This window comes from Hymenobacter fodinae (assembly GCF_004745825.1).
Lineage (GTDB): Bacteria > Bacteroidota > Bacteroidia > Cytophagales > Hymenobacteraceae > Hymenobacter > Hymenobacter fodinae.
In genome coordinates this window covers 1-57,267 of record NZ_SRLA01000007.1, presented here as the reverse complement: position 1 = coordinate 57,267, position 57,267 = coordinate 1, and the positions used below count along the sequence as shown (strand labels likewise).

The 57,267-nt window shown below is 60.2% G+C and carries 49 protein-coding genes and 1 pseudogene (1 of these 50 only partly in view); 28 read left to right on the top strand and 22 right to left on the bottom strand.

The window, feature by feature from the left end:
• A protein-coding gene (locus tag EU556_RS24145) for a class I SAM-dependent methyltransferase (RefSeq protein WP_135436822.1) crosses the window boundary here: on the top strand, positions 1-276 show its 3' end. 342 nt of this gene lie to the left of the window's left edge; only the last 276 of its 618 coding nucleotides appear in the window; the start codon falls outside the window, past its left edge; the stop codon is at positions 274-276.
• Between the two features lie 40 nt (positions 277-316).
• Here EU556_RS24145 and EU556_RS24140 read toward each other — a convergent pair whose 3' ends face one another.
• On the bottom strand, positions 317-739 hold the full coding sequence (locus EU556_RS24140) for a hypothetical protein (protein ID WP_135436821.1): 423 nt from the start codon (positions 737-739) through the stop codon (positions 317-319).
• A gap of 281 nt (positions 740-1,020) precedes the next feature.
• On the opposite strand from EU556_RS24140, the gene EU556_RS24135 reads away from it, so the two are divergent.
• From EU556_RS24135 to EU556_RS24125, 3 genes are all read left to right on the top strand, one after another.
• The gene (locus EU556_RS24135) at positions 1,021-1,425 is read left to right on the top strand and encodes a hypothetical protein (protein ID WP_135436820.1); all 405 of its coding nucleotides are present in this window, start codon (positions 1,021-1,023) and stop codon (positions 1,423-1,425) included.
• Between the two features lie 172 nt (positions 1,426-1,597).
• Positions 1,598-1,972, top strand: coding sequence for a hypothetical protein (locus EU556_RS24130; RefSeq protein WP_135436819.1), 375 nt, complete (start codon positions 1,598-1,600; stop codon positions 1,970-1,972).
• 322 nt (positions 1,973-2,294) lie between these two features.
• Entirely contained in the window at positions 2,295-2,864 is a 570-nt protein-coding gene (locus EU556_RS24125) for a cupin domain-containing protein (protein ID WP_135436818.1), read from the top strand.
• A gap of 329 nt (positions 2,865-3,193) precedes the next feature.
• Here the strand turns inward: EU556_RS24125 and EU556_RS26885 are convergent, their stop codons facing one another.
• The 5 genes from EU556_RS26885 to EU556_RS24100 form a co-directional block, all read right to left on the bottom strand.
• Entirely contained in the window at positions 3,194-3,514 is a 321-nt protein-coding gene (locus EU556_RS26885; RefSeq protein WP_135436817.1) for an integrase core domain-containing protein, read from the bottom strand.
• Positions 3,515-4,411 (bottom strand): helix-turn-helix domain-containing protein, encoded by an 897-nt coding sequence (locus EU556_RS24115; RefSeq protein WP_135436816.1) that lies wholly within the window; start codon positions 4,409-4,411, stop codon positions 3,515-3,517.
• 97 nt (positions 4,412-4,508) lie between these two features.
• On the bottom strand, positions 4,509-5,330 hold the full coding sequence (locus EU556_RS24110; protein WP_135436815.1) for an SDR family NAD(P)-dependent oxidoreductase: 822 nt from the start codon (positions 5,328-5,330) through the stop codon (positions 4,509-4,511).
• Positions 5,331-5,514: 184 nt separating this feature from the next.
• Complete coding sequence (locus tag EU556_RS24105; protein ID WP_245327888.1) at positions 5,515-6,375, bottom strand: SDR family oxidoreductase; 861 nt, start codon at positions 6,373-6,375, stop codon at positions 5,515-5,517.
• 73 nt (positions 6,376-6,448) lie between these two features.
• Complete coding sequence (locus EU556_RS24100) at positions 6,449-7,378, bottom strand: helix-turn-helix domain-containing protein (protein ID WP_135436814.1); 930 nt, start codon at positions 7,376-7,378, stop codon at positions 6,449-6,451.
• A 116-nt stretch (positions 7,379-7,494) separates the two neighbouring features.
• Here EU556_RS24100 and EU556_RS24095 point away from each other — a divergent pair, with 116 nt between their 5' ends.
• From EU556_RS24095 to EU556_RS24055, 9 genes are all read left to right on the top strand, one after another.
• Entirely contained in the window at positions 7,495-8,373 is an 879-nt protein-coding gene (locus EU556_RS24095; RefSeq protein ID WP_135436813.1) for an AraC family transcriptional regulator, read from the top strand.
• 89 nt (positions 8,374-8,462) lie between these two features.
• Positions 8,463-9,344, top strand: a complete 882-nt coding sequence (locus tag EU556_RS24090; RefSeq protein WP_135436812.1) for an oxidoreductase — start codon at positions 8,463-8,465, stop codon at positions 9,342-9,344.
• 235 nt (positions 9,345-9,579) lie between these two features.
• On the top strand, positions 9,580-10,386 hold the full coding sequence (locus EU556_RS24085) for a helix-turn-helix domain-containing protein (RefSeq protein WP_135436811.1): 807 nt from the start codon (positions 9,580-9,582) through the stop codon (positions 10,384-10,386).
• Between the two features lie 367 nt (positions 10,387-10,753).
• The gene (locus EU556_RS24080) at positions 10,754-11,302 is read left to right on the top strand and encodes an ester cyclase (protein ID WP_135436810.1); all 549 of its coding nucleotides are present in this window, start codon (positions 10,754-10,756) and stop codon (positions 11,300-11,302) included.
• Complete coding sequence (locus EU556_RS24075; protein WP_135436809.1) at positions 11,299-12,441, top strand: L-dopachrome tautomerase-related protein; 1,143 nt, start codon at positions 11,299-11,301, stop codon at positions 12,439-12,441. Before EU556_RS24080 ends, EU556_RS24075 begins: the two co-directional genes overlap by 4 nt.
• Before the next feature lie 166 nt (positions 12,442-12,607).
• A complete protein-coding gene (locus EU556_RS24070; protein ID WP_135436808.1) occupies positions 12,608-13,549 on the top strand; it encodes an NADP-dependent oxidoreductase in 942 nt (313 codons plus the stop codon).
• A 19-nt stretch (positions 13,550-13,568) separates the two neighbouring features.
• Positions 13,569-14,027, top strand: a complete 459-nt coding sequence (locus EU556_RS24065) for a cupin domain-containing protein (RefSeq protein ID WP_135436807.1) — start codon at positions 13,569-13,571, stop codon at positions 14,025-14,027.
• A gap of 14 nt (positions 14,028-14,041) precedes the next feature.
• Positions 14,042-15,157, top strand: coding sequence for an SMP-30/gluconolactonase/LRE family protein (locus EU556_RS24060; protein ID WP_135436806.1), 1,116 nt, complete (start codon positions 14,042-14,044; stop codon positions 15,155-15,157).
• A gap of 68 nt (positions 15,158-15,225) precedes the next feature.
• A complete protein-coding gene (locus EU556_RS24055) occupies positions 15,226-15,804 on the top strand; it encodes a PPC domain-containing DNA-binding protein (protein ID WP_167855706.1) in 579 nt (192 codons plus the stop codon).
• 421 nt (positions 15,805-16,225) lie between these two features.
• Here the strand turns inward: EU556_RS24055 and EU556_RS24050 are convergent, their stop codons facing one another.
• Positions 16,226-16,624, bottom strand: coding sequence for a winged helix-turn-helix transcriptional regulator (locus EU556_RS24050; RefSeq protein WP_210116367.1), 399 nt, complete (start codon positions 16,622-16,624; stop codon positions 16,226-16,228).
• 90 nt (positions 16,625-16,714) lie between these two features.
• Between EU556_RS24050 and EU556_RS24045 the strand changes: the two genes are divergently transcribed.
• The 5 genes from EU556_RS24045 (at position 16,715) to EU556_RS24025 (ending at position 19,304) form a co-directional block, all read left to right on the top strand.
• On the top strand, positions 16,715-17,575 hold the full coding sequence (locus tag EU556_RS24045; protein WP_135436804.1) for an MBL fold metallo-hydrolase: 861 nt from the start codon (positions 16,715-16,717) through the stop codon (positions 17,573-17,575).
• Positions 17,576-17,672: 97 nt separating this feature from the next.
• Positions 17,673-17,888, top strand: a complete 216-nt coding sequence (locus tag EU556_RS24040; RefSeq protein ID WP_135436803.1) for a Rossmann-fold NAD(P)-binding domain-containing protein — start codon at positions 17,673-17,675, stop codon at positions 17,886-17,888.
• A 193-nt stretch (positions 17,889-18,081) separates the two neighbouring features.
• Positions 18,082-18,369, top strand: coding sequence for an ArsR/SmtB family transcription factor (locus tag EU556_RS24035; RefSeq protein ID WP_135436802.1), 288 nt, complete (start codon positions 18,082-18,084; stop codon positions 18,367-18,369).
• Positions 18,370-18,624: 255 nt separating this feature from the next.
• Positions 18,625-19,098 (top strand): efflux RND transporter periplasmic adaptor subunit, encoded by a 474-nt coding sequence (locus EU556_RS24030; protein ID WP_135436801.1) that lies wholly within the window; start codon positions 18,625-18,627, stop codon positions 19,096-19,098.
• Complete coding sequence (locus tag EU556_RS24025) at positions 19,095-19,304, top strand: hypothetical protein (RefSeq protein WP_135436800.1); 210 nt, start codon at positions 19,095-19,097, stop codon at positions 19,302-19,304. Before EU556_RS24030 ends, EU556_RS24025 begins: the two co-directional genes overlap by 4 nt.
• Before the next feature lie 380 nt (positions 19,305-19,684).
• On the opposite strand, the pseudogene EU556_RS26875 reads toward EU556_RS24025, so the two are convergent.
• Both EU556_RS26875 and EU556_RS24015 read right to left on the bottom strand, forming a co-directional pair.
• Positions 19,685-19,869 (bottom strand): annotated as a pseudogene (locus EU556_RS26875) (DDE-type integrase/transposase/recombinase); the annotation flags it as partial.
• Positions 19,870-19,917: 48 nt separating this feature from the next.
• Positions 19,918-20,223, bottom strand: a complete 306-nt coding sequence (locus EU556_RS24015) for a transposase (RefSeq protein ID WP_135436799.1) — start codon at positions 20,221-20,223, stop codon at positions 19,918-19,920.
• Positions 20,224-20,774: 551 nt separating this feature from the next.
• Here EU556_RS24015 and EU556_RS24010 point away from each other — a divergent pair.
• Positions 20,775-23,654, top strand: coding sequence for a glycoside hydrolase family 2 protein (locus EU556_RS24010; RefSeq protein ID WP_135436798.1), 2,880 nt, complete (start codon positions 20,775-20,777; stop codon positions 23,652-23,654).
• Between the two features lie 204 nt (positions 23,655-23,858).
• On the opposite strand, the gene EU556_RS24005 is transcribed toward EU556_RS24010, so the two are convergent.
• From EU556_RS24005 to rhaT, 7 genes are all read right to left on the bottom strand, one after another.
• Positions 23,859-25,079 (bottom strand): glycoside hydrolase family 88/105 protein, encoded by a 1,221-nt coding sequence (locus EU556_RS24005; protein ID WP_245327882.1) that lies wholly within the window; start codon positions 25,077-25,079, stop codon positions 23,859-23,861.
• Between the two features lie 319 nt (positions 25,080-25,398).
• Positions 25,399-27,060: a glycoside hydrolase family 28 protein gene (locus EU556_RS24000; RefSeq protein ID WP_135436797.1), complete on the bottom strand. Its 1,662-nt coding sequence runs from the start codon at positions 27,058-27,060 to the stop codon at positions 25,399-25,401.
• 368 nt (positions 27,061-27,428) lie between these two features.
• The gene (locus EU556_RS23995) at positions 27,429-29,573 is read right to left on the bottom strand and encodes a hypothetical protein (protein WP_135436796.1); all 2,145 of its coding nucleotides are present in this window, start codon (positions 29,571-29,573) and stop codon (positions 27,429-27,431) included.
• A gap of 89 nt (positions 29,574-29,662) precedes the next feature.
• Positions 29,663-33,142 (bottom strand): DUF4450 domain-containing protein, encoded by a 3,480-nt coding sequence (locus EU556_RS23990; protein ID WP_135436795.1) that lies wholly within the window; start codon positions 33,140-33,142, stop codon positions 29,663-29,665.
• Positions 33,143-33,226: 84 nt separating this feature from the next.
• Entirely contained in the window at positions 33,227-34,759 is a 1,533-nt protein-coding gene (locus tag EU556_RS23985) for a RagB/SusD family nutrient uptake outer membrane protein (protein ID WP_135436794.1), read from the bottom strand.
• 20 nt (positions 34,760-34,779) lie between these two features.
• Positions 34,780-37,998 (bottom strand): SusC/RagA family TonB-linked outer membrane protein, encoded by a 3,219-nt coding sequence (locus EU556_RS23980; protein ID WP_135436793.1) that lies wholly within the window; start codon positions 37,996-37,998, stop codon positions 34,780-34,782.
• Between the two features lie 347 nt (positions 37,999-38,345).
• Complete coding sequence (gene rhaT / locus EU556_RS23975) at positions 38,346-39,383, bottom strand: L-rhamnose/proton symporter RhaT (RefSeq protein WP_135436792.1); 1,038 nt, start codon at positions 39,381-39,383, stop codon at positions 38,346-38,348.
• 239 nt (positions 39,384-39,622) lie between these two features.
• On the opposite strand from rhaT, the gene EU556_RS23970 reads away from it, so the two are divergent.
• The 7 genes from EU556_RS23970 to EU556_RS23940 all read left to right on the top strand — a co-directional run bounded on the left by EU556_RS23970 (position 39,623) and on the right by EU556_RS23940 (position 48,934).
• Positions 39,623-41,728 carry a bifunctional aldolase/short-chain dehydrogenase gene (locus EU556_RS23970; protein WP_135436791.1) on the top strand — a complete coding sequence of 702 codons (2,106 nt, stop codon included), beginning with the start codon at positions 39,623-39,625 and terminating at the stop codon, positions 41,726-41,728.
• Between the two features lie 333 nt (positions 41,729-42,061).
• Positions 42,062-43,105 (top strand): GntR family transcriptional regulator, encoded by a 1,044-nt coding sequence (locus EU556_RS23965; RefSeq protein WP_245327879.1) that lies wholly within the window; start codon positions 42,062-42,064, stop codon positions 43,103-43,105.
• Between the two features lie 315 nt (positions 43,106-43,420).
• Entirely contained in the window at positions 43,421-44,701 is a 1,281-nt protein-coding gene (locus tag EU556_RS23960) for a TIM barrel protein (RefSeq protein ID WP_135436790.1), read from the top strand.
• Between the two features lie 2 nt (positions 44,702-44,703).
• Complete coding sequence (locus tag EU556_RS23955) at positions 44,704-46,032, top strand: FGGY-family carbohydrate kinase (protein ID WP_135436789.1); 1,329 nt, start codon at positions 44,704-44,706, stop codon at positions 46,030-46,032.
• A gap of 139 nt (positions 46,033-46,171) precedes the next feature.
• Positions 46,172-46,912 carry a (Fe-S)-binding protein gene (locus EU556_RS23950; RefSeq protein WP_135436788.1) on the top strand — a complete coding sequence of 247 codons (741 nt, stop codon included), beginning with the start codon at positions 46,172-46,174 and terminating at the stop codon, positions 46,910-46,912.
• On the top strand, positions 46,909-48,279 hold the full coding sequence (locus EU556_RS23945) for a lactate utilization protein B (protein ID WP_135436787.1): 1,371 nt from the start codon (positions 46,909-46,911) through the stop codon (positions 48,277-48,279). The genes EU556_RS23950 and EU556_RS23945 overlap by 4 nt, the downstream gene beginning before the upstream one ends.
• A 64-nt stretch (positions 48,280-48,343) precedes the next feature.
• Positions 48,344-48,934, top strand: coding sequence for a LutC/YkgG family protein (locus EU556_RS23940; RefSeq protein ID WP_245327876.1), 591 nt, complete (start codon positions 48,344-48,346; stop codon positions 48,932-48,934).
• 35 nt (positions 48,935-48,969) lie between these two features.
• On the opposite strand, the gene EU556_RS23935 is transcribed toward EU556_RS23940, so the two are convergent.
• The 6 genes from EU556_RS23935 to EU556_RS23910 all read right to left on the bottom strand — a co-directional run bounded on the left by EU556_RS23935 (position 48,970) and on the right by EU556_RS23910 (position 55,338).
• A complete protein-coding gene (locus EU556_RS23935; protein ID WP_135436786.1) occupies positions 48,970-49,758 on the bottom strand; it encodes an L-fucose dehydrogenase in 789 nt (262 codons plus the stop codon).
• The gene (locus tag EU556_RS23930; RefSeq protein ID WP_135436785.1) at positions 49,742-50,602 is read right to left on the bottom strand and encodes an amidohydrolase family protein; all 861 of its coding nucleotides are present in this window, start codon (positions 50,600-50,602) and stop codon (positions 49,742-49,744) included. The genes EU556_RS23935 and EU556_RS23930 overlap by 17 nt, the downstream gene beginning before the upstream one ends.
• Positions 50,589-51,446 (bottom strand): fumarylacetoacetate hydrolase family protein, encoded by an 858-nt coding sequence (locus tag EU556_RS23925; protein ID WP_135436784.1) that lies wholly within the window; start codon positions 51,444-51,446, stop codon positions 50,589-50,591. The genes EU556_RS23930 and EU556_RS23925 overlap by 14 nt, the downstream gene beginning before the upstream one ends.
• Before the next feature lie 94 nt (positions 51,447-51,540).
• On the bottom strand, positions 51,541-52,305 hold the full coding sequence (locus tag EU556_RS23920) for an SDR family NAD(P)-dependent oxidoreductase (protein WP_135436783.1): 765 nt from the start codon (positions 52,303-52,305) through the stop codon (positions 51,541-51,543).
• A gap of 29 nt (positions 52,306-52,334) precedes the next feature.
• Positions 52,335-53,600: an L-fucose:H+ symporter permease gene (gene fucP / locus EU556_RS23915; RefSeq protein ID WP_135436782.1), complete on the bottom strand. Its 1,266-nt coding sequence runs from the start codon at positions 53,598-53,600 to the stop codon at positions 52,335-52,337.
• A 310-nt stretch (positions 53,601-53,910) separates the two neighbouring features.
• Positions 53,911-55,338, bottom strand: coding sequence for a glycoside hydrolase family 28 protein (locus EU556_RS23910; RefSeq protein WP_135436781.1), 1,428 nt, complete (start codon positions 55,336-55,338; stop codon positions 53,911-53,913).
• A 351-nt stretch (positions 55,339-55,689) separates the two neighbouring features.
• Between EU556_RS23910 and EU556_RS23905 the strand changes: the two genes are divergently transcribed.
• Entirely contained in the window at positions 55,690-56,637 is a 948-nt protein-coding gene (locus EU556_RS23905; RefSeq protein WP_135436780.1) for a helix-turn-helix domain-containing protein, read from the top strand.
• A gap of 93 nt (positions 56,638-56,730) precedes the next feature.
• The coding region (locus tag EU556_RS23900; protein WP_135436779.1) for an SDR family NAD(P)-dependent oxidoreductase at positions 56,731-57,267 on the top strand (537 nt) is incomplete at its 3' end.

The window sequence follows — 57,267 nt, the reverse complement described above, 5'->3', positions numbered from 1 at the left end:
GCTGCCTACCACGAGCTGCTTGGGTATATGGTGCAGCCCGGGCAGGGCTGGGTGCTGCTGAGCGTGCCACGACCGGGTGGCCCCACGCACCTGGGGGATCTGCCGCTGCAGCCCTACACGCTGGAGGCGCTCGTGGCGTTTCTGGGTTCCGACTACGCGTTGCAGTACCAACGCTGGTACGAGCATCTGCTACCCGATGGCACCCGCTTACCCAGTCTCTACGCCCTGTTCAAGCGGCAGCAACAATCCGCTACCCCTTTTCGCGCCGCGCTCTGAATTTCCCCAGCCGGTCAACAGGCCTAGGGTTAGCGAGCCCTTAACCAAAGGCTCGCTGTTGGCAGTCGCGCAACCAGTGCTGGGCCTGCGCCAGATCTGAAAAGATCTGCAGCTCCAGTTCCCCCAGGTGGGCGTGGGTAAAGGTGCGGATGAGCAAGTCTGTGCCCGTGTCCTGCTGCACGACGTGGGCCACGAAGCGCAGGCCCAGCTGCTGGGCCCGCGGCAACCAAGCCTGCTCCAGCCACTCCAGCGAGTCAAACCAGGGGCCTTGCAGGGCGACGTTATCGTTGAGCAAATACGCACAGGCCAAGCCCTGAGCCTGTACTAAATAGTTCTGGGCCCCGCGCATCGCTTCCTGGGGATCGACGTAGCCGCGCCAGGTAGCCCGCAGCCATTTATTCTCTTGCTCGTACGTCAGTGTGCAGCGGCTGCCATCCCGATCGGGCAACGAAGAGATCAGCATAAACAGGGGGTAAACCGGTTAGCCGGGCAAGAAACAGAAAAACTACACAGAGTGCAACCTGCCCCCAATATTGCTATGACCTATGCGCCGAGTTGAAGCAGCCTGCCAGGGGTTGTGCTGAGAGAGCTGGCTGAGCTGACTCCCCTACGCTGGGTGTGGTCTCCCTGCCTAAAGGTACGACGGCAGGGTAACCGGGAAGCCCGACAGTACGTTACCCCACCCATCATCAAGGTTCTACCTTTGGCCGGCAGCTATTAGCCACCTCCGGTACCCGTGCCCCTATGCAAACGCTCTTTAGCTCTGCTTACCTGTACATTTACCTGCACCGCACCACCCACCCCACGCTGGAACTGCACTGGCTGGACTTTGTGCCCAGTGCCGATTTTCGCGCCTGCATCGACGAGCTGATGCGGCTGGCCCGGGCGCATCAGGCCAAGGCCCTCATCGCGGATAACCGCCTGTTGCGCGCCCTGCGCCAAGCGGATCTGCAGTGGAGCGGCGACGTCGTGTTTCGGGGCCTGAGCGAGCTGGGAGGCCAGCGGTTTGCCGCCGTGGAGTCCCTGGATGCGATGAACCGCATGGGCGTGCAGGCGCTCGTGGCCACCGTCATCCCGGACACGGCCCTGACCAGTCAGTTTTTCACCACTATTGAAGAAGCCCGGGCGTGGGCCACCGCACCGCTCTAAGGGCTGCAAGCCCGGATGTGGCAGCGGCGAGGCACTTCGCGCTGCCCAGGCTTCCCTTTCTTACTTTCCGCAATACCCAGACGGCTCCTGCTTTGGGTGAGCTAGGTTACTTCTCATGAGTGAACAAATTATTCTAGCAACGTCCTACGGGGTCGCGCTGGCCGATCCGTCGGTGCCGTGCGTTATCACCCAATGGCACGGGTTTGCTAACCAGGCCGAATTTATTGCCTTGCAAGGGGCGGCGCTTCACTACTACGAGCAGCATTCTACCCCGGCCACGCCCTGGGGCTGGGTGGGCGACGTCCGCCAGATGGGGGCCATCCCCGAGGGCGCTCAGCGCTGGCTGCAGGAGGAGTTTAACCCGCGAGCCTTGACCGCAGGTCTGCGGGTGGTCAGCGTTGTGGTCGCGGAAACCATTTTTGGCCGGATTGCCACCCAGCGCTACGCCGAGCGGACGGCTAGCAGTGCTGCCACCTTGGGGGTGACGTACTACCCGTCGCTAGCGGCGGCCAAAGTCGGTGCCCGCCGCGATCTGCTGGCCCGCTGACCGCCTGGGTGCGTTCCTCGTGAGCAGGTAGCGAGGGCAGCGGAGCGGTGCTTGGCTTGAAAAGAAGCCGCCGATGAACCCGGGCTCGGTGGGCCTACCTACTGAGGCAGCCATACCCGAAAGATAGAACCCACGTTCAGCGTGCTTTCCACCGCTATGTGGCCGCCTCTGTTGTTGATCAGCCGCTTGACGGTGTACCGCCTCACAATCGAGTAGCAGGCGTAGCCCTCGTTTAACTGCACTACTTTTTGATTTAGATCGCTGATAATGTGTTGATAATAAGATATATAAGGCGTATATTCTTGAACTAAACTCTTGCCTAATGCAACGTCGCACGTTTCTGCACCTGTCCCTAGCGGCTCCAGCGGCTATTGCACCCTTGCCGCGGTGGCTAGATTCGTTCGGTATTGCCTGGCCCGATGACGGATTAGGCAAAGCCCTACTGGTGCGCCGGCAGCAGGACCGCCACAACCAACCCTTCCACTTCCTGGATGCCTTATTTACCGTCAAGGTATCAGGCCAGGATACGGGCGGCCGCTGCGTGATTTTCGATACTCTGCGGCCCGCCAAAGTCGGCCCGGCGCTGCATTACCACCAGCACTGCGACGAATGGTTCTACGTGGAGGAAGGAGAGTTCAAATTCCAGGCGGGCCAGCAGACCCTGCGGCTACAAGCTGGTGATAGCTTGCTGGTGCCCCGCGGGATGGTCCACGCGTTCGTTAAAACCAGTGAGGGCGTGGCCCGGCTGCTGGTCATGCACCAGCCTGCCGGCACGATGGAGGAGTACTTCCGTACGGCCAGCCAGTTGCCCGACCAAAGCGTAGAAGGCCGCCGGGCTCTGGCCACAAAGCACGATATCCACCTAGTTGGCCCGCCGCTGCAGCCGGAGTGATCCGGGCCGACTTTATGATCCGCAGCCGCTTATTCTGAATGGGAGTGACCACTTGGAACGACGCCTTCCTAGAGCCATTTACTTCCTTTGGCTGTACTCTAAGTTCAGTTAAATGAGGGAATGGCTTAGTTCCAGGGTATCGATTCGCGTCAAATGCGCTCAACAACTGAATAATTCCTGCCAGCCGGCTGGTGACGTTGGGGCTGCTCTAGGAGAATGGATTACTCTCCTCTACATTTAGCCAGCTATCCTTGAAGGCAGTACACTATCTTGTTGTGTACGCTTACTCATCTGATAAGACAGTGGTAGACAGAGATTATGCCGCTTGTTTAAATTGAGTGGGGCCTAAAATTCAGGGTCTGGTGAGGCCGTTGCGTATTATAGTCGTGCCGCCACTTGTCGACGAGTTGGCACACCTGGGCCAGCGAGCGAAAGAGGTAGGCGTAGAGCAGTTCGCGGCGAAATGCCCCGTTGGAGCGTTCGATATACGCATTCGGTGTCGGCTTGCCGAGTTGAATCCAGTGCAGAGTAATGTCCCGTTGTTCACACCATTCGCTCAATTTGGTGCTGATAAATTCAGGGTCGTTTTCGGTGCGCAGCTGCGCGGGGCGGCTACAGCACTCGACTAAGCGCGTAAGCGCCTGAACCACTCAGTTCAGAAACTGCGCCCGGTACTCGTGCGGCGTCAGGCCGACTTCCTTCTTGAAGAGCCGGGAGAAATAGGGCGGGTTTTCAAACCCAAGCTGGTAGGCGGTTTGGGCAATAGTGTTGTCAGTGCTGATGAGCAGGTTTTTGGCCTCGCCCAGCAGGAACAGGTGAATGTGGTCGAGAGCCGTTTTGCCGGTTTCCTGCCGCAACAAATCGGTGAGGTAGCGCGGCGAGGTGTGCAGCTTCTCGGCCAGGTATTTCACGGTGGGCAGGCCTTCCGTTTGCAGCAGGCCGTCCTCAAAATAGGCCGTCAGCAGGTCCGTAAAGCGCGAGGCCGTGGTGCCCGACAGGGGGCTGCGGTTGAGGAACTGGCGCTTGTAGAAGCGTTGCGAATATTTCAGTAGGGAGGCCAGGTGCGTCAGGATAATGTCGCGGCTGTACTCATCCGGATTGTTGCGGTATTCAAAGTCCATCTGGTGGTACAAGTCCCACATAATCTGCTCCTCGCGCGGGGACAGGTGCAGCGCCTCGTTGGCTTCGTAGTCGAAGAAGCCGTACTTTTTTATCTCGGCGTGCAGCGGGTGGCCGAGCAGATAGTCTTCGTGCATCAAAAGCACGAAGGCTTTTTCGGTCAGCTCGATGTCGTTGATTGCCATCACCTGCCGGGGCTTCACGAAGGAGAGGGAGCCGGCGTCGTGATCGTAGTTGGTTTTGCCGTAGAGAAAGTTGCCCACCTTGATTTTCTTCAGACTAATCATGTAGAAGTCCGTGGTAATCGGGCTGCTGCCGAAGGAGCAGTACGTCAGTTCCTGGCAGGTCAACAAACTCAGCAGCGGGTGCTCGGCCGGCTCGTAACCGCTGATGCGATGGAATTCGCTGATGCTAGTAAAATGCTTCATGAGGGGGCAAGTAAGCTATGACCGGATGAATATACCCCAAACGGCCCCCGCTCTACCCAGGAGCGGGGGCCGTTTTCACGGGAGTGGAGCACGGGTATTAGCCGTGGGCCTCCACGGCCACGTCCTGCCACGCGGCCCAGTTGGCCAGCCGCTCGCCGTAGACCTGCTGCGCCCAGGGGTAGGCGTCGCGGCCCAGGAACAGGCGCAGCGGCGGATTCTCGGAATCAACCAGTTGGAGGATGGCCGGCACGGTCGCCAGCGGGTCGCCGTAGTTATCGGGGACAAAGCTGGGAATGGCCCACAGCGCCTCTTTCACCTTGTCATAGGCCGCAATGGGCTGGCTTTGCACGGCCGAGCTGCCGCCGAAGTCCGTTTTGAAGCCATTAGGCTCCACCAGGGTGACGTGAATACCGAGGTCCTTTACCTCCAGCGCCAGCGCCTCGCTCAGGCCCTCCACCGCAAACTTGGTGGCGCTGTACAGGCCCAGCGTCTGGGCCGTATTGATGCCCAGAATGCTCGACAGCTGGATAATATGCCCGTGGCCCTGCGCCCGCAAGATAGGCAGGGCCGCCTGCGTCACCCAGAGCGTGCCCAGCAAGTTGGCGTCAATGATGTCGCGGGCTTCCTGCTCGCTGATTTCTTCCACGGCCCCGAATACTCCATAGCCCGCGTTGTTAATGACCACATCGAGCGTGCCAAAGTGGTCTTTGGCCTGTTGCACAGCGGCCAGGCTCTGGGCGCGGTTGGTGATGTCGAGGGCCAGCGGCAGGAAGGCCGCGCCGTAGGCGTCGGCTAGGTCTTGCAGCCCGGCTACGTTGCGGGACGTAGCTACTACGTTGTCGCCTCGTTTCAAAAAAGCTTCGGCCCAAATTTTCCCGAATCCGCGGGAAGCGCCGGTAATGAAGATTGTCTTTGCCATCTCTGTTTTAGGGGTGAAGTGATGACACAAAATTCCGGCAAGGCCCCGGCGGGAGGCTGATACAAAAGGAGGAAGTTGTGATACAGAATGACGTCGGGGCAGAACGAGCAATAGCGCGATGAGCTTGGTGGTTCGCGTCCGGGTGGATGCTCGCCAGCGGACGCGAATCACCAAGTTCGCGCCGCTACTCAGCCGCGAAATAGGGGAAGTAGCCGCGCATGATGGCCAGATACTCCTGGTCGGAAGCCGTTTGCCGGGCTTGCAGGTAGTGCGCGGCATCGGCCCCGACCACGTAGCGCAGTTGCGAAGCGCCGTCGGTGGCGGCCTGGTAAATGACCTGGGCCACGTCCTCGGCGGTGCTGCGGGGCAGGTGCCCGGTGGCCTGCGCATAGTGCGCGCGGAACGTGCTGGTGACGGGCGCGTACTCGGGCAGATTGCTCTGAATGACCTCGGCCGAGGTGCTGCCGAAGTTGGTGGCGACGCCGCCGGGCTCAATGATTTTGACGCCCACGCCCAGCGCCGCCAGCTCGTAGGACAGCGACTCCGAAAAGCCCTCCACCGCAAACTTGGAGGCGTTGTAGAGGCTGCCCACGGGCACCGCTACGCGCCCGCCAAAGGATGAAACATTGATGATGGTGCCGCTACCCTGCGCCCGGAAATGCGGCAGCACGGCCTGCGTCACGGCCATCAAGCCGAAAACGTTTACGTCGAACTGCCGCCGGATTTGCGCTGCGGAAGCCGATTCGAAGATGCCGAAGGTGCCGAAGCCGGCGTTGTTGACCAGCACGTCGAGTTGGCCGAACCGCGCCAGCCCGGCGGCCACGGCCGCGGTAATAGTCGCCGGCCGCTCCACGTCGAGCTGGGTGACCAGCACGTTGGGTAGCTGGCTAAGCTCGGTTTCGTGCTCCGGGGTACGCATGGTGGCGACGACGTTCCAGCCCTGCGCGGCAAAATAACGGGCGGTGGCCCGGCCAAAACCGGACGACGCACCGGTGATAAATACGGTGTTGCTCATGACAATGAGGGGATTGTTATTTGACCCCACAAAGCTCCGGCGGCCGGCTCATGCCCCGTTTGCGCCGGACAACCCATTATTTGTCTGCATCAAACAATTCGCTTCAGGCGCGGAAAGCCAGGGGCGACAGGGACGTGTGGCGCTTGAAAAAGTGGGAAAAATGCGCCACTTCCGCGAAGCCCAGGCTGTCGGCAATTTCCGACACCGTCCAGTTGGTTTCCCTCAGCAGGGTTTTGGCTTCCTGTAGCAGGCGGCCCGCAATGAGGTCGGTGGTGGTGCGGCCGGTGGTTTCCTTCAGCGCCCGATTTAGGTGGTTGACGTGCACGGCCAGCCGGTCGGCAAACTCCCCAGCCGTGCGCAACTGCAGCCGCTGCTGGGGCGTGCTGACGGGAAACTGCCGCTCCAGCAACTCAATAAACAGGGAGCTGACGCGCGCCGAAGCGTTGAGCATGGGGTGCTCGGCAGGGACCGGCTGCAAGCGCTGCCCAAAATGAATCAGCTCCAGCACGTAGGTGCGCAGCAGGTCGTACTTATAGGTGTACTCGGAGCTGATGATTTGCTGCATCTTCTGGAAAATGGCCCGCAGCTCGGCGTACTCCGTGGCCGATACCTGAAACACCGGGTAGCCGCCCGCGCGGAAGATCGGCAGCTCGTCGAGCACCGCGCCGCTTTTAGCCGGCAGCATAAAATCGGCCGTAAACACACAGGACATACCCACTTGGTTCAGGTTGTCGGGCACCCAATGGTAGGGCACTTTGGGCGTGGCAAACAGCAGGGCCTGCTCTTCGATGGCAATGACCTTGTCGGCGTATTCGGCCCGGCTGCGGCCCGTAATCAGGCTGATTTTGTAGTAGGCCCGGCGGTCAAAGGGCATGGTGGGTTTCTCACGCACGTGGCGCAGCAGGTCCTCAAGGTTGAAGACGTTGAAATGCCCGATTTCCCGCTGAATACCGCTAGGCAGCAGGTCACTCGGGTCGGTCCCGGCCAGCGCCGCCAACTTTTGGTAAAACTCGTCCAGGGATGCCGTTTTCATGGGGCTGGGGTTGCGTTATTCAAAGGTAGAGGTAAGTTGCCGGCCGGATGGATCAGTCAGCAGGGAAAACAAAATTCATCCTTGCTCCTTGTTGCCTACAATAACGCCCCAACACTATGCACATCCAACAGTCGCACGCCCCATTTGCCATTGCCGTAGAAGAGATGACGCAATGGGTGGCCCGGCCGCACCAGCACAATTTCTTCGAGTTGGTGTTTATCGAGGCCGGCACGGGCCAGCAGTGCATCAACTACCAGCATATAGCGTACAAGGCCGGCAACGTGTTCCTGCTGCCGCCGCTCGACTGCCATTCGTTTCAGATCAGCACCCCGACCCGGTTCGTGTTTGTGCGCTTTACCCACCAGGTATTTGCCCGCAACAGCCCGGCCGAGGCCGACTTTCAGGCCTGGTTTCAGCAGCTCTCCTACATTCTGATTAACTACAACCAGGTGCCCGGCGACTTGATTGCGGACCCGCAGGACAAGCACCATCTGGTTCAATGCCTGCACCTGATCCGGGCTGAACACACCAAGGGCGACACCTTTTCGGCCTCCCTCATCCAAAGCACGCTGGTGACGGTGCTGAACCTGCTGGCGCGCCACGTGGAGGCGGCGCTGCTGGCCGCACCCGGCAGCGCGCCCCGCCGCTTCGTGGAAGTGCTCAACTACATTCAGCACCATCTTTTTCAGCCGGAGCATTTGAGCATTGCCGCGCTAGCAGCCCGCACGGGCATGGCGTCGTCGTATTTCGGGGAGTATTTCCGGCAGCATGCCGGCGAGTCGCTGCAAGCCTACATCACGAAGTCGCGGCTCAAGGTAGCCGAATCCCGCCTGCTGCACTCCGACCACTCGGTGAAGGAAATTGCGTTTGAGTTGGGCTTTACCGACACCAGCCACTTTGCCCGCACCTTCAAAAAGCACTACGGCTACACCGCGCAGCAATTCAAGCAGCGCGGTCAGTTCTGTCAGTTGAAATCAGCCGGCGCGCCGGCGTGAGCCTGTCAGCAAAGCAACTTTGAGCCTTACAGCAAAATCACCCCGATAGCGCCACCGGACCTTTGCCTTGAACTTAACCCTTCAAGGTAATGAGTAACGTATGGTTTATTACCGGCAGCTCGCGGGGCCTGGGCCGGAGCCTGACCACGGCCGTGCTGGCCCACGGCGACCAAGTAGCGGCTACTGCCCGCAACCCCGAACAACTCAACGACCTGGTGGCCGAGTACGGCAGCCGCATCCTGCCCCTGACGCTTGACGTAACCGATACCGCCCAGGTCGAGCAGGCCGTGGCGGCGGCCCTGACCCACTTCGGCCACCTCGACGTGGTAGTGAACAATGCCGGCTTCGGCATCATCGGGGCTGCCGAAGCCTACAGCGAGGAGCAGGTGCGCAGCCAGCTCGAAACCAACCTGCACGCGCCCATTGCCGTGACGCGGGCCGTGCTGCCGCACCTGCGCGAGCGGCGCCGCGGCCACATTCTGCAAATCAGCTCGGGGGGCGGGCGCGTCGGCAATCCGGGCGTGAGTATTTACCAAGCGGCCAAGTTTGGGCTGGGCGGCTTTAGCGAGGCGCTGGCCAAAGAAGTAGCGCCGCTGGGCATCCGGGTCACGTGCGTGGAGCCCGGCGGCTTCCGCACCGATTGGGCCGGTGCTTCCATGAGCTACGCCCCCGAGGTGGCCGGCTACGAAACCACCGTGGGCGCCCTGAAGCACATGTTCCAGAGCGGCGCCTACGTGCCCATGGGCGACCCCGACAAAGCCGCCCAGGTGCTCCTGGCGCTGGTGGCCCACCCCAAGCCGCCCCTGCACCTGCTGCTGGGCAGCGACTCGCTTGGCCTGGTGCAACAGGCGGAGGCCGACCGCAGCGCCGAGCTGGAGGAGTGGATACCCGTCAGCCGCTCGACGGACCACGACGCGGCCGAGAATTTTCTGGATACGGATCTGGGCAAGCAGTTCCTGAAAGGTAAATAGTCGGCCGCTTACGCAGAAAGCCCAGCAACCGAACAGCCCTGCGGAGCAGCCCAAAGCATTTCTAGCGCTTCCTGGTTTATCGTCCCTGGCAGTAAACCCAGACGCTTTGCCGGGCTCCGCAGGACCGTTGTCGCCATGAAACTGTTTAGCAAGTCACCGGCACGTCATGTATCGACTTCGCTTGACATGACGTGCCGGTGACTTGCTAAACTCCTTCTTCCAAGACTGCTTTTTCATGCTCAAGCCAACCGACGCGCCCGAGTTGCCCCGCATTCTGTACTCCTGCTACGCCAGCCGGAGCCGAGAGGGCGAGCAGTTTGTGTCCGAACATATTTTCGGCTGCCAGCTGGCAGGCACGATGCTGCTCGACGATGGCCAGCAGCAGCACTGCTTCGGCGAAGGCTCAGTGTGGCTGTTACGGCGCAATCAGCTGATGAAGTTTCAGAAGCAGCCGCCGGCCCGGGGTGAGTTTGAGACGTTGTCGGTATTTTTCGACCAGCCCACGCTACGGGCCGTAAGCCAGGAGTATGGCTACCAGGCCGAAGGCCACACGCCCGGCCCCGGTGTTCTGCCGTTGACCCCGAGCCCGCTCTACACCAGTTACTTCGAGTCGCTGCGGCCCTACCAGCAGCTGGCGCAGCCCAGCCAGGCCCCGCTGCTGGCCCTGAAGGTACGCGAGGCGCTGCTCCTGCTTCTCCAAGCGAACCCCGCGCTACGCGACGTGCTGTTCGATTTTTCGGAGCCCGGCAAAATCGACCTCGAAGCTTTTATGCAAGCTAATTTCCGCTTCAACGTGACCCTCAGTCGCTTCGCCTACCTCACGGGCCGCAGCCTGGCCAACTTCAAGCGCGATTTCGAGAAGCTGTTTCTGACCTCGCCCAGCCGCTGGCTGCAGCAGCGCCGCTTGCAGGAAGCCTACTACCTGCTCAAGGAAAAAGGCCGCACCCCCTCAGACGTGTACACCGAAGTCGGGTTTGAGGACCTGTCGCATTTTTCTTTTGCCTTCAAAAAAGCGTACGGCGTCGCGCCGTCGCGGGTGTAGCGACGGGCTATGGGGGCAGGAGGGCAGCGGCGCTACCCGTTCGTGTCCGTGTGCCTTCGCTGAAAAGCCTCCAGCCGAATGAGAATAGCCAACCACTTCCGACCGGCCTATTGGAGCCGGACGGGCAACAGCGTGCTTTTTAAGTCCGTGTTTGGGTCTCAGAAAGTCATATCCAATTAGTCGAGGCACTTTTTGCCGCAAGCGCAAGAGTTAGGATACGGTCAGTGGCGTAGGCTTTGGTAGCAGAACCAGCTGCAATACCCTAAACGGAGTGCCCCCTTCCCGTGCCGCATTATCCCCGATTCGTACCGCAGGCTGGGTAGTGGGAGCAGGCACCTTTGTGCCGTCCAACCAACCTTTTTCTGCCATGCAACTGCTTCCATTTTTTGCCGGACTGGCGCTGCTGGGCGCCGGCGGGCCGGCCGCCCCCGCCCAATCGCCCCTGCCGCTGGCTCCCATCACGGCCCCCAAACGCGTGACCCGGGCCAGCACCCTCACCGAGGCGCAGGCCGCGCAGCTGCTGCGCACGGCCCGCCTGTTCTACACTTTCTGGAACACCGGCGACGTGCGCTATGCCCGCGCCGCCGTCAGCCCCGAGTTCAAGGACAACACCCTGCCGCCGGGCCGGCCCCAGGGGCTACCGGGCCTGCAAGCCGCTTCCAAAGGCTTTCTGACGGCTGTTCCCGACCTGAAGTGCACGCTGGAAGACGTGGTGCTGGCCAACGACAAGGTGGTGGCCCGGCTGCTGTTCACGGGCCACCATACGGGGCCGTTTGGGACGCACCCGGCCTCGGGCAAGGCCATCCGCTTCATTGCCATCGACATTCTGCACATCCGCAACGGCAAGATTTACGAGGACTGGCACCTGGAAGACAACCTGACTTTCCAGCAGCAAATCGGGGTGGTAAAGCCATGAAAGCCCCGCACCAAACCCTGCTAAACAGCCTGCTGCTCGGACTGCTGCTCAGCGCCTGCACCGCGAACACGTCGACTTCCGTGGAAACAAACGTGGCGCAGGAGCCGGCCCGCTGCCCGGCCGTGGGTCCGCTCGAAGCCGTGTACCAGGGCCCGACGCCCTGGGTGGGCATTGTGGTCAGCGACGCCGGGCGGGCCTTTGTGCTCTACCCACGCCCGGATGGCGAGGCGGGCCCGCGCATCGCCGAACTGCGTAACGGCCAGCCGGTGCCCTACCCTGACGCGGCCTGGAACGACTGGCAGCCCGGCCGCGCTACGGCCGGCAAGTTTGTGCGGGCCAATTCGCTCCGCATCGGGCCCGACGGGCTGCTGTGGGTGGTGGACACCGGCACAGCCCGGATGGGCGGCCCCGTCCTGCCCGGCGGCCCCAAGCTGGTGGCCATTGACTTGCAAACCAACCAGGTGGTGCGCACCCTGCCCCTGACCGGCGTGCTGAAGCCCACCAGCTTCGTGGACGACCTGCGCCTAACCGGCAACACCATTTTCCTCACCGATGCCGGGGTGCCGGCGCTTATCGTGTTGGACAAGCAAACGGGCCGGGGCCGCCGCGTGCTGGAAAATGATTCCAGCACCACCGCCCGCCGCCCCCTCTACGCGGAAGGCACCGCGCTTACCACCCCCGACGGCCAGCCCGTGCGGGTGCATGCCGATCAGCTCGAAGTGTCGCCCGACGGCCGGCTGCTCTACTTCCAGACCGCCTCCGGCCCGCTCAATCGCATCGAGACGCGCTACCTGCTCGACCCGCAGCTGCCCGCCGCCGAGCTAAGCCGGCACGTGCAGCGGTTCTTCGACACGCCCAGCACGGGGGGCACGGCCATCGATGCCGCGGGCAACCTCTACGTGGCGGACGCCAACCACCAGCGCATCCTTAAAATCACGCCCCAAGCCCAGGCCACTACACTGCTCGAAGACCAGCGCCTGCTCTGGCCCGATGCCCTGTGGATTGACAACCACGGCAACCTCTGGATTCCGGCCGCGCAACTCAACCGCTTCGCCCGCCTGCACGGCGGCGTGGACGCCTTTCAGCCGCCGGTATTCATCTACAAGCTGCCCATCGGCGCCAAGCCATTTCGCAGTTAAAAAGCTGGTTGAAAAGCCAAAGCACTGGACGGAAGCAGCCAGAATGGCCCGTCATCAACACCAGTCGTAGCTCCGCTTTCCGTGCCGCATTATCCCCGATTCATACCGCGCGCCGGGCAGCGCCGCCCCGCACCTTTGTACGGTTCAAATACCTAACCCCTTTCCTATGAACGCCTTCCTGCTCACGGGCACCAACGGCCCCGACAGCCTCAAAACAACCACCTTGTCCACTCCCACCATCGACCCGGCTGAGGTGCTGGTGCAGGTAAAAGCCATTAGCCTGAACCCTGTCGACGTGAAAACCACCTACGGCAAGGGCGTGTACGGCCGCCTCAAAGACGAGCAGCCGCTGATTCCGGGCTGGGATATTTCGGGCGTAGTGACCGAAGTCGGCGCCGACGTGAAACAGTTCAAGCCCGGCGATGAAGTATTTGGTATGGTCAACTTCCCCGGCCACGGCCGCGCCTATGCTGAGTATGTGGCCGCGCCGGCTGCCCACCTGGCCCACAAGCCCGCCACCATTTCGCATGAAGAAGCCGCAGCCGCCACGTTGGCGGCCCTCACCGCCTGGCAGGCCCTGGTGACCAAGGCTAACGTGCAGCCGGGCCAGCGCGTGCTCATCCACGCCGCCGCGGGCGGAGTGGGCCACTTCGCGGTGCAGCTGGCAAAGGAGCTGGGCGCCTACGTCATCGGCACCTCCTCGGCCGCCAAACGTGACTTTGTCCTGTCGCTCGGGGCCGATGAGCACGTGGATTACACCCAGGTGCGGTTTGAAGACGCGGTTCAACCCGTTGATATGGTGCTCGATGCCATTGGTGGCGACAACATGATCCGCTCCCTGGACGTGGTGAAGCCGGGCGGCACGCTCATCAGCATCCCTAGCGGCCTGAGCCCGGACATCACCGAGCGGGCCGCCGCCAAGGGCATCCACGGCTACTTCTTCCTGGTCGGCTCCGATGGCCCCGACATGCAGCAGCTCGCCGAGCGCCTGGCCGATGGTCGCCTGCGGGCGCACGTGTCGCGGGCGCTGCCCTTTGCGGAACTGACCGAGGCGCTACGCTTGGTGGAAAGCGGCAAAACCCAGGGGAAGGTCGTCGTGGTCCTGTAAAACTAACTGGTTAGCAGTTATGAAATCACAGCTTTGGATTACCGCGCTTACGGGCGTCGCCGTGGGCCTGCTCAGCGGCTACACGCTTTGCGGGGCTGCTGCGCGGGCAACGCCGCCGGTGCAGCATTTTGCCTTCGCCAGCCTGCCCATCCGCGCCGTGAATGCCCTTACTACCCGCAGCATGGTATCGGGGCAGGCGGGCACCATTGGCCGCCTGGTGTACCGGAAAGGGGCCGTCATTCCGCGGCACCAGCACCCGAACGAGCAGTACTCACTTATCCTGCAGGGCAGCGTGCGGGTGAGCATCGACGGGCAAACCTACCTCGTGAAGGCCGGCGAAGGCCTCGTTATCCCACCCAACGTGCCGCATCGGTTCGAGGCCCTCGAAGACGGCACCGTCGATGTGGACTTTTTCACCCCGCGTCGTCAGGACTGGATTGACGGCACCGACACCTACTCGGCCGGGCCGGGCAAATAATACCCTACTTCACCATGCGTAACCCATTCATCTACGCCGGGCCGGCCCTGGCCCTGCTGGCCGCCGCCTGCGGCACCGACCACTCCACCGCCCAGCAGCCCGCCGCTGCCGCGCCCACGCTGGAGCCCGTTTTTGCTGATAGCACCTACCAGCTGACGGGCGTAGCCGCCGCGGCTGACGGCCGCGTGTTCGTCAACTACCCTTATTGGCTGGATAAGCACAGCTATTCGCTCCTGGAAATCGGTCCCGATGGCCGAGCTAGGCCTTACCCCGACGCGGCCTGGAACAGCTTCAACAAGGGCGACGACGGCACCAACAAATTCGTGTGCGTGCAGGCCGTGGTGGCCGACGACAACGGTTCCCTCTGGGTGGTAGACCCGGCCGGCATCGGGCTGGGCCAGGTGTACCAGAAAAGCAATAAAGTGGTGCAGATTGACTTGAAAACCAACCAGGTGAAGCGCATCTACCGCTTCCAGGAGGCAGTGGCCGGCGCCGACAGCTACCTCAACGACATCCGGGTGGACAACCAGCATGGCTTTGCCTACCTCACCAGCTCCAGCAAGGGCGGTATCGTGGTGCTCAACCTGGCTACCGGGGCGGCCCGCCTGGTGCTGCAACCACATTATTCCACCCAGTCGGATACGGCCTACCATTTCCGCCCGAACGGCCAAGAGCTGGCTAACGCCCAAGGCCCGGTCAAAATCAATTCCGACGGCATTGCCCTCTCGCCCGACAAGGCTTGGCTGTACTACAAGCCCCTCACCGACAACAAGCTGTACCGGGTAAGCACCGCGGTGCTGCGCGACTTTAGGACTACGGAGCAGCAGGTCGAGCAGCGGGTCGAAGACTTGGGCAAGTTTGTGACCACCGACGGCATGGAGTTCGACGCGGCCGGCAACCTCTACCTGGGCGACTTGGAGAAGTCCAGCATCGTCAGCATCAGCCCCGACAAGCAGGTGACCACGCTGGTCACCGACCCCGCCAAGCTGAGCTGGCCCGACAGCTACAGCGTGAGCCCCGACGGCTACCTGTACATTTCCTGCTCCCAGATTCAGCACATGCCGTGGTTCAATAACGGGCAGAACCAAACCAAGCGGCCTTACCAGGTATTCCGCCTGAAGCTGAAGTAAACTGAGCCTCGACGCTAGGGACGCCAAACCGTATGCATCGGCCTTTCACCAGTATAGAACTAACCACCATGACCATTTGTCGAGTTAAACAACTCCTTGCCGCTGCTGTGCTCGTTGCCGGCACTGGCTACGCGGCTCAGGCCCAGGAATACGTGTCCCCCGCAAAAGGCAAACCTGTGGAAGCCGGCAAGGCGCCAGGTATGAAGGTCAAGCTACTGAGCACCAACGGCCAGACGAAAACCTACGTGTTGGTTTTCGCCAAAAACGACGAAGTCATGTCGGGCCTGACGGATTTTGCCCGCACCTACAACGTCAAAAGCGAGCATTACCAGGCCATTGGCGATGCGCTGTCGGCTAAGATAGGCGTGTATGACTACGGCCGCAAGCAGTTCAAAGTCATTCCGATAACCGAGCCCTGCGAGGTTACGTCCCTGACGGGCGACATTGCCGTGCTCAACGGCCAGCCGGCCCCGCACTCACACCTGAACCTGGCCGCGGCCGACGGCAGCGTGCGCGGCGGCCACCTGCTGGAGCTGGTTATCGGCCCCACCCTGGAGCTGTTTGTGACGGTCGAGCCCACGCCTCTCTACAAGCGGCTCAATGAAGAGTTCGACGCCAATGTGATTGACCCCGCGCTGAATAAGTAGGGGTAGTGCTTTTCCCGAATTGCTGGCCGGGCTGGTGCGCAGCCACGAGGCGAGTACCCCGGAAGCTGCCTAGGTGCACGGATGGTTGCTGACCTGCCCCTGGCCTCGCTGGGCTTAGGGCAGCGGCTTACGCAAGGCAACGTAGTCACGCTGTTGGCGCACGCTGGCCCAGTCAGCCGCCCATAGAGAACGTTGGTTTCAATCCGATGACCCTGTAGTACAGCGGCGCCCGCGTCGCCGCTGTACTACAGGGTCAAACGCGTTGATGTGCTCCAACACCTAAGTCAAGGCACGGGGCACGGCGTTGGTCAGTGCGGCCAGCTTGTGGCAGAAATCGTCGAGGCAAGCAGTTGGCATGGCCGACGGGAAGGCGTATTCCCAATAAGCGGTTTCAGGTATTGGTTGTAGCCGCCGGACTGCGCTACCGGGCGTCGTGGAGCTGCGCGCGTTTCACCGACCAGTCGTAAAGCCTGGCCAGCACTTCTTCCAGCTCCTGGCCGGTTTCGGTGAGGCGGTATTCCACTTTGGGCGGCACCACCGGGTATACCTGGCGCGCAATGATGCCGGCCGCTTCCAGCTTCTTCAGCGTTTGGGTGAGCATCTTGGGCGAGATGCCGTCGATTTGCCGCAGCAAGTCGCTGGTGCGCTTGGCGCCCGGCAGCAGCGCCAGCAGCACCAGCAAGGTCCACTTATCGGCCAGCAGCATCACGGCCTGGTGCAGCAGGCAGGTCTCGTCCATGAGCATCGGCTGGTCGGCCATGGTCATGACCTGGCAGAACAACGACATTTTTTTTTCCGGGCTGCTGGGCTGCGTTTCCATTTTTTACTTTTGGGTGCGTAAAGCACTACAAAGTGCCTTCTTTTCTGGGTAACTGGCCCGCTCTACGTTTGTTCCATCAACCCCACAAACATGGAACAACAACCCCAACTTGCCACACTCCCAGCAGTGCTGCAATGGCCCATCGGCCGGAAGCTGGTGACGGTGCTCAACGACAGCCGCTTTCCGGACGCCGATCCTTACTTCACCCACGTGCCCGAGGGCGGCCTGCAGCCGCAGCTGCAACGCGCCTTTCGGTCGGCACCGGCGGCCCTGACCACCAACGTATTTCTTATTCAGTCCGACGACCACGCCCCGGTGCTGATTGACACGGGTATGGGCGCCAAAATGGCCCCCGCTATCCAGGGCCGCCTGCGCGAGGCCCTAGCCTTTATCGGCGTGCAGCCCGCCGACATCGGCTACATCTTGCTGACCCACCTGCACGGCGACCATTACTACGGCTTGCTGGACGAACACGGGCAGAAAGCCTTTCCCAACGCCCGGGTGTGGGTGTCCGAAACCGAAGCGGCCTACTGGTTCGACAACGCGGACCTGAGCGAGTACGACCAGCAGAACGCCGCCTACGCCCGGCTGGCCCTGCAGCCCTACGAGCCCCTGCGCGCCGCCGGCCCCGAGCTGCTGCCGGGCTTTACCCCGGTGCCCTTGCCGGGCCACACCCCGGGACAGACGGGCTTCCGGCTGCAGTCGGCCGAGGAGGAGCTGCTGTTCTGCGCCGATGTGCTCAACCTACCGGCCGTTCAGGCGGCCTTGCCCCAGGTAGGCTTCGCTACCGACGTCGACCATGCGCTGGCCGTGCAGACGCGCGTCCGCACCCTGCAACAGGCCGCTGACCGCCGCTCGCTGCTGGCCGGTGCCCACTTTGAGTATCCCTGCCTGCACTATGTGGAAAAAGACGGCACTGGGTTCCGCCTCATTCCCCGCCAGTGGCTGTAGTCGGGGCAGTCGTTGCCGAAGATTGCTTTTAGAGCAGGCTGCATAAAACGAAGGCCCCGTTTGCTGTTGACAGACGAGGCCTTCGTTTATCTGAACAATGTACACCTATAACCCCATTATGTTGGCCTATGAGCTGCGCCATACCTCCTTCAAAGTCAATGCCGTCAATCCAGGCCAGACGGCAACGGACTTTACCGGCCATACCGGTCACTCGCCTGCCCATGCCGCCCGCGTAGTGGTCAAATATGTGCTGCTGCCGGCCGACGGCCCTACCGGTCAGTTTGTGAGTGAGGACGGCGCAACGCCTTGGTAAGACTGATAGCCAGGGAAAGGGCAAATGCGACTGGTAAACCAACCTGTTACCCAAGACCGACCTTCGACTGAGCCCGATTAGCGGACGGGTTCCTGATGGGCTGGCGCTTCTATTTTTGTTTGGCTTGCTCGAATTACCTCTAAACATTAACCCATGCGCAAGGGTTATAAAACAATACGTACCTTTGCCTGCCATGGATACGAAGTCCCTCGTCAAATTAGCCAAGTCCCTCAGCGACCCAACCCGGCTCCGCTTGTTGCAGGAAATTGCCAAAGGAGACATCACGGTGTGTGCTGACTTGTTTCAGTACGTGCCCATCAGCCAGCCCTCGATGTCGCAGCACTTGAAAGCCCTCTCCGAGGCGGGTTTGATCGAGTCACACAAGGAAGGCCGGAATATGTGCATGTCCATCAATGCGGAAAAGCTGCAGGAACTGGAAGACTTCCTGCAACTGCTTAAACCGGTTAGTGTTAGAGGGTAATACTTCGGCCCGTTGGCGGTAGCGCCAACGGCTTTTTTCTTTTTTAAAACATTGCCTGTTGCTTATGTATTTATGATTCATACCTTTGTCCACGCTCACTTAAAAGAGTCCTCGCCGCCAGCGACGCACTTGCTGGGCTTTTTTTTGCCTTTTTACATAATCCCTTGCTTATCAGATTATGTATTAACAGCGCTTACCAGCTTCCAACGCACACCCCACTTCGCCCGATAGCCCCGGCTGGGCCGCTTGTACCTCATGAAACTATCTTCTCTTTTGGCCGGCAGCTTGCTGCTGGCGGGCTGCGCTGAGCAGCAGGCCCCGCAACAGGCATCCGCCCCCCCAGCCCTGCCGGTAGAGGCGGTGCACACCGGCACCGAAACCACCTACCAGGAGTACCCGGCCTCAATTGAGGGCGTCGTCAACGTGGAGATTCGGCTGCAAGTGGCGGGGGTGCTGGAGCGCATTCTGGTAGATGAGGGCGCGGCCGTGCGCAAAGGCCAGCCGCTGTTCAAACTCAACGACGCGCCGTTCCGCGAGCAGCTGAACAACGCCCTGGCGGCCCAGCAGGCGGCGGCCGGGTCCGTGGTCAGTGCCCAGGTGGAGGTCGACCGGTTTGCCCCGCTGGTGCAGAATAAGGTCGTGTCGGTAGTGCAGCTGCAAACGGCGCAGGCGGCCCTGACCGTGGCCAAGGCCTGCTTTACCCCCGCAAAAGGCTTATCGATGGTTTGAATAACAAACCGTTCCCACTGCCCTTTTATAGCGCTTACATCCAGCTTTTTATTGGCCACGAGTTCATTGATGAGCTTGTTGTGGCCGACCGTGCCAACGATGATGACCGTGGCTGGCAGGGCGCTGCTGGCGGCCAGTACCTGTGGCTTTTTTCCGGATACCTTCTCAATATCCTCCGCCAGAAAGTTGGCCGCTTTAGCTACTAGGATATTTTCCGTGGCATCGTAAAAAACAGCGGCCGAGCCGGTTTTTCCGGTTATTGGAAACTGTTTGTTTTCTGTCCCTTCATACGTGACAACGACCTGGGCAAATCCAAAGAATGGCCACAATAGGAACGTTACAAACAGGGGAATTCGCTGATTTTTTTTCATGCAGTTAAAGATTTGAGGTAGTCTAGCCAAGCCGGACAGAGTTGGGACGTGGTTTGAAGGTGGATTTCGAAGTGGTTGGGAGCAAGATAGCCGAGCTAAGAATGCCGCCGTTCGGCGTTGTAGTAGGCGATGTGGTGGCTGATTTCGAGTTTGGCTTCGGCCAGGTCGGGAAACCTGCCGCCGTCGAGGAGTTCGGCCTTGAAGCGGCTCTAACAGGATTCGGCGTGGGCATTGTCGTAGCAGTTGCCCCGCCGGCTCATGCTTTGCCGCGCCCCGCAGCGGGCGAGCAGTTGCTTAAAGCGGGTGGCCATGTACTGGTGCCCTGGTCGGAATGCACGATGAGCCCCGCCCGGGGCTGGCGCACGGCCAAAGCGCGGCGCAGGGCCTCGCTCACGAGGTCTTCAGGCCTGGCGCTGGGCGATGTAGCGGTAAGTGCTTATCGGGTCGGCTAGCCGAGCCTGCGCTTCAAGCAGGCGCTGACCAAGGCTTTTTTTAAAATGGCGAGCTCCTGCTCCGCCCGCTTCAGACGGGCGCGCAGCTGGCGTACCTCCGGGTCACAGGCCACTTCTTCGCTGCCTACCTCGGCCACGAGTTGCGCCTGCTGCCAGCGGTAGAGCAGCTTGGGGCTGATGCCTGATTGCCGGGCCGCCTGCGTGCTGCGGCTCTCGCTGGCCAGGCGCAGGGCCTCGGCCTTGAATGCCTCGTCGTACTCGCGCCGTTTGTCGGGCGACGCTCCATTCTTTTTTGCGGTCATGACAGAAGAAATATACGTCCTTCTTCTATCCGCCTTGTCTAGACCACCTCACAACCCAACGGACTGCGCAGCCTGCGAAAGCCTATGGAAACGGCTTAGCGTAATTTTATTCCCCCGCTGCTAAGAAAAGGCCTGATTTCAAAGGGTTCCTCGGGCTCAGGTTCAAGGCATTGGCTGTACTACTTATTACCTGCCGCTGACCGCCCTATGCGGCTTTGGCATCGGGGGCTACACGGCTGGTATCTGCCCTTGGATGCAGTTGCCGAATGCGGACTGCTCCCCAGTTTTGGAAATAGCACGTACCATTTATTTTGGCCACTCATGCTGCTGACGATTACCAATGGCAAAATCAGCGAGCAGCAGACCCACATTGACTGGTCTGATCCTACGGGTATCCAGACCGATCCAGGAGGAGTCTGTCAGGCACGATCCATTTCGCAGGCCCCTCCAGTTTTGTTCAGGCAGGAAACTACAGGGAGGCCAGTTGCCCCATAGATAATAGCTTGGGACTCGCAGTCGGTGTTTCTGTTTCCGGCTTAGTCTGCCCCCACATGAGCTACTTTCCCTACCGCGCATTTGCGTTCCTGGTCTGTCACCTGACATTTGGGCTTCTGACAGCGCTGGCTCAGGCCCACCTGCCCACCCATAAACAGGTGCAGTACCTCTCAGGGCGCGATAATAGAACTAGTGTGCAATGGGACTTCTGGTGCACGGGCGGGCGGCAGAGCGGCTACTGGACCAAGATTGCGGTGCCCTCCTGCTGGGAGCAGCAGGGCTTTGGCAGCTACAATTACGGCCGCGACTATAAAACCTACGGGAAGAATTTTCGCTTTGCCGATGAGCAGGGCCGCTATCAGCATGTCTTTCAAGTGCCCGCCAGCTGGAAAGACCGGCAGGTATTTGTCGTCTTTGAAGGCTCTATGACCGATACCGAGGTTAAAATTAACGGACAAGCGGCCGGCCCACTGCACCAGGGAGGCTTTTACCGCTTCAAGTACGATATTACCGATAAAATCAAGGCGGGGGCAAACAACCTGCTGGAAGTGACGGTCAGCAAGATGTCGGCCGACAAGTCGGTGAACAATGCTGAGCGGCTTGCTGACTACTGGATTTTCGGCGGGATTTTCCGGCCGGTATACCTAGAGGCGTATCCTAAGCAGTTTGTCCGCCACCTGGCCATCGATGCGAAGGCTAATGGCTCGTTTGCCATGAATGTGTTCGTGCGGGGCTTGCGGCAAGCCACTCAGGTGCAGGCTGATATTGTGGACGCTACCGGTCAGGTGGTGGGCACCGCCCGCGGCACGGCTACCCCGACCGACACGCTGGTTCAGCTTCGGACTACGGTAGCCAAGCCCCGGCAGTGGACTTCGGAAACGCCAACCCTGTACCGGGCCCGCGTGACACTACGAGCAGCGGAGCATACCCTCTACCAGACGCAAGAGAAGTTTGGCTTCCGTACCATCGAAATCCGACGCGGCCAGGGCATCTACGTAAATGGTACGCAGGTAAAAATGAAGGGCATAAACCGGCACAGCTGGTGGCCCGAAACTGGCCGCACCCTCAACGACTCCATTCAGCTACTAGATGTAAAGCTGCTGAAGGAGATGAACCTGAATGCGGTGCGCATGTCGCACTACCCACCTGACGCTAAGTTCCTGGACCTGTGTGATTCGCTAGGCCTGTATGTGCTTGATGAATTGGCAGGTTGGCAGAAAGCCTACAGCACTGAAGCCGGCGCCCCACTAGTGCGGGAAATGGTAGAAAAGGACGTAAACCACCCCAGCATCATCTTCTGGAGCAATGGCAACGAGGGTGGCACCAACAAGGAGCTCGACGATGATTTTGCCCGTTACGACCTCTCCAACCGGCCCGTCATCCATGCTCACCACCGTCCCGGCAACCAGCACAATGGCATCGACTGCAACCACTACGAAAACTACTACAGCACCCAGAAGATCCTCGCCGACTCGCTCATTTATATGCCCACCGAGTTTCTGCACTGCCAGGACGACGGGGGCGGCGCCGTAGGCCTCGCCGATTTCTGGGAGCTGCACTGGCAGGCGCCGCGCTCGGGTGGGGGCTTTCTGTGGGCCCTGGTAGACGAAGGCATTGTCCGCACTGACCAGCGCAACATCATCGACGTGAACGGCGTGAATGCCCCCGATGGCGTCGTGGGTCCGCACCGCGAGAAGGAAGGCAGCTTCCACGCCATCCGGGAGATTTTCTCGCCGGTGAAGATTGGTATGCTGGAACTGCCGGCCAAGTTCAACGGTACCGTAGACGTCGAAAACCGCTACCATTTCACGAATCTGGGCCAGTGCTTTTTTCAGTGGGAGCTGGTTAACTTTCGCAAGCCCACTGACGGCTTTACGGGCGCCGTAGTACAACAGAAAAGTCGACTCACAAGTCCGAACGTGGCGCCCCTGGCTACTGGCAAACTCAAGCTCAACTTGCCTAAGAACTGGCGCAGCTACGATGCCCTGGTACTTTCGGCCTTCGACCCGCAGAAGCAGCTCATCTACAAGTGGACCTGGAAAACCGGCGCGTCGGCGCAGCTGGTCCGTGGCCTAGTAACGGCCACGGACCAGCAGGCCGTGGAAACCACCGAAACCGACTCTACCCTTACTTTAACTGCCAGCGGCATTGCCGTAACGTTCAATAAGACCAATGGCCACCTCACGCAGGTGAGGGGCAACAACGGCGACAAGCTTTCCTTTGCCAACGGCCCCGTGCTGGTAAGCGGCGCCGCACAGTTCCTAGGCCTCTCCCACCGCCGTGAAGGCCAGCAGGAAGTGGTAGAAGCCCGCTACAGCGGCGACCTAAGCACGGTGCGCTGGACCATGAACAGCAGCGGCTGGCTGCGCCTGGACTATGCCTACACGCTGCAAGGCAATTATCGCTTCACCGGCGTCAGCTTCACCTACCCCGAGAACTACGTCATCGGGGCGAAGTGGCTGGGAAAGGGGCCGTACCGGGTCTGGAAAAACCGGCTGCAGGGCGTAGGCCTCAACGTGTGGGAAAACGCCTACAACAACACCCAAACCGGCGCCGCCCCCTGGCTCTACCCCGAGTTCAAGGGCTACTTCGCGGATATTGCCTGGCTGGAGATGAACACCGTGGAAGGCAAGTTCCTGGTAGCGTCTCCCGACCCCGGCCTGTACGTGCGCCTGTTCGATTTCTACGGTTTATCGGGCGTGAAGCCCCACCCGGCGCTACCGCTGGGCAACCTGTCCTTCCTGGATGCCATTCCGCCCCTGGGTACCAAGCTGGCCCTTAACATCGATGCCAACACCGAGAACCTGGGCCCCTCCGGCGAACTGAACCATGTATCAGGCCCGACTAAGCGCACCTTGTACTTCTATTTTGGTCTTCTCAAGTCCACCAGTACTCCCCAGCCGTACACGGCCCCCACAAAAGATGAGCTGTTTTAGGCTCTCGCCCGCCAGCTTGACATGATTCTCCGGGCTTCCGCTGCCAGAGGCCTTACCGTTGTACTAACCCAATGGCCCGCGCTGCTTAGCGCGGGACATTGGGTTTTGCAGCAGCTAAGCTGGCGGCATAAGAGCCCGCACCCCCTATCCGGTCCAGGCTCTTAATCCCCTCCCGAGAGCAGCCTTCACTACGGTTTCCCTCGGCTAACGAGACTTCGCCATTTCCATTTCCACGCTGGCCATGATAAAGGGGCCTACGCCCTTAAAGTCGTTTTTCTTGAGGGGCTCCGAGAGGTAATACTCGTAGCTGCCGTCGCGGTAGGGCGTGCCGCCCAGGCCCCCCACGCTCACGGTTCCGTTGAGGGCCAGGGTGCCGTCGGGCTCGGGCTGCACAAACTGCTTTACAATGCCCCGGTACCCTTTCTGGGCCACGGCAGCGTACTTTCTATCGAGGTAGCCCAGGCGCACGCCTTTCTGCAGGGCGTACACAAACATACAGGAAGCCGAGGTTTCAATGTAGTTGCCGGCCCGGCCCGCCTGGTCCGACACCTGCCACCAGCCCCCGGTGGTGGGGTCCTGGTACTTGGCCAGCACGGGCGCCAGGCGCTGCAAGTACTTCACCAGGCTCCGGCGCTGGGGATGGTCCTTGGGGAAGTAATCGAGCACATCGACCAGGGCCATGGCGTACCAGCCCATGCCGCGCCCCCAGAAGTTCGGCGACTGACCCGTGGTTCTATTGGCCCACTGCTGCTCCCGGCTTTCGTCGTAGCCGTGGTACAGCAGGCCCGTCTTAGGGTCGACGAGGTGCTTTTCTACCTGCGCAAACTGTAGCGCCACGTGGTCGAAGCCGGCGGGCTGGTTGAGTAGCTGGCTGTACTCGGCGGAAAAGGGCTCGGCCATGTACAGGCCATCGAGCCACATTTGGTGGGTGTAGCGCTTCTTGTGCCAGTAGCCCCCTTCCTTGGTAGTGGGCTGCCCTGCCAGCTGCTTGTGCAAGAGCTGCGCCGCCGTGCGGTAACGCTGCTGGTCAAGGCCCGGCTGCTGGCTCAGAGTGAGCAGCACGCGGCCCGTATTGATGTTGTCAAGGTTGTAGTCTTCGAGCTTAAAGCGTGCAATGCTGCTGCCGTCGGCGGGTAAGGAGTAGTTGATGGTGCGCACGATGTAGTCGAGGTACTTCCTTTCGCCGGTACGCTGCCACACCCGCTCCACGGCTTTCAGCATGAGTCCCTGCTCGTAGCCCCAGCGCGCCGCCTTGTTCTGCTCCAGACCTAACGAATCCGGAAACCACTTAATAAACGAGTCGGCCATCTGTTGGGAAAGCGGCTTACCCGCCTTAGGCTTGGGCTGCGCCGAAACCTGGTAGGCCACTAGCAAGAGGCCGCAAAGAAGTAAACGGAAACGATGAAGCATGGCAGGGTCTTTCATTAGGATACAGCCACCCTCCTCAGATGATTCTGCGCATCAAGCGGAGTGAGGTAGGGTGTGGCTGAAGTGGCCTAGAACGGTACAACAGAACGTGTTATGCTGAGCAGGGGCTTCTTTGGTGCTGATGTTACTTCTCACCTGCACGTCATCCTGACGCAGGAAGGATCTTATTATGCGTGAACGGATGGTCTAACGCCTTGTGCTGACGTGAAAAGATCCTTCCTTCGTCAGGATGACGTGCTTCTAGGTTAGTTTACCATCGCACCATCAGCACGCGAGATGTCTCGACTCCGCTCGACATGACGGGCCTGGGATTTGGCTACCGTCTGGAAACGGTAGCAGCCTTTTTCTTTACGCCCTGGCCTAGCTCCAGGGCTTGTTTGGCTTTCGACGGATCTGTGTTGAGCAGGCGCACGTCTTTGGCTTTCTCGGCGCCGGAAACGCGCAGCAACACGGCAGCTTGCTCGGGATAACGGATGCCGTCGAGGGTGATGTTTTGGCTGTTGTGTACTTCCATCACCGGGTCGGTGCTGGTGGGCAGCAGGGTCACATTTTTCAGGCGGATGTTGTCAGCTTCAATGCACACCAGGCCTTTGTCGCTTTGCAGGGTGGCATTTTCCAGGCTGATGTCCTTGATGGCCATTTCGGGCAGGCCGCGTACCAGCATGGCGGTGCGGGCACCGTTGCAGGTCACGTTACGCATTTGAATTTTGCGGAACTGCGGGGTAGTCTCATCCACGGGCCTGGCTGGCGACACAGGCCGCTCCTTTGAGCCGGCCACCTGGGGCGTGGGGTCCTTGATCATGTAATACATGTCGAAGAGGATGGCCTCGCCGGGAATGTCCTTCATGTCGATGTTTTCCAGAAAGATATCTTCCACTACCCCGCCCCGCCCGCGGGTGGTTTTGAAGCGGATGCCAATGTCGGTGCCGATGAACGTGAGGTTGGAAGCATAGATGTTGCGCGCCCCACCCGACATTTCCGAGCCAATGACAAAGCCGCCGTGGCCGCGGTACACCGTGCAGTTGCGGATGATGAAGTTCTCAGTCGGCATGGCGCGCTTGCGCCCTTGCTCGTTGCGGCCCGACTTAATGCAGATGGCATCATCACCAGCGCTAAAGGTGCAGTTTTCTACCACTCCATTTTTGCAGGATTCCAGATCCAAGGCATCGGTATTAGGCGTGTACGGGCCGTTGAGCACGTTTACGTTGCGGATGATGATGTCCTGGCTCATCATGGGATGCACCGTCCAAGCCGGGGAATTTTGGAACGTAACGCTTTCCAGCAGAAGGCGCTTACACCCATCGAGCACCAAGAAGTCGGGACGCAAGTAGTCTTTGATGTCAGTGAAGTCCTCGATGCGCTGCTTTTCTTCGTTCAGCACGCCCGCTTCCTTTACGGTAGTGCCTTTCAGCGACTGCGCCGTGGGGTACCAGCGGTCCTGCTTTTCGTTGAGCACGCCACCCGACGCTACCAGCTGCTTCCACTCGCCCTCCAGGCTACGGCCTTTCTGCACCATGTGCCAGGCCTCGCCGGCCCCATCCAGGATGCCGTGGCCGGTAATAGCCACATTTTCCAGGTTCTTACCATAAATCAGGGGCTGATTGCGCACGGCCTCCAGGCCTTCCCAATTGGTCTTGATCAACTTGAAGTCAGAGCGCTGATTAGTGAATTGCACCAGGGCGCCGGTGGCCACGTGCAGGTTCACATTGGAGCGCATTTCCAGCGGGCCGGTGCGCCAGTGTCCCCGCGGAATCAGCACTACCCCACCGCCCTTCTGCGAGCACGCGTCAATGGCCTGCTGAATGACGGCCGTGTTCATCGTTACTCCATCGGCCTGCGCCCCCAGCTTCGCTATGGAGGTAGTATCGGCCTTAAAGGAAGTGGTTTTTACTGCGGGCAGATTGGGCTTAAAAGCGGTTTGAGCTGACGCGGCAAGTGACAACGCCAACAGGCCTAGGGAGCAAAGGGTCTTTATCATATGGGAAGAGAAGACAGTATTTGGGGAAGTCTGCAGGGGCAGCTTGCATATCTGAACTGATACCTCCCCTTGCTAAAGGGGGATGTTGGGGAATGATTGAAGTGGCCTAGAACGCTTGACTTTTACACGTCATCCTGAGCGTAGCGCAGGATCTTATTAGGAATTGCACGACTGGCCTAGAACGGTTCGTTCAACAAAGATTAGATCCTTCCTTCGTCAGGATGACGTGCTTCTGTAGTTGCACCATCAGCACGCGAGATGTCTCGGCAAGCTCGACATGACGGGCAGGTGGTGTCGTTCTGGTGTAATCGTGCTAGGCTAGTCAACCACCTCCTCCTTTTCAGGGAGGGAAGTTATCTTCTAGTGGCCTAGGGCATTTTTTCCAGGCCTTCCCACTTTACATTCCAGTTCTTGGGGATGCCGGGGGTAGCGTTCTGGCTGCCTTCATAGCCGGCGCACATTAGGGCTACTGCCGCCAGCAGGCCCCCGTTGCCGGGCAGGTAGAGGCGCAGGCGGTCGTCCTGGAAGTTGTGGCCGTTGGGCAGGTAGGTATTAGTGTGAACTTTCATCAGGAGGGCATCCACGGCTTTCTCGGGCAGGCCGAGGCGGGTGGCGGTCATGGAGGTCATCGGGAAGTCCCAGCCCCAGGTTTTGTCCCAAGTCCAGTCGGTCCACACTAAATCAAAGGTGCGGCGCATGGTAGGCAGGTCCTGCTGGCCGGTTACGGGCATCATGCCCAGTGCACCCAGCACCGAGGGGTGGTCAGTTTTAAACTCGGGGTTGGTGTAGGAGTCGGAGGCGCTTTCGGTGGCGAGGTAGACGCCATTAGCCTGGGGCAGTTTGGAAAGCTTTTTCAGGACCTCATCCCACTTGGGGTTGCGGGCTAGGCCAGCCCGCTTGCGCCACTCCTGAGCTACGTTGAGGGCCCAGTTCCAGTACACCAGCTCGTAGGTGGGATTGAAAGTTTCTTCGGCCTTGAAGCGTTCCTGGGCCGGAATCAGGCCTTTGCCGAGAATGTAGCGGTCCTTTTCTTTCTCGTAAAAGGGGTACGCCGCCATAAAGTCGGCAGTGGCAAATACCAGGTCCTGGTACTTCTTCTGGGTGGCGGCGTTTTCCCGGTCGCGGTACACCAGGTCAGCCATGTAAATGAAGTGGGGCTGCTGCCAGATCAGGAAGGCCCCGACCGACGACGGCGCTTCCTTGCCTTGGTTGTCGGTCATCTTCTGCCAGCGGATGCCTTCGTAGCCCTGGCGCTGGGCAATGGCCTTGGCGCCGGCCACAATTTCGGGGCGCAAATACCAATCGAGGCTCTTTTCCATCAAATCAACCCGGCCCCACAGGGCGTGATGGATGGAGTGCCACCAGTGCATTTCGAGGTGGGGCTTGCCAAACCAGCTATTGTAAGTCAGGCCGGTTTCCTGGGGCGGAAACTGCCCGGTGCTCTGGGCCTTAATCAGGTACTGCGACAACACAACCCGGCGCTCGAGCTCCTTGGCCCTGGGGTCGGGGGTAGCGCCGAAGTCAATGGCTCCGCCACTGTTCCAATAGGCTTTCCAGGCCTTCTGGCTGTTTTCACGGGAGGCGGCAAACGACGGTACCGTGCCCTGAGCCTGGGCCGAAAACCGGCAGCTTAGCTCAAAAGAATCTTTCTTTTTGTCAGGAGTTAGCACGAACTCGTGCTTGCGGCCGGCGGCTAGCTTCGCGTCGCCATCCCAGCCCAGAGCTACCAGGTACTTGTCACTATCGAGTTGGTGGGTGATGACGGCCGCTTTGCCTTTCTGCTCGGTGATGGTGGAGGTGTGCTTGCCGTCGTTGGCCGCATCGTAGTTTACACCTACATCGTCCCACTGCGCCGTAGGGTACGGGAAGCGGAGCGCTACCTGAATGCGCTGCTGGCGCACCAGAGGGGATTTCACCTGCACGGCTACTTCATCTTGCTGCTGGTGGCCAACCGTGAGTACATCCACCGGCACGCCTTCCAGGGTAAAGTGGCTGCTGATTTCGCCGGTCCAAGGATTCAGTTCCTGCCGGATGTTGCGTAGGTCTTTAATGGTGGCCTTCGAGCCATCTTTCTTGAGCAGCACAAAGCCCAGGTTGCCTAGTTGCAAGCGGTGCGGGTTGGCGCGCAAAAAATCCTGCGCCTGTTTGGCCCGCTCCGGCGTTTTCACCTGCACCGTGTAAGGGACCTTGCGGCCATTCAGCAGATATTCCCGTTGCGACTCTTCCACTTTATAGCCCTCCTGGTTCGGGAAGCTGTGCCACCCCCATTCCGACTGCGTACCCAGCGGCACGCCCTTCTGGTAATACTCCGGAAACGACTGTAGGCCAGTCACGTCGGTGGTAAACGCGAAGGCCCCGTTACCCACCGTCAGAGACGCCAGAGAATCGGTAGTCGTGTTCACCACTTTATGGCGCTCCACTACTGCCTGACGGTTAATGGGTGCGGTTTGAGCCGCAACGGGCGCTGCGCTGGCAAGTAGTAGAAAGCTGGAAAGAACGCGGAAAGAGAGCATAGGAAAGGAATTAGCTGGCGCCGATGGCAAGGCAGAAGCGCCAGCAGCGGGAGTTCAGGAAGTGGCATAGGCAAGCGGTGGCAGCGCAACTAGCGCACCAGCGTCACGCTCATCAGCCCAATAACGACGTCGTTGGCCAGAGCCTCGACGTCCAGACGTTGGAGTTTCTTTTTCGGGTTGAGCGGTAAGTCCAGCACGGTAGCCGCCCCGCCGTCGATAGCGCGGGTGCTGAAGCCCTTGATGCTGGTGTAAGCCGGTGCGGCTTCGCGGGTAAGCAAGCCGGTTTTGAGGTGCAGGCGGTACGGCCGAGGCACGCCGGTAGTAAAGGCAAAGCCGTCTTCCAGGTAATCCTGCTCGATGGGCCACCAGTTTTGCGGGTTGCGCAGGGCCAGGGTTTCTGAGGTGCCATCGGTGTAGCGCACTACTATGTTGCCATTGGTGAGCTGACTCTGCATGGGGTTGGTGGAGCCGGCCAGCAGCAAGTACGCGTGCCGAGCGCGGCCTTTCAGGGCCACCGAGGCCTGGTCCGGGTAGTTGTCCCACTTCGACACGAACAGCACATTCTTGGCGCCCGCCGCGCTGGGTGTGCTCAGGGGTACGCCGCTGGGGAGCTGAATTTGGTTTTTGCTGCCGGCGGACTGCCGTAGGCCAGTGTCGTCAATAACAGCCTCGGTGAGCGGGTAGCACCAGTTGCCGATGCCCTGCGTGGGCAGCTGCAAGGTCGGCCCGAGTGGCCTAGGAGACAGATATTGCTGCTGAAAAATGCTCGTCACCTGAGCGTTGAAAGCCGAAGCCAGATTTACTGTCTCGTACTTCTGCGTTACGGTTTCTGAAACGTCGGGCGAGGCTGGCGCCGGTGCTTTCACCGCGAAAGTCAGCGGCTGCCACCAGGTTAGCTCGCCTTGCCGGAGCTGCACGAAAGCCGTCCGGTTGCCGGCCTCTACCCCCACTTGTGCAGTGAGGGTAGAGCCGTTTGGCACGGCATTGCGCAAGGCTTGCTGGGGGTCGAATACTTTCTGGATGGTAGCGTGCGGAAACTGTGTAGTCAGGGCAGTTCCTGGCACATACGTGGGTTCCAGCGTAGCCACGTCCGGCGCATCACCTTGCCACTTGATAACAACCTCATAAGTATCAGCAGGATCAGCACTGATTTCCAGCATGGGGTGACCTACGGCGGCATCTATATTTTTCCAAGTAGCCGACTTGCCGTTGACTGTTAATGACTGCACCGCCGTACCCCGCGCCTGCACCTGCAGTTGTAGCTTCAGCGGCTTCTGGAAGCGAGGCGTAATAGTGTAGGTTTCCTGGCGCCCTTGCCGCTGAAAGGCAAATACCACATCCGGGATGGAGAGCGAGGCCTCATTCCAGGCGGCGGGCAGGCCCGGCCGGATGGTCAGCGTGCCGACCAGCGCATCGGGCACAATCCCAAATAGGCCTTCGACTAGGGAGCGGGAAGCCATGCCGATGGGGTCAGCAAAGTCGCGGTACAGCTCGCCGCGGTGGGCATCGTAGAAGGACACCTGCTGGAAGTTGCCGGGGCTGGAGCCCAGGTACATGCTTTCCAGCAAGGCGCTTTTCCAGAGCTTGAACGCCTCCTCGGGGCGGCCCGCCTGCCAGTTGGCCAGGGTGGTGTGCAGCACCTCGGCCATGGCCACGTTGTTGATGGACCAGTCGTAGGGCTGCCAGTTGGTAGTGGAAATCAAATAGTAGCCCTCATCAGGTAGACCAGTGGCGCGCACCGGAATGTGCGGAATCTCGGTATCGATGTAGCGCAGGGCCTGGTAAGCCTGGAAGTTATCGGGCACCTGCGAGTCGAGGGCGTGGTAGATGGTCCAAATGCCGGCGGCGGGGTGCAGCTGTTTCAAGCCGAGCGCATCCTGATACTCCGCGTACCAGCCCTGGCGGGGCAGCCACAGCCGGCTGTTCAGGGCCTGCTTGATGTTGGCGGCTTCCTGCTGGTAGGGTGCGGGGTTTTCGCCGAGGCGCTGGGCCAGCGTGGCCGCCAGTTGGTTGGTCAGGTAGTTATAGGCCGAGGAATGCGTAACGGCGCCGCTGCTGTACTGCAGGGCATCGGAGGCCCAAATGGCGGCATATGCATCGTAGAGGCCGTCGTTGTCCGAGTCGAAGTTGCGCTTCTCCCAAGCCAGGTGGCGGGTTAGCACGGGCCACATTTCCTTGGCGAAAGTCAGGTCACCGGTCCAGAGGAAATGGCGCAGCAACTCGTCGATGTAGACGAGGTTCATATCGTAATGGTGGGGCCGGAAGTCACCGCCGGGGTTGCGGCTGATGTAGCCCGCACTGTACACGCTGGTGCCCAGCTTCTCCTGGCTGCGAGCCAGGTGCAGGGCCGTATCCATCACTACCGGGCCAGCCGGCGGCGTTTGCAGCTGCGACTGGGCATAGGCCCGGAAGTGTTTCTGGGCGCGGTCGTGCCAGCCGAGAGGGTCGGCGGCATAGGGGCCGCGCCAGCCGTTGAGGCGCATGCGCCAGGCCACCGAGCCGTGCAGGTAAGTGGGGTCTTCCCAGATGGCATCGGCGGCAATACCCAGTGCGCCCCCCAGCGTGTTGATGTAGGGGTCGGGAGTTTTCACCTGAATGCGGTTCGCCAGCACTTGGCGCGCGGCTTCGGCTTTGGCAAAGGCCCGCGGCAAGTCGGCGTAGCGCAGCGCTAGGCCACTGGTAGCGGGTTTCTGCACCGAGAAGTACAGCGCCTCCCCTGCCTTCGCGGGTACTACTCCGGCGGCCACTGGCCTAGCCGAACCTTGGGAGGCCCACAGCTGCTGGGGCGAGTCCTGCTGCTCCGCATCGGCGACGTGTAGTTCTGACGTCATCGGCACGAGGCCTAGCAAGGTTTTTGGCTCAGCGGGGGCCGCATTGGCTGCAGCTTTGGTTGGCTTGGTGGCAGCCGAGTAGTCTAGGGTGAAGGCCTTGCCCTTCAGCGTAATCGTGTTGTTCTGGCAATACTCTGGCTTGAGGTAAAAGCTTGATTCAGGGTCGGCCCCGATGTCACCGTCACGGCTGAACTTCTTGCCTGTGGCGGCGCCGTAGGCCCACAGTAGGCGTACTTGGTTGGCAGGCACCTTCTGGAACTCAGCCTTCACGAGCATCCCTTCTGCATCAGCCATGGCCTGCACTTCTAAGTGCAGCGTACCGCCTGCCAGCAAAGGGTCCTGGATGGTGTAGAGCATTTTGCCGGGCCGGTAGCGGGCTTCAATGCTTTCTACTTTAATCAGCCATTTGCTCTGCCCATCCTTCCCAATCAAGCCAAACTTGAGGTTGCCGCCCATACCGGGCAGGTATAGCGCAAACTCTGGCAGGTCGCCGGCTTCCACCCGGAAGGCGGTGTTGGTGCCGTACAGGGCGCGGGTGAAGCGCTTGTCGCCGTTCCGAATGACGAAATCAGTGCCGTCGGGGCGGTAGCGCAGGGTGCGGGCTTGGTTGTGCCAGAGCGGCGCTGCGGGGGCGGGCTGGGCCACGGCGCCATCCACTGACCACAACATCAGCAGCGCCGCTAGGCCACTTCTCCCCCGGTGTTTCCATTGCGATATACGTTCAGCGCTTACGCTCATTCACTCCTGGGTAAAAAGACCGGCCCAAGCGCCTTCCAGCATCACTGAAAAACACTCAGGCCGAGCTTGTTATACATTCAGCACTTAGTAGCCGGGGTTCTGCTCATACACATAAGAAGAAGCGGCCAACTCGTTTTGGGGCACGGGGTACAGCAGGTCGTTGGCCGTAATGGGCTTCCGGATGCGGTTGCGGGTATCCTCCTTGGCAATCCAGGCGTTCATCACGTCGAGGGCCAAGCCAGAGCGCACCAGATCGTGCCAGCGCAGGCCTTCCCCGGCAAATTCCCGGCGGCGCTCCTCCATCAGCTGGGCCAGCGTTACGCCCGTCAGCGGCGCGGCGGTGAGGCCCGCCCGGTCGCGCACCCGCTTCACCAGGGCATCGGCGGTGGCAGAGGGGCCACTCTTGCGGATGAGGGCTTCGGCCTTCAGTAGCAGCACATCGGCGTAGCGCAGCACAATGAAGTTGATGGGCCAATCGGTGCGGGAGGTGCCGCGCAGGGTGCCGTTCACGTACTTCTTGAAGGCCGGCCGGGTTTCCACGGCCACGGGGGTCGTGGTGGTAGTGTAGCCAATTTGCATGGTTACGCCTTTGCGCGTGTCGGCGGGGGCGTAGCTGGCCACCAGGTTATCCGACGGGGGGCGCAGCTCATCACCCGTACCGAAGCCCGTACCCGCCCCAATCGACTGAAAGTAGTTGTTGGTCAGCAGAATGGAGGGATACGACGCCCCCAGGCCCAGGCCACCACTCACGTACTGCACATCAAAAATCACCTCGCGGTTGTTCTCGTTGGCGTAGGCAAACACGTTCCCGTAGGCGCTGCCAGCGGTGCCAGCCGCCGTAATCAGGTCGTACCGGCCGCTGTTAATCACCTGGTCGAGCAGGGTGATGGCGGCGTCGTAATCGTTGGTGCCCAGGCCAGGGCCGTTAATGCCGTAAGTAGGGCCCGAGCGCGTTAGGTACACCAGGGCCAGCAGGCTGCGGGCGGCCCCGTTGGTGGCCCGGCCCACGTTAGTGGTTGTGTACGAGTCGGGCAGCTTAGCAATGGCGTCCTGCAGGTCAGCCACGATGAGCGCGTACACGTCGGCCACGTTAGCGCGCGGAATCTTGGCTACCTCCTGGGGCTCCAGGGGCTTCTCTACCACGGGCACCTTCCCGAAGTAGCGCACCAGATCAAAGTAGAACAGCGCCCGCAGAAACTTGGCTTCCCCCTCGGTCCGGCTCTTCACGTCGTCGGTCAGCACCGAGCCGTTTTGGGCCAGCTGATCCAGCACAATATTGGCCCGGAACACGCCCACGAAGTCCGTCGTCCAGGTATCGGCGGGGTACTCGTTGGAGGCGATGGTGGTGGAGAAGTTGTTGATGGGTTCCCAGGTCCGGATGCCCTGGGTGCTCACCCCGTAAATATTATCCGAGCGGGTTTCCGACATCGTCAGCTGGCGGTCGGGGTAGTCGCGCAGGTTGCTGTACACCGCGTTGATGGCCTGGGTGAAGTCGTCGGCGGTTTTGTAGAACGTGGGTACCGAGCCGCTGGAAATAGGCGCTTGGTCGAGGTCTTTTTCGCAGGCGCTGAGCACCAGCACGCTGGCCGCCAGAATCGAGAAAAGGGTCTTTTTCATATTTCGCGCGCAGTTGCCTGCTAGAAAGTAAGGTTGAGGCCGAGGGTCATCGATTTGGTCAGGGGCAGGCCGCCGTAGTCGGTGCCTACCGAGAAGCCGCTGCCGCCCGTGTCGGAGTTGGTAGCATCCACGTTGTAGCCGCCGCGGTAGGTATCGTGACCGAAGAAGTTCTCCGCCGACACGTAAATGCGGGCGCCCTGCATGATGGTTTTAGGCACTAAGTTGCCCAAGTTGTAGCCCAGCGTGATGTTGCGCACCCGGTAGTAGTTGGTGGAGTACAGCCAGGAGTCGCTCTTGAGAGGCGTGAAGTTGGCCTGCGCCTTGCCCCGCTCACCCGCGCCGGGGTTGTCCACGGAGCGCCACCGGTCGCGCTGCAGGCCGAGCACGTTCTGGTTGTAGCCCATGTTGGTGTTGTCGATGGCCCGCCCGATGAGCGAGTACAGGCTACCGCCCTGCTGGCCCTGCACCAACACGCTCAGGTCGAAGCCCTTAAACGTGAAGTTGTTGGTGATACCCCAGGTAAACTTAGGGTTGGGCTGCCCGATAATCACCCGATCTTTTTCGTTGATGGTGCCGTCGCCGTTGGCATCCCGGAAGCGAGGGTCACCCACCGTCTGCCCCTGGATGATGGGCGCCCCGCCGTCAATATCCGACTGCGTGAGGATGCCCGTTTGCTGGATGGCGTAGAACGAGAACATGGGTTTCCCCACCATCAGCAGGGTGCTGGAGGCCCCGTAGGGGGAGGCAATTTCGATGGTCGCGTCGCCCTCGCCTAGGTGCACCACTTTGTTGCGGTTGTGGCTCAGGTTAAGCGACGTATTCCACTCAAAGGCGCCGGTAACGTTGCGGGAGCGAAGTTCCAGCTCTAGGCCCTGGTTCAGCACCTCGCCAATGTTCACGAGCTGGGAGGAGTAGCCCGAGGCGCTGGGCCGGGGCACGTTCAGCAGCAGGTCTTTGCTGGTCTTGGTGTAGTAATCAAACGAACCGGAAATGCGGTTGTCGATCACGCCAAAGTCGAGGCCCACATCAATCGTTTGCGACTTCTCCCAGCGGAGCAGGGCGTTGGGGGCTTTGTTCGGCGACTGACCCGATGCCACCACGCCCCCGAAGGTGTAGGGGTTCACGCCCAGCGTGGCAATGCTGCTGTAGTCGCCGATGCCGTTGTTGCCCGACATACCGAAGCTGCCGCGCACTTTCAGGTCACTGATGACGGGCAGGCCCTTCATGAAGTTTTCCTGCGAGATGCGCCAGCCCGCTGACACGGCCGGGAACACGCCCCAGCGCTTGTCCTGCCCGAAGCGGGAGGAACCGTCGCGGCGCACGCTGGCCGTGAGCAGGTACTTGCCCTCGTAGGCGTACTGCACCCTTCCGAAGTAAGACAGCAGCACGTTCTGGGTTTCGGTAGTGCCGTTGTCGCCGGTGCCCGTGATGTTGGTGGCCCCGTTGAGGGTAGTTACCGCGCTGTTCACGAAACCACCCGACGACCGCAGCCGATCGGTTTCGGTCTTAAAGAAGTTGTACGCGTAGCCGGCCAGCGCCGAGAAATCGTGCTTGTTGGCAATGACCTTGTTGTAGGCCAGGGTGTTTTCGTTTACGAAGGCCTGCTTGCGGAAGCCGCTGAAGGTGCCCACCGCGCCCGAGCCCACCAGGCGGGAGTTGGGAATGTAGCTCTTGGCCCGTGAGTCGGTGTTGTCGAAGTTGAGGGTAGAGCGGAACCGCAGGTTCTTCACGATTTCGTAGTCGCCGAACAGGGTGCTCAGGGTCCGGAACACGGTGGTCTGCTGCTGGCGGTTTTCCAGTTCTCCTACCGGACTAACGCTGCTGCCGCCCCACGTATACACGGGATTCTCGCCGTAGTTGGTGTACAAGCCCGCCGACGACTCGGCCACCGGCACCATGGTAATAAACTTCTGGGCCAGGTTGTCCTTGCCTTCCACGCCGGGGTCGTTGGAAATGGCGTAGCTGGGGCTGATGTTCAGGCCGAACTTGAGCTTGTCGGACGCCTTTACTTCCATGTTGGCGCGGGCCGAATACCGCTTGTAGGCCACTCCAATCACGATCCCCTCCTGGTCGGTGTAGTTACCCGACACGTAGTAGTTCACGTTGTTGGTAGCGCCGCTGGCCGACACCTGGTAGTTCTGCACCTTGCCGGTCCGGAAAATGGCGTCCTGCCAGTCGATGTAATCCAAGCCAGGGTGGCCGGGCTGGTACCACCGCTCGTCAATCATGAGCGAGGGGTTGATGGTAGTAACGCCCAGGATGGCCTGACGTTGGGCCGTAGTTTGGTTCGCCAGCCGCTGAGGGGCTCCGGGAGTAGTAGGTTGCGAGCGGACCCAGTTGTTGTTAATGATTTCCGACGCGCGCTCCACCCATTCATCGGGCTTCAGCAAGTCAAGCTTCTTGGCCATCTGGGAGTAACCCCCATACACGTTGAAGTTGATCTGGGGCTTGCCGGTTTTACCGCGCTTGGTGGTTACCAGCACTACCCCGTTGGCAGCGCGCGAGCCGTAGATGGCAGCGGCGGCGGCATCTTTCAGTACCTCAATCGATTGAATATCATTGGGGTTGATGTTGTCGAGGGGGCTGCCGGTGGCGTAATTGCCGTTGCCGTTGGGCGAGGTGCCTTCCAGCGGGAAGCCGTCGATAACGTACAAGGGTTGGTTGTTGGCCGTAATGGAGCCGTTGCCCCGCACCTGCACGTTGAACCCGCGGCCGGGCAGGCCCGTGTTCTGCTGCACATTCACGCCCGCCAACTGGCCTACCAGGGCTTGATCGACGCGCAGAATGGGCCGCTCTTCCAGCTTGCTGGCATCGAGGGTGGCAATGGCACCGGTTACATCGGCTTTCTTCTGGGTGCCGTAGCCCACTACTACTACCTCATCCAGCGACTTAGAGTCTTCGCTGAGCTTCACCGTAAGGTTGCCGGCACCAGTAAAGGGGCGCTCCTGGGTAGCAAACCCAATGAAGCTGAATACGAGCGTCCCCGCCGTTTCGGGCACGGCCAGGGTAAAGGTGCCATCGGGGCCGGTGGTGGTGCCGCGGGTGGTGCCTTTGAGTACTACCGTTACACCCGGGAGACCTTCTCCGTTCTTGGATTCTACTTTGCCGCTAAGCTGCCACTCAGCGACGGCGGAGGCGGCGGGGCGGGCCTGCACTGCCGTAACCGCGGGCCCCGCGAGCAGGAGCAGCGGCAGACAGGCTACGAAGGGGCCGCGCCGCCAGGTGTAACTTTTCTTCATGGGTTGTACAGGTAGGATTAGTAGGATGGGACGACCAGTAGGCCACCAAAGAGAGCTGCTTTGATGATGCCAAATTATTTTTCCTCCTACCCGAAACCCTCCTGTAGACTACCGCCCGCGAGTGATTACTCACCATTTTATTTTTCCGGCATCAGTTTGCACTTCGCCCCGACCAGCTGTTTGGCCATGGGTTAAGGCTAGCCAAGACAAGTTACCTGCGCGCCGGAGTTGCACTGGCTGCCGCCATAGCCGCCTAAAAAACAGCTCCTGCGCTGCCCACCGCCTCATTGCCCGTATCAGGCCGGAGGCGGCAGACCCCGCAGGAGCTGCCTTGTAAAAAAGGTGGCTTAGGAAGCCAGATAGTTGCCGAACCCAACTACCACCGTGGATAATACTACCGTGAGAATGCCCAGCTGAATGGTGCGCATGGTGGGCCGGTTTGCCCCGCGCCACTCGTGCAGATACAGGCCCCACAACGAGCTAAAGGCAATAATAAAGGCCATGTGTAGCGTCCAGCCCGAGAAGCGGTACTCACCCATTTGGCTGTCGCCCATGCCGTAGAAGAAGAACTGCAAATACCACGTCAGGCCCGCCACGGCGCAGAACAGAATGTTGCGCAGGGCCGGGAAGCTGGGGTTGAGGTAGTCGGTGTACGTTTTGTTCTTGACGTTGAGGTAGATGCACCAGATAGCGTTGGTGGTGAGGCCGCCCAGTAAGATGATTACCAAGGAGGCATTGTTCACGTAGAGCGGGTTGGCGCCATTCTGCTCAGCCAGCTTGGCAATGGGCTCCCCGGCAGTCAGGCCAAACGACATGCACGCGCTCATCACGCCGGAAAATATGGCTACCAGCAGCCCCTTGCGCAGATCAAACTCCGCGATAGTGGCCTTCTTTTCGTCGCTGCTGAGGTTTTTCTCCTTCATCATGCCCGCTAGGCCACAGATCACGATGCCGAGCACGCACACGCCCAAACCGGCCACAATCACTTGGCCCGAAGTGCTCTGCAGTAGCGCATTAAATTCCCCCTTGTAAATAGGTGGCACCAGCGTGCCAAAGACCGCGCATAGGCCTAGCGTGAAGGCCATGCCTAGCGAGAGGCCTAGGTAGCGCATGGCCAGCCCAAACGTGAGACCGCCCAAGCCCCAGAGCACGCCCCACACGTAGGTCCAGAACAGCGTTTCGCGGCTGGTTTGCCCTAAAATATCAAACAGGTGCGGCACCGTAGCCGAGCCCAGCACCAACGGAGCCACCAGCCACGACACCAGCCCGCCCACCAGCCAATAACTTTCCCAGGCCCAGCCGTGCACCTTTTTATAGGGTAAATAGAAACTGCCGGAAGCGAAGCCGCCCAGCGCATGCAGAAGTACTCCTAGAAAAACGCTCATAGCTCAGTTGGTTTTTACCAAATCTGCCCAGGCTGGGGCCCGAAACTCTCCTGCTCTCTCCTGAAAGCAGGAAACTACCAGTGAGTGGTAACTCACCCGTAATTCGACCCCAAGTATAGGCCCAATATTTTTCTGACGCGAACAGGAGAGTGCAGGAGTTATGCCCCACAGGCAGGGACGTACTTTGTCAGACAAGCATTTCTTCTCGGGTACCCGATTGTCAAAACCGACGTCTCAATATGGAAAAGACCTTAACCTATCAGCACGTAAGCTACCTGTGGGACGAGGCCAAGGCCCTGACCCTGGCCGGCGATGAAGTCGCCTTGTTCATTTACCGCAGCAACCTGCTCGGGGCCGATCTGCGCCTGACAAACTACGCGGGCGGCAACACTTCCTGCAAAATCACGGAAACCGACCCCGTAACCGGGCAGCCCGTGGAAGTGATGTGGGTGAAAGGCTCGGGTGGCGACATTGGCACGCTCACCAAAGCCGGCTGCGCCAACCTCTACGTGGAGAAGCTGCACCAGCTGAAAAACCGGTACCGCGGCCTGGAGTTCGAGGATGAGATGGTGGAGCTGTTCAACCACTGCCTATTCGACCCCAAGTGCGCCGCGCCCAGCATTGATACTCCCCTGCACGGGTTGCTTCCCTTCAAGCACATCGACCACCTCCACCCCGATGCCCTCATTGCCATTGCCGCCAGCAAAGACGGTGAGCAAATCATGCAGGACATCTGGGGTGATACCATGGCCTGGCTGCCCTGGCAGCGCCCCGGCTTCGACCTGGGCCTGCAGCTGGAGCGCGTAGTACAGGAAAACCTTAACCTGCGCGGCGTGATTCTGGGCGGCCACGGCCTCTTCACCTGGGGCGACACCTCCTACGACTGCTACCTCAATACTCTGGAAGTTATTGAGCAGGCCGCGACCTACCTGGAAGCTAATTACGGCAAGCAGCGCCCCGTGTTTGGAGGTCAGAAGCTGGAAAGCGTGGCTCCCGAGGTGCGCCGCGAGCAGGCGGCGGCCGTAATGCCCGTACTGCGGGGTCTGGCCTCCCAGCACCGCCGCATGCTAGGCCACTTCACCGACGACGCGCGGGTGCTGGAGTTTATCAACTCGAACGATCTGGCTCGCCTGGCTCCGCTGGGCACCTCCTGCCCCGACCACTTTCTGCGCACCAAAATCCGGCCGCTGGTGCTGGACCCCGCCCGCATGCAGGCCTCGGAGCAGGATGTGCAGCAGTATCTGCAGAAGCAGTTTGAAACCTACCGCCAAGACTACGCCGCGTACTACGAGCGTTGCAAGCACGAGAACAGCCCCGCCCTGCGCGACCCCAACCCGGTGGTGATTCTGTGGCCGACGGTGGGTATGTTCAGCTTCGCCAAGGACAAGCAGACGGCTCGCGTGGCGGCCGAGTTCTATACCAACGCCATCAACGTGATGAAGGGTGCCGAGGCCGTGAGCACCTACCAGGGCCTGCCCGAGCAAGAAGCCTTCAACATTGAGTACTGGCTGCTGGAAGAAGCCAAGCTGCAGCGCATGCCTAAGCCCAAGTCGCTCTCCGGCCAAGTGGCCTACGTGACGGGCGGCACCGGCGGCATTGGCCTCGCCATCTGCGAGCTGCTGCTGCAAAACGGCGCCTGCGTGGTAGCCGTTGACCGCGACCGGCTGGAAGACACCCAAACCACCCTGCGCAAGCGCTACGGCAAAGACAACGCCCTCACCTCCGCCATTGACGTCACCAAAGCCGACACTATTCAGTCCTCGCTGCAAGAAACCATTCTGCAATTTGGTGGGGTAGATATTCTGGTAAACTGCGCGGGGCTGAGCATCAGCAAGCCCCTTTCCGAAACCACCCAGGCCGATTGGGACATCCTGGAAAACGTGCTGGTGAAAGGTCAGTTCTTGGTGTCGCAGGCCGGCGTGGAAATCCTGCGTCAGCAGAAGCTGGGCGGTGATATTGTGAACATTGCCAGCAAGAACGGCCTGGTAGCCGGCCCCAACAATGTGGCCTACGGCACCGCCAAAGCCGCTCAACTGCACATGTCGCGCCTGCTGGCCGCGGAGCTGGGTGCCGATAAAATCCGGGTGAACACCGTGAACCCCGATGCCGTGCTGCGCGGCTCCAAAATCTGGGAGGGCGACTGGGCCGCGGGCCGCGCTAAGGCGTACGGCGTATCAGTAGAAGACCTGCCGGCACACTATGCCAAGCGCACTTTGCTAGGCGAAGAAGTTCTGGCCGAAGACATTGCTAAAGCCGTGCTGGTATTCGTGGATGGTTCCCTGACCAAGTCAACCGGCAACGTGCTGAACGTGGATGGTGGTGTAGCCATGGCGTTCGTGCGCTAGACCTGTCTAGATATCTATAATTCGCTCGTAAACGGGCCGGCTGCCGCAGCTGGCCCGTTTTTGTTGCTTTTACCTTTTAGCAACAACTACGCCCGGCCCTAGGCCACTACTCCGCGCAACTCCCGGTTCCGGGAACGTTCCCGATAACGTTTGCGCAATTAAACTAGGCTGTAAACGCTGTTTCAGGCAGAAGCTGTGTAATTTATCAACTGACTAGCGTACTGCTCCCACGCCGGGGACTGGATTTCCTGCAGAAGCGCCCCTCTCCTTCTGCCCATTGTCGCCCGGCACCTGCCCTTCCTTCCCACCAAACCCCGCTGGTCCGATGGCGCTATGCCTACCCTTCTCCCATCTTCCCAGTCCATGTACAAGCTGCAGTTCAAGCCGTTCGACAAAACGCCGAAATACAAGCAGATTGTGCAGTCCGTCATCATGGACATCGAGCGCGGCACCCTGCGCAAGGGCGACCAGCTCCCCAGCATCAGCGAGCTAAGCGCCGAATACTACCTGGCCCGCGACACCGTGGAAAAAGCCTACCGCGAGCTGCGCGAGCGGGGCTTCTGCACCTCGGTGCAGGGAAAAGGCTACTACGTGCAGGCCCCCGACAACACCAAGCTCAAGATTCTGCTGGTACTCAACAAGCTCAGCTCCTACAAGAAGATTGTGTACTACGCCTTCCTGCAGGCCCTGGGCGAGCACGCCACCGTCGACTTGCAGATTCATCACTACAGCGCCTCACTTTTCCAGGAAATCATGGAAAAGAACATGGGCAAGTACAACTACTACGTGGTGATGCCCCACTTCACCCAGGATCTGGACAAGGCGGACTACAAGAGCATTCTGAACGGCATTCCGGCCGATGAGCTGGTGCTGCTGGATAAGCAGGTACCCGACCTGAAGCACCAGCCGCTCACGGTATACCAGGACTTCGACAAGGATATTTTCACGGCGCTAGAAGGCTCCAACGACCTGCTCGAAAAGTACCACCGCATGGTGCTGGTGCTGCCCAGCGTGGGCAACAACTACCCCGCCGAAATTGCCTGGGGCTTCCGCACCTTCTGCATCAACTACAACAAGGAGTTTGCGGTGAAGGAAAGCGCCATGAACGAGGTGATGGAGCCCGGCACCGCCTACGTAGTAGTGGAAACCACCGACCTGGCCGAGCTGATCAAAAAGGTCCGCCAGACGCACTACCTACTAGGTCGCGAAATCGGCATCCTGTCCTTTAACTCCAGCACGCTGAAGGAGCTGCTGGGCATCACGGTCATCACCACCGATTTTGAGGCCATGGGCCGCACGGCCGCCGAGTTGCTGCTAGAGAAGCAGCGCGTGAAGGTGAAGAATCCCTTCTATACTATCCGGCGCGGCTCCCTTTAACCTACTGAGCAGCCCTTTGCAGCTTGCTAGGCTTATCTGCCCACTGGGGAGCAGGTCTGCTTTTTCGGCTGCAAAGGGCTGCTCTTTTTTGCTCAATACGCCGGGGCCCGCCCCCACTTTCACATACCCGTTAAAGACGGAGGTAACTGCTCACTCACTCCCGTCCGAAAATTCTGGCAATACAGGAGAGTTCAGAAGAGTTTGGGTGGCGAAGCGTGGTAGGTTGCTACTCAGAACAACCCATCACCTTCCTCCTTGGGCACACCTATTAGCTCTTCTGCTACTGTGCTTTTTGCCCTACCTACCCCACTTGCTATGCTCGCTGACGACCACATCCAGGACTTCAACCAATCCTTGCTGGAGGACCACCAGTTTCGGTACGACTATCTGGCCACGCTCCTTTCCCGCCGGGCCGTAGACCTGCCGCAGGTGGTGCAGCAGCTCATCGATTTCCAGGTGGCCATTCCGAGCTGGGCCCTGGGTACGGGCGGCACGCGCTTCGGGCGCTATCCGTTGGGTGGGGAGCCCCGCAGCTTGGAGGAAAAAATAGCCGATGTGGCCCTGCTCAACCGGCTCAACCGCTCGTCTAACTCCATTTCCCTGCACATTCCCTGGGACATTCCGCGGGATATTCCGGCCCTGCAGCAGCAATTGCAAGAGTCGGGCCTGACGATTGATTCGATGAACTCGAACACGTTTCAGGACCAGAAGGAGCAGCCTTATTCCTACAAGTTTGGCTCGTTGAGCAGCACCGAGGCATCCGTGCGCCAGCAGGCTATTCAGCACAACATTGAGTGCGTGGAGTACGGCAAGCAGCTAGGCGCGAAAATTCACACGGTGTGGCTGGCTGATGGGTCCAACTTCCCCGGCCAGCAGCACTTGCGCCGCGCCTACCAGCGCACAGCCGAGTCGCTGGCCAGCATCTACGAGGCCATGCCCTCCGACATGACCATGCTGATTGAGTACAAGCCCTACGAGCCGCACTTCTACTCCATGGTGATTCCGGACTGGGGCACGTCGTACTCGCTATGCCAGTACTTGGGCGAGAATGCGCAGGTGCTCGTGGACCTAGGCCACCATCTGCCCAACACCAACATCGAGCAGATTGTGGGCCGCCTGCTTCATTTCGGGCGCCTGGGCGGCTTCCACTTCAACGGCTCCCTGTACGGCGACGACGACCTGACCACCGGTAGCGCCAAACCCTTCCAGCTCTTCCTCATCTTCAATGAGCTGGTGGATGGTGCCCAAGATCAGGCCGTAACCAACGCCGCGGTGGCTTACATGATTGATGCCAGCCACAACACCAAAGACCCGCTGGAAGACCTCTTGCAGTCGGTGGAAAATATCCTGGGGGCCTACGCCAAAGCCCTGCTCGTGGACCGCGCGGCCTTGCACGAAGCCCAGGAAAATAACGACGTGGTGCGGGCCGAGGAAATCCTGCGCGACGCCTTCCTGACCGATGTGCGCCCCTTGGTGGCCGAGGCCTACCGCCAGAGCGGCGGGGCGCTCAACCCTGTGGCGGCCTACCGCGCCGGCCAAGTGCGCGAACAACTCATTCAGCAACGCGGCAAACTAAGCCTCTCCACCGGTCTGTAAGCATGAAAAAGTCGATCTACGCCGTGTTTGATGTGGGCAAGACGAACAAGAAGGTCATCTTGTTTGACGAGGAGCGCCGCATTATTGATGAGCACCAGCAGGTGTGCCTGGAAACCGTGGACGAGGAAGGCTTTCCCTGCGAAACCCTTTCTCGCCTCTCCCAATGGGTGCACGACCGCTGGAACGCGCTGCGCCACAACGCCCACTACAACCTGAAGGGCGTAAACTTCACTTCCTACGGGGCCAGCTACGTGCACTTAGGCGCCAACGGCCAGCCCATTCTGCCGCTCTACAACTACCTCAAGCCCCTGCCCGAAATGATGCAGGACCGGTTTTTTGCGGAGCTGGAGCAAAGCCCCGAGGAGTTTGCCGCCGAAACCTGCTCGCCCAAGCTGGGCATGCTCAACTCGGGCATGCAGCTCTACTGGCTTAAGCACCACAAGCCCGACCAGTACGCCCGCATTCGCACCTCCCTGCACCTGCCGCAATACTTGTCCTACCTCATCACTGGGGAGGCCTTTAGCGACTACACTTCCGTGGGGTGCCACACCGGCCTCTGGAACTTCAAGCTAGGCCGCTACCACGACTGGGTGTACCGCGAGGGCATTGACGACAAGCTAGCGCCCCTCACCAAGGACTCTATTGCGTCGGTAGTAGATGGCATTCTGGTGGGCGTAGGCCTACACGACAGCTCCGCCGCCCTGGTGCCCTACATGCAGGAAGATGAAAAGCCCTTCCTGCTGGTGTCAACGGGCACCTGGGCCGTCACCTTCAACCCCTTCAACCGGGAGCCTCTTACGCCGGAGCTGCTGCGCCGCGACTGCCTGAGCTACCTCTCGCCCAAGGGCGAAATGACTAAAGCCTCGCGGGTATTCTTCGGGCGGGAGCATGACTTCCAGGTGCAGCGCATCGCCCACCACTTCCACGTTAAGCCCGACTTCTACCAGTCGCTGATCATCGCTCGCCCCTATGAGGAAGTGTCCCACCCGTTTCACCCCTGGTGCATGCGCGGCACGGGCCCCTTCCCCGAGGAGCAAGTGAGTGAGTGGGATTTATCAGGCTTTAAGTCGGCCGCCGACGCCTACCAGCACCTCATGCACGGCCTGATGCGCATCCTCACGGCTTCCATCAACCTCATCCGCAAAGAGGAAAAGCTGATTTACGTGGACGGCGGCTTCGCCCGCAACCCGTTGTTCATGCAGCTGCTGGCCGCCAACTTCCCCGGCGTAAAAATCCGCACCCTGGAGGTCCCCCAGGCCACTGCCTTGGGCGCCCTCATTCACATGGAGCAAGGCGAGGCTTGGAAGAAGACGCAGTTACTGTTTAGCTGATTGTTGCTGGCTCGTAGTTGAGCCCTCAAGACCGTTCTAGGCCACTTCAACTACCCCAACCCCTCCTTATTTGATGCGCAACATCATCTGAAGAGGGGAGCTGAAGTTCTGTCAGCCTTACCACAAGAAGGCTCAATACATGAAAGTAGCTCTTTTCATCCCCTGCTACGTCGACCAGTTTTATCCGCAGGTGGGTATTGCCACCCTGCAATTACTGGAGAAGCTAGGCGTGCGGGCCGATTTTCCCAAGCAGCAAACCTGTTGCGGCCAACCCATGGCCAACAGCGGCTGCGAGCGGGATGCCATTCCGGTCTATCACAACTTTGTCGACACCTTCGAGGCTTACGACTACGTGGTGGGCCCCGCGGGCAGCTGCGTGTATCACGTGCGCAAGCACTTCGATATTATTGAGCAGACGCCCGCCGTGCAGCACGTGCGCACCAACACACGCGAGTTGTTCGATTTCATCATCAATGTGCTGGGCGTAACGGAAGTCCCTTGCTCTTTTCCGCACCGCGTAGGCCTGCACCTGAGCTGCCACGGGCAGCGCGGCCTGCACCAAGCCAACGAGTCGGAAATGACGCCTGTGCGCGATGGGCAGTTGCGGCGCCTGCTGAGCAGCGTGCGGGGCCTGGAGCTGACGGAACTCGACCGCAACGACGAGTGCTGCGGCTTCGGGGGCACCTTTTGCGTGAGCGAGGCCGGCATTTCGGCCCGCATGGGCCAGGACCGCGTGCACGACCACGTGCGCAACGGCACCGAGGTACTTACCGGCGGCGACATGTCGTGCCTGATGCACCTGGAAGGCATAGTGCGCCGGCATAAGCTCCCCATCAAAGTGCTGCACGCGGCTGAAATCCTCAACGGCATCCTGCTATGAGCCACTCCCAACGCTCCGATATTTTCCTGCTTGACGCTGAGCGCACCACCTGGCACGATGAGACGCTCTGGTTTGTGCGCCAGAAGCGCGACAAGGCCGTGTATGCCACCCCGGAGTTTCAAGAGCTGCGCCAACTGGCCTCCGATATCAAGGACCACACCCTCAGCCGTCTGGATTTTTATCTGCAGCAGTTCGAGGAAAACGCCCACCGCAATGGTGTGCAGGTGCACTGGGCCGCTGATGCGGAGGAGCACAACCAGATTGTTTTAGGCCTGTTGCAGCAGCACGGCGCTACCCGCGTGGTCAAGAGCAAATCCATGCTCACGGAGGAGTGCCACCTCAATCCCTACCTGATTAAGCACGGCGTGGAGGTGATTGACACCGATTTGGGCGAGCGGATCATTCAGCTGCGCGAGGAAGCGCCCAGCCACGTGGTGCTGCCCGCCATCCACCTGAAAAAGGAGGATGTCGGCGACACGTTTCACTTGCACCTGGGCACCACCAAGGGCAACAACGACCCGCAGCAGCTCACCGAAACGGCCCGCCAGCACCTGCGCGAGAAGTTCCTGGCGGGGCAGGTAGCTATTTCGGGGGTAAACTTCGCCGTAGCTGAAACGGGCTCGGTAGTGGTGTGCACCAACGAGGGCAACGCCGACCTGGGCGTGAACTTGGCGAAGGTGCACATTGCCTGCATGGGTCTGGAAAAGCTGATTCCGCGCCTATCCGACCTGAGCGTGTTTACGCGCATTCTCACGCGAAGCGCCACCGGCCAGCCGGTTACCACCTACACCTCGCACTTCACCAAGCCAGTGAAGGGCAAGGAAATGCATATCGTCATCGTCGACAACGGCCGCGCCCAGCAGCTCGGCCGCCCCGACTTCCGGGCTTCGCTGAAGTGCATCCGGTGCGGGGCCTGCATGAACACCTGCCCGGTGTACCGCCGCAGCGGCGGCCACAGCTACGACTTCACCATTCCGGGTCCCATCGGCGCAATACTTTCGCCCAACATCGACATGCGCAAGCATGCCTCCCTGCCCTTTGCCAGCACGCTCTGCGGCTCCTGCACCGATGTGTGCCCGGTGAAAATCGACATTCACACCCAGCTCTATAAGTGGCGGCAGGTGCTAGGCCAGGCGGGCGAGATTCCGACCAGCAAAAAGTGGAGCATGCGCTTGCTCAGCCGGGTGCTCGCCAAGCCGGGCGTGTACAGCCTCGGCGGCCGAGTAGCCCGGCAGGGGCTGCGCCTGCTCCCCCACGGCCTCACCCACGCCGGCGGCTACAACCCCTGGGCCATTGCCCGCGAGCTGCCCGAGCCACCCAAACAAAGCTTCCGCGAGTGGTACGCTCAGCAAGAAGCGAAAGTGTGAAGAGTAAATCTGTGAATAGGTATTCTGGCCTTCACGCTCTTCATCACCCCATTCCCTCATCACCTTGCACCTCATCACCTCCCCCTTGACTTCTTCCCGCGAAAAGATTCTGGCGGCTGTGCGCGCCAACCAGCCAGCCGAGCTGCCTCTCCCAACCGTGCCGCTTTTTGCGGGTGACGATTCGGCGGAGAAGTTCACGGCTATTCTGCAGGGCATTGGCGGGCAGGTGGTGGAAGTGATGGATGCCGCCCGCCTGGCGGAAGTTATTCACGGACTGTACCCTACTGATTACCGCATTGCCTCGCCCCTACTGCCCGAGGCCGTCGTGCCAGTAGATGCGCAAACCTCCATTGAGGTACTGGCGGGCGTAGAGCTAGCCGTGCTGCAAGGCGAGTTTGGCGTGGCGGAGAATGGGGCCATTTGGGTGCCCGAGGCCAATACGCTGCACCGCGCCCTGCCCGTGGTAACCCGGCACCTGGCCCTGGTACTTGAGCGCCGCAACATTGTAGCCACCATGCACCAGGCCTACGCCCGCCTGAGTTCGGTAGGGAGCTACGGCACCTTCCTAGCGGGCCCCTCCAAAACCGCTGATATTGAGCAGTCGTTGGTGATTGGGGCTCACGGCGCCCGGAGCATGACGGTGCTGCTGGTGTAATACCACCCTCTAGGGCGCTTACCTCAGCCGCGAGGTCAGGCATTAGCCAAGGCTCGGTCGAGGTGCACGTAGCCCCCATCTACGTAGATGAGCTGGCCGGTAGTGTGGCTGCTGCGCTCGGAGAGCAGGAAGGCCGTGGTGTTAGCAATTTCCTCGGCGGTAGTCATGCGGTGGCCTAGCGGAATGCGGGCCGTGATTTCGCGCAACTTCTCCGCGGGGTTTTCCAGGGTTTGAATCCAGGATTCATATTGGGGCGTCCAGCACTCAGCTACTACCACGGCATTCACCCGGATGCCGTATTTGAGCAGCTCTACGGCCCACTCCCGGGTGAGGGCGTTGCGGCCGCCGTTGGCCGCCGCGTAAGCCGAGGTGTTGCCCTGGCCGGTTTCGGCAGTTTTGGAGCTGATATTCACGATGGCGCCGCGCGACTTTTTCAGCTCCGGCAGCGCGTAGTGAGCCAGCAAATAATAGTGCACTAAGTTCTTGTGCAGGCTAGCCAGAAAACGGGGGTAGTCGCCGTGCTCCAAGCCTACTCCATCGTTCACGCCCGCGTTGTTCACCAGCCCATCAATGCGCCCGAACTGGCCTAGCACGGCCTGCACCGCGGCCTCACACGCCGCGGGGTCGGAGAGTTCTGCTACCACGTGGCTGGCGTGCCCGCCCGCGGCAGTAATGGCTGCTACGGTGGCCTGGTTGTCGGCTTCGTTACGGCCCAGAATGACCGGTATGGCTCCTTCCTGCGCCAGCACCCGCACAATGCCTTCCCCAATGCCCTTGGCCCCGCCGCTGACGATGATGACCTTCTCCTTAAGCTGTAAATCCATCGGCTAGCTGGTGTTGTAAGCGGTAAAACTGCGCGGCATTGTCGCCCCAGAAGCCGGCTTGTTCAGCCGAACTGAATTCGGTAAGATAATTCTCCAGCAGGCTTAGGGCCCGGCGGTAGCCGCCGGCCACCGTGCACACGGGCCAGTCGGAGCCAAACAGGAGCCGCTGGGGGCCGAATGCTTCGAAGGCGGCATCGAGGTAAGGGCGAAAATCGGCGGGTTGCCAGTGGTGCCAGTCGGCTTCCGTCACCAAGCCCGATACTTTGCAGAACACGTTTTGGTGGGCGGCCAGCGCCTGCAGTTGCTGGCACCAGGGCTCCAGCGCGCCTGCTTTGATGTAAGGCTTGGCCAAGTGGTCGATGATGAAAGGCTGTTCCGGAAAACGCTTTACCAGCTCCGTGGCATAGGCCAGTTGACCCGGCTGAATGAGTAGATCATAGGTAAACCCGTGCGCAAACAACGCCGCTAGGCCTCTGTTGAAAGCCGGCGTCAGCATCAGCGCTTGGTCGGCTTCGCTTTGCAGAATGTGCCGGAACCCTATCAGCTCCGGAAATTGGGCGTACCGCTCTAAGCGCCGCGCCACGTCGGGCGCCTGCAAATCAACCCAGCCCACCACACCCTTGATAAAGTTGTGCTTGGTGGCGTGGTACAGCAGAAAAATCGTCTCGGCTTCTGACTGATCGGCCTGCACGGCTACGCAGCCATCGAGCTGATGCTGGTCTAGCAGCGGCTCCAGGTCCGGGGGCAGAAAATTATGGCGCAGGGCGCGCATGTCGTCCGTTATCCAGGCGTCGCGCTCCGGTTGGAACTGCCAGAAGTGGACGTGCGAATCAATTCTGGCCATAGGCTTGCACCTGCTGTCGGGAGGTTCCCAGCCCATCAATGCCCAGCTCTACCACGTCGCCGGGTTTCAGGTACACGGGCGGCTTGAAGCCCAGGCCTACCCCGGCCGGCGTGCCCGTGGAAATAATGTCGCCGGGCAGCAGGGTCATGAACTGGCTGAGGTAAGAAACCAGGTAAGGCACCTTAAAAATGAGGTTTTGGGTGGTGCCATCCTGCATCATCTGCCCGTTCACCGAGAGCCACAGGCGCAGGTTGTTTACGTCCGCCAATTCATCGGGCGTAGCTAGAACCGGACCAACCGGCGCAAACGTGTCGCAGCCCTTGCCCTTGTCCCAGGTGCCGCCGCGTTCCAGCTGAAACTCCCGCTCCGACACGTCGTTGTGCAGGGCGTAGCCGGCAATGTAGTCGGCCGCGTCAGCCTCTTCCACGTAGGATGCGCGCTTGCCAATTACCACCGCCAGCTCCACTTCCCAATCGGTTTTCACGGAGTTGCGCGGGATAATGATGTTGTCGTTCGGGCCCACTAGTGAGGTGGTCGACTTCATGAATAGAATGGGCTCGGTGGGCGGCGTGGCACCGGTTTCGCGGGCGTGGTCCACGTAGTTCAGGCCGATGCACACGATTTTGGAGGGCCGCGCCACCGGAGAACCGAGCCGAACCTCGTCGCCCAGTAGTGGCAGCTGTCCTTCGTTGGCCTGCACAAAGGCCGCTAGTCGCGCTAGGCCACCGGTCGCGAAGAACGCTTCGTTGTAGTCTTCCCCGAACGCGGAAACGTCGTACTTCTGGTCGTTGAGAATAACTCCGGGTTGTTCCTGGTCGGGCTGGCCGTGGCGGATTAGCTTCATCGTGGCTGCGGATTTGTTTGCGGGAGTAAGGTTGCCGGAATGGCCGGCGGGTTGCTTCTGCGGGCGGGTAAAATCAGGGCCTGGCGGGCAAGTGCTAGTTATTCAGCTTGATAAATCCGCCGTCGAGGGGGTAGTCGCAGCCCGTCACGAAGCCAGCTTCGTCGGAGCACAGGTAGAGCGCGAGGGCGGCTACCTCCCCGGGCCTACCCATGCGCCCGATGGGCTGGCTTTTCGAGAGCTTATCGAAGATTTCGGCTTCCTGGCCGGCGTAGTTTTTAGCAATGAAGCCATCCACGAAAGGCGTGTGCACCCGGGCCGGCGAAATGCTGTTGCAGCGGATGCCGTGGGCCAAGTAGTCGCGGGCCACCGAGAGCGTCATGGCGTAGATGGCGCCCTTGCTCATGGAGTACGCAAACCGGTCGGTGATGCCCACCACGGCGGCAATGGAGGCCATGTTCAGAATCACGCCCCGGCCCTGCTGCTTCATCAGCGGCAGGGCCGCAAACAGGCAGTTATAAGCCCCTTTCACGTTCACCTGGTACACCCGCTCGAAGTCGGCCTCGGTAGTATGCTCGGCGTTGCCCACGTGGGCAATACCAGCGTTATTCACCAGAATATCGACCTGGCCTAGCGCCTGAAACGCGCTGACTACGGAGGCCTGCTGGCTGATATCCAGCTGGTGAGCCTGGGCCTGGCCTCCCTCCTGTTGAATCAGCGCTACGGTTTCGGCCGCGGCTTCGGGGTTGAGCTCGACTACGTGCACGGTGGCCCCTTGCCGGGCAAACAGCTGCGCTATAGCCCGACCAATTCCACTTCCGCCGCCGGTAATCACGGCGCCTTTTCCCTGGAGACTAAACATGATGATGGTTGACCTACTAGATGAAGCCGCTAGTGCGCGGCCATGAGCGAAATTTCCTGCGGGTTAACTCGGGTGCGGGCGTTGCGCAGGGCAAAGTACAGCACCACCAGAAAGCACACGCCCGGCACCACATAGGCCGTTTGGATGGAGCTGGCATCCGACACGCGCCCCATGAGCACGGGAAACACCGCTCCGCCCACAATGGCCATAATCAGTAGCGAAGAGCCTTCTTTGGTCTTCGCCCCCAGCCCCCGAATGCTCAAGGAGAAAATGGTGGGAAACATGATGGACATGAAGAACTCCACCCCCATCAGCGCGTACACCGGCAACTGCCCTTTCAGTGTCACGGCTAGGCCTATCAGCAGCACATTGACTAGGCTGTAGACAGCCAGCAGGCGGGCGGGCGGCACCACCCGCATGAGCGCGGTACCAATAAACCGGCCCGCCATAAAGCCCAACAGGGCCCCCGAGAGATAGAGGGTAGCCGCCTGCTCCTGAATACCCGCTACCCCACCCGCAAACCGGATGAAGAAGCTGCTTAGGCACACCTGGGCGCCCACGTAAAAGAACTGCGCCACCACGCCCCACAGCAAGTTCTTCTCCTGCCATAAAGAGCGGCCACCCCCCGGAGTAGATCCTGTAGGCTCCGTTATGTCGGGCAGGCGAGTGAAGTAAAGTACCATGGCCACCGCCAGCACCACCAGCCCAATTAGTAGGTAGGGCAGCTGCACGGTGGCGGCTTCTTGGTTGAGGTAGCCGGTGAGCTGCGCGGGCGTCATGGCTGCTGTCTGCTGCGCCGTGAGGCTGCGGCCCGAGAGAATAACTTGCCCGCCCAGCAGTGGGGCCAGCGTGGCCGCCAGCCCATTAAATGACTGCGCGAAGTTCAGGCGTTGCGTAGCGCCTTCCGGGTCGCCGAGCACCGTGATGTAAGGGTTGGCAGCCGTTTCCAGGAAGGTCAGGCCGCTGGCAATAATGAACAAAGCCACCAGGAAGAAGCCGTAGGTGCGGGTAGCGGCAGCCGGGTAAAACAGAAATGCCCCCGTAGCAAATAGCAACAGGCCTAGCAGAATGCCGCCTTTATATCCAAAGCGCTTCATGAACTGCCCGGCTGGCAGGGCCACCAGAAAATACGCCGCGAAGAAAGCCGAGTCAATCAGCGCCGATTGAGTATCCGTCAGCTGACAAGCCTTCTTCAGGTGTGGAATCAGCACCGGGTTCAGGTTCACGGCGAAACCCCACAGAAAAAATAGCGAGGTAATCAGCCCCACCGCAAACAGGTTCTGGTTCTTCTTCATTCAGGGTGGGATTGGGGCGGCGCAGTGGCTTAGCGCAGTAACAGAACGAAGCTCCCCTCCTTGGATAAGGAGGGGCTGGGGGTGGTTGACTGGCCTAGAACGCCCACTCTAGAACGACATTCCAAGCGCAGTCGAAGCACCTCTCCTACTGACTAATCGACTGGCCTAGCCACTCTGCAACGAAGCGGGAGAGTTGCTTCGACAAGCTCAGCATGACGTGTTATGTGGAGCAGCGTTAGCCCGCGAGATGTCTAGACTCCGCTCGACATGGCGTTTCCCTTAAGCTGTTCTAGGCCAGTCTATCACTCACTTAATACTTCATGTTCGTGCTGTTAATCACAGCCACGGGCTCTTGATCCTCGGCTTTGATTTCCAGGTCTTTGATGCTCCAGCCTTGGGCGAAGTCAATCTTACCGGCTTTCTTCCCGGTAATCGAGATGTTATCCAGCTGAAAGTTTTCGAGCAGGGAGGCGGCCAGGCCCTCGGCGGAAATGGCTTCTCCGGCCCCCGTGGCGCGCAGGTTGCTGATGCGCACGTTGCGGAAGTGGGGCGTGCCGCGCTCGGGTTCTACCTTAGCCAGCATCTTTTTCCAGTGCTCGGGCAGGGTTTGCTCGGTGTAGCCGGCGGGCAGCGTGGAGTAGCTGTAGGCCGGGTTCCAGTTCATGGTCATGATGATCGGCACGCGCACGGCGTCCATCTGAATGTCCTCCACGATAATGTCCTCCACCACGCCGCCGCGGTTGGTGGCCGACTTCAGGCGGATGCCGTACTTGGTGCCCTTGGCCTTGAGGTTGCGGGCCAGCACGTGGCGGATGCCCCCGGAGGTTTCGGAGCCGCAGGTAAATAGGCCATCACCCGCCCCAGCCACGCAGTCCCGAATCACGATGTACTCCGTAGGCCGGTTCACCCGTAGCCCGTCCCAGTCGCGGCCGGCTTTCAGGCAAAAGTTGTCGTCGTTGCAGTCAATGTCGCAGTTCTGCACCAGCACGTAGGTGCTCGAGTCGATGTCGATGCCGTCGGTGCTGGGGCCGTGCCCGCCAATGTTGTTGCGCACCACCAGCCCATCGGCCGTGACGTTTTTGGAGTACAGGATGTGCACCGTCCAGAAGCCGGCCCGCTGCAGCGTAATGCCCTTGAGCGTAACGTTGCTGGAATTAGAAACCAGCAGGGTGCGCGGGCGCTTGGCGTCATAGTCCACAATCCAGCGCAGGCCCTTAGGGTCGTACTCTTTGCGCATGGCCCAGTACTTGTCCCAGAAAGGTTTGCCCTGCCCGTCCACGGTACCTTCCCCGGTGATGGCTACGTTTTCCTGATCCACAATATTGATAAGGGCGGCGGGCCAGGTCATTTCTACGCCAGCAATGCGCGAGGGCATTTCGGGATAGTCCTTGATGTCCTGACTGCCGAGCAGGGTCACGCCTTTGGGCAGGTTCAGGGTCACACCCTTCTTTAGGAAAATGGAGCCCGTCAGGTACTGGCCAGGGGCAAACGTCACTACTCCGCCTTTTTTGGCGGCGGCATCAATGGCCTTTTGAATGGCCTGGGTGTTGAGGGTTTTGCCGTCGCCCACGGCCCCGTATTTCGCGGTGGAGAAACTGTTCTTGGTGGCGGGCATGCTCTTGGCGCCTACCTCCTTCACCCACGCGGGGTCAGCGGGAGCAGCAGGCGTGGGCGCGGGAGCAAGCAGGGTGCTCAACCACGTGAATAGCGGAACCGCGAGGGTTAGGGGCAGCGTCATAGGGCGGGAAAGATTTGGCAGGACAGAGGCAGTAACGTAATGCGGGTCGGGCGGCGGAGCGGCAGATTCCCACGGCCGCGGCCCCGGGGCCCGACCACGCATTCGTTAACGGCAGTTGAGGTGTTCACTCATCTCAAATCTGCACTTCTCCGGTTACACCACTTACCCGCACCCTCCTGTAGTTGTCCAAATGCCGCGGAAATACTTCCTTTTTCTTGTTGTAGAGGGAAGCCGGAGTACTGTTCTACTCCCGGGGTGAGCCGCCGCCGGGAAACACGCCTTCTTCTGCGCGCTTATCGTAGGCCACTCCCCTACTGACAACTTAGTTTATATTTGATTTTCTCAAACGCTATGGCCACCCTAAAATCGAATCCGTTGGGTGAGTTTTACCAAGAACTGACCACCTGCACGGGTGACAAGCTGGACACCGTACTGCCCAGCGGCATTCAGAAGGACATTGGACATTTCAACGTGTTTGACATAGGAGCCGTCTGGGAGCCGGCCCAAGCGAAACCAGCAGTATCCTATGCCTGCCGGTCTTTTTACAAGATCAGCTTGCTACGCGGGCGCAGCCGAGTCGACTACCCCGATGCTACCATCCACATTGAGGACAGTGCCTTGGTCTTCTCTTCGCCTAAACTCCCCCACCAGTGGGCGCCTGACCCCGAGCAAAAAGGCCATTTCTGCGTGTTTACGGCGGAGTTTCTATTACCTGCCAACAGTGGCGTGGTGCTCGACGAGCTACCAATTTTTAAAGGAGACCGGCACCCGGTTTTCAAGCTTTCGGCGGCTGATAGCAGCCGGGTGGAAGCCCAATTTCAGCGCATGCACGAGGAAATGGCTTCAGACTATGCTTACAAGTACGACTTGCTGCGCACCTATGTCCTTGAGTTAATTCACCTGGGCCAGAAGCAGCAACCCGCTACGGTACTGCACCCGGCGCACAGCGGAGCAGCCCGACTTACCTCTTTATTCATTGAACTCTTGGAGCGGCAGTTTCCACTGGAAACCCCGCAGCAGCGCCTGCTGCTGCGCACGGCTAAAGACTACGCCGACCACTTGGCGGTGCATGTGAACCACCTCAACAAGGTGCTCAAGGAAACCACTGGCCGCACCACCACTGACCTCATCGGCAGCCGGATTGCGCAGGAATCTAAGGCCCTGCTCCGTCAGACTGACTGGACTATGGCTGAAATAGCCGACAGTCTGGGCTTCGCCGATGTGGCGCATTTTGCCAACTTCTTCAAACGGCAAACGGCCGTTGCGCCGGGCGCTTTTCGCAGCCTTGCCGTGGTTTGATTTTTACATAAAATGGATTGCTAAGCGCAAAAGCCACGCTGGGGGCGCGCCAGACCTTTGTCGTGTTCTTTCTTACACGTCACAGCAATTCAGATGACAACCCCTAAAATCGCCCTTGTAACCGGCGGCAGCCGCGGCATCGGCAAAGACATTGCCCTGCAGTTAGCCCAGAAAGGTATCGACGTCGTGCTTACCTACCATACCAACCACCAGGAGGCCGCTGCTACGGTAGACCAGATTGAAGCCCTCGGGCGCAAGGCCGTTGCCTTGCAGCTAAATACGGCGGAGGTATCCAGTTTTCCTGGCTTTTTCGCTCAGCTCACCACAACCCTCACGGGCACCTTTCAAACGGACCGCTTCGACTTTCTGATCAATAACGCCGGCACCAGCCTCAATACGCCCTTTGCCGAGATGACCGAAGCGAAGTTTGATGAGATGCTGAACATTCATTTTAAGGGCGTGTACTTTCTCACCCAGCAGGCCTTGCCCCTGTTGCGCGATGAGGGCCGCATCGTCAATATGTCCTCGGCCACTACCCGCAGCGCCTTTGCCGGCGTATCGGCCTATGCTAGCATGAAAGGGGCCGTGGAAGTGTTCACGCGCTACCTGGCCCTTGAATTAGGGACGCGA

Excerpts from the sequence above, each read along its gene's own strand:
- EU556_RS24140 (WP_135436821.1), bottom strand. The coding sequence starts at position 739 with ATGCTGATCTCTTCGTTGCCCGATCGGGATGGCAGCCGCTGCACACTG.
- EU556_RS24135 (WP_135436820.1), top strand. The coding sequence starts at position 1,021 with ATGCAAACGCTCTTTAGCTCTGCTTACCTGTACATTTACCTGCACCGC.
- EU556_RS24125 (WP_135436818.1), top strand. The coding sequence starts at position 2,295 with ATGCAACGTCGCACGTTTCTGCACCTGTCCCTAGCGGCTCCAGCGGCT.
- EU556_RS24115 (WP_135436816.1), bottom strand. The coding sequence starts at position 4,411 with ATGAAGCATTTTACTAGCATCAGCGAATTCCATCGCATCAGCGGTTAC.
- EU556_RS24110 (WP_135436815.1), bottom strand. The coding sequence starts at position 5,330 with ATGGCAAAGACAATCTTCATTACCGGCGCTTCCCGCGGATTCGGGAAA.
- EU556_RS24100 (WP_135436814.1), bottom strand. The coding sequence starts at position 7,378 with ATGAAAACGGCATCCCTGGACGAGTTTTACCAAAAGTTGGCGGCGCTG.
- EU556_RS24095 (WP_135436813.1), top strand. The coding sequence starts at position 7,495 with ATGCACATCCAACAGTCGCACGCCCCATTTGCCATTGCCGTAGAAGAG.
- EU556_RS24090 (WP_135436812.1), top strand. The coding sequence starts at position 8,463 with ATGAGTAACGTATGGTTTATTACCGGCAGCTCGCGGGGCCTGGGCCGG.
- EU556_RS24085 (WP_135436811.1), top strand. The coding sequence starts at position 9,580 with ATGCTCAAGCCAACCGACGCGCCCGAGTTGCCCCGCATTCTGTACTCC.
- EU556_RS24080 (WP_135436810.1), top strand. The coding sequence starts at position 10,754 with ATGCAACTGCTTCCATTTTTTGCCGGACTGGCGCTGCTGGGCGCCGGC.
- EU556_RS24075 (WP_135436809.1), top strand. The coding sequence starts at position 11,299 with ATGAAAGCCCCGCACCAAACCCTGCTAAACAGCCTGCTGCTCGGACTG.
- EU556_RS24070 (WP_135436808.1), top strand. The coding sequence starts at position 12,608 with ATGAACGCCTTCCTGCTCACGGGCACCAACGGCCCCGACAGCCTCAAA.
- EU556_RS24065 (WP_135436807.1), top strand. The coding sequence starts at position 13,569 with ATGAAATCACAGCTTTGGATTACCGCGCTTACGGGCGTCGCCGTGGGC.
- EU556_RS24060 (WP_135436806.1), top strand. The coding sequence starts at position 14,042 with ATGCGTAACCCATTCATCTACGCCGGGCCGGCCCTGGCCCTGCTGGCC.
- EU556_RS24055 (WP_167855706.1), top strand. The coding sequence starts at position 15,226 with ATGACCATTTGTCGAGTTAAACAACTCCTTGCCGCTGCTGTGCTCGTT.
- EU556_RS24050 (WP_210116367.1), bottom strand. The coding sequence starts at position 16,624 with ATGGAAACGCAGCCCAGCAGCCCGGAAAAAAAAATGTCGTTGTTCTGC.
- EU556_RS24045 (WP_135436804.1), top strand. The coding sequence starts at position 16,715 with ATGGAACAACAACCCCAACTTGCCACACTCCCAGCAGTGCTGCAATGG.
- EU556_RS24040 (WP_135436803.1), top strand. The coding sequence starts at position 17,673 with ATGTACACCTATAACCCCATTATGTTGGCCTATGAGCTGCGCCATACC.
- EU556_RS24035 (WP_135436802.1), top strand. The coding sequence starts at position 18,082 with ATGGATACGAAGTCCCTCGTCAAATTAGCCAAGTCCCTCAGCGACCCA.
- EU556_RS24030 (WP_135436801.1), top strand. The coding sequence starts at position 18,625 with ATGAAACTATCTTCTCTTTTGGCCGGCAGCTTGCTGCTGGCGGGCTGC.
- EU556_RS24015 (WP_135436799.1), bottom strand. The coding sequence starts at position 20,223 with ATGACCGCAAAAAAGAATGGAGCGTCGCCCGACAAACGGCGCGAGTAC.
- EU556_RS24010 (WP_135436798.1), top strand. The coding sequence starts at position 20,775 with ATGAGCTACTTTCCCTACCGCGCATTTGCGTTCCTGGTCTGTCACCTG.
- EU556_RS24005 (WP_245327882.1), bottom strand. The coding sequence starts at position 25,079 with ATGAAAGACCCTGCCATGCTTCATCGTTTCCGTTTACTTCTTTGCGGC.
- EU556_RS24000 (WP_135436797.1), bottom strand. The coding sequence starts at position 27,060 with ATGATAAAGACCCTTTGCTCCCTAGGCCTGTTGGCGTTGTCACTTGCC.
- EU556_RS23995 (WP_135436796.1), bottom strand. The coding sequence starts at position 29,573 with ATGCTCTCTTTCCGCGTTCTTTCCAGCTTTCTACTACTTGCCAGCGCA.
- EU556_RS23990 (WP_135436795.1), bottom strand. The coding sequence starts at position 33,142 with ATGAGCGTAAGCGCTGAACGTATATCGCAATGGAAACACCGGGGGAGA.
- EU556_RS23985 (WP_135436794.1), bottom strand. The coding sequence starts at position 34,759 with ATGAAAAAGACCCTTTTCTCGATTCTGGCGGCCAGCGTGCTGGTGCTC.
- EU556_RS23980 (WP_135436793.1), bottom strand. The coding sequence starts at position 37,998 with ATGAAGAAAAGTTACACCTGGCGGCGCGGCCCCTTCGTAGCCTGTCTG.
- rhaT (WP_135436792.1), bottom strand. The coding sequence starts at position 39,383 with ATGAGCGTTTTTCTAGGAGTACTTCTGCATGCGCTGGGCGGCTTCGCT.
- EU556_RS23970 (WP_135436791.1), top strand. The coding sequence starts at position 39,623 with ATGGAAAAGACCTTAACCTATCAGCACGTAAGCTACCTGTGGGACGAG.
- EU556_RS23965 (WP_245327879.1), top strand. The coding sequence starts at position 42,062 with ATGCCTACCCTTCTCCCATCTTCCCAGTCCATGTACAAGCTGCAGTTC.
- EU556_RS23960 (WP_135436790.1), top strand. The coding sequence starts at position 43,421 with ATGCTCGCTGACGACCACATCCAGGACTTCAACCAATCCTTGCTGGAG.
- EU556_RS23955 (WP_135436789.1), top strand. The coding sequence starts at position 44,704 with ATGAAAAAGTCGATCTACGCCGTGTTTGATGTGGGCAAGACGAACAAG.
- EU556_RS23950 (WP_135436788.1), top strand. The coding sequence starts at position 46,172 with ATGAAAGTAGCTCTTTTCATCCCCTGCTACGTCGACCAGTTTTATCCG.
- EU556_RS23945 (WP_135436787.1), top strand. The coding sequence starts at position 46,909 with ATGAGCCACTCCCAACGCTCCGATATTTTCCTGCTTGACGCTGAGCGC.
- EU556_RS23935 (WP_135436786.1), bottom strand. The coding sequence starts at position 49,758 with ATGGATTTACAGCTTAAGGAGAAGGTCATCATCGTCAGCGGCGGGGCC.
- EU556_RS23930 (WP_135436785.1), bottom strand. The coding sequence starts at position 50,602 with ATGGCCAGAATTGATTCGCACGTCCACTTCTGGCAGTTCCAACCGGAG.
- EU556_RS23925 (WP_135436784.1), bottom strand. The coding sequence starts at position 51,446 with ATGAAGCTAATCCGCCACGGCCAGCCCGACCAGGAACAACCCGGAGTT.
- EU556_RS23920 (WP_135436783.1), bottom strand. The coding sequence starts at position 52,305 with ATGTTTAGTCTCCAGGGAAAAGGCGCCGTGATTACCGGCGGCGGAAGT.
- fucP (WP_135436782.1), bottom strand. The coding sequence starts at position 53,600 with ATGAAGAAGAACCAGAACCTGTTTGCGGTGGGGCTGATTACCTCGCTA.
- EU556_RS23910 (WP_135436781.1), bottom strand. The coding sequence starts at position 55,338 with ATGACGCTGCCCCTAACCCTCGCGGTTCCGCTATTCACGTGGTTGAGC.
- EU556_RS23905 (WP_135436780.1), top strand. The coding sequence starts at position 55,690 with ATGGCCACCCTAAAATCGAATCCGTTGGGTGAGTTTTACCAAGAACTG.